The 57,671-nt window shown below is 66.4% G+C and carries 49 protein-coding genes (2 of these 49 cut by a window edge); 48 read left to right on the forward strand and 1 reads right to left on the reverse strand.

Annotated features, from left to right (window positions below; translation table 11 throughout):
* The 48 genes from FHT09_RS17685 to FHT09_RS17920 all read left to right on the forward strand — a co-directional run.
* Positions 1 to 596: the 3' portion of a flagellar basal body P-ring protein FlgI gene (locus tag FHT09_RS17685; RefSeq protein ID WP_047124956.1), read on the forward strand. Its footprint begins 523 nt before the window's first position; only the last 596 of its 1,119 coding nucleotides appear in the window; its start codon lies beyond the left edge, outside the window; the stop codon is at positions 594 to 596.
* Position 597: 1 nt separating this feature from the next.
* Positions 598 to 1,776, forward strand: coding sequence for a flagellar assembly peptidoglycan hydrolase FlgJ (flgJ, locus tag FHT09_RS17690; RefSeq protein ID WP_104606989.1), 1,179 nt, complete (start codon positions 598 to 600; stop codon positions 1,774 to 1,776).
* Between the two features lie 11 nt (positions 1,777 to 1,787).
* Positions 1,788 to 3,662, forward strand: coding sequence for a flagellar hook-associated protein FlgK (gene flgK, locus FHT09_RS17695; RefSeq protein WP_104606988.1), 1,875 nt, complete (start codon positions 1,788 to 1,790; stop codon positions 3,660 to 3,662).
* On the forward strand, positions 3,662 to 4,867 hold the full coding sequence (gene flgL, locus FHT09_RS17700) for a flagellar hook-associated protein FlgL (RefSeq protein ID WP_104606987.1): 1,206 nt from the start codon (positions 3,662 to 3,664) through the stop codon (positions 4,865 to 4,867). The genes flgK and flgL overlap by 1 nt, the downstream gene beginning before the upstream one ends.
* 316 nt (positions 4,868 to 5,183) lie before the next feature.
* Positions 5,184 to 6,383, forward strand: coding sequence for a flagellin (locus FHT09_RS17705; protein ID WP_184417059.1), 1,200 nt, complete (start codon positions 5,184 to 5,186; stop codon positions 6,381 to 6,383).
* Between the two features lie 270 nt (positions 6,384 to 6,653).
* Positions 6,654 to 7,979 carry a flagellar filament capping protein FliD gene (gene fliD / locus FHT09_RS17710; protein WP_104606986.1) on the forward strand — a complete coding sequence of 442 codons (1,326 nt, stop codon included), beginning with the start codon at positions 6,654 to 6,656 and terminating at the stop codon, positions 7,977 to 7,979.
* Between the two features lie 150 nt (positions 7,980 to 8,129).
* Complete coding sequence (gene fliS, locus FHT09_RS17715) at positions 8,130 to 8,543, forward strand: flagellar export chaperone FliS (protein ID WP_104537438.1); 414 nt, start codon at positions 8,130 to 8,132, stop codon at positions 8,541 to 8,543.
* A gap of 8 nt (positions 8,544 to 8,551) precedes the next feature.
* Positions 8,552 to 8,845, forward strand: a complete 294-nt coding sequence (locus FHT09_RS17720) for a hypothetical protein (protein ID WP_104537904.1) — start codon at positions 8,552 to 8,554, stop codon at positions 8,843 to 8,845.
* Positions 8,845 to 9,411, forward strand: a complete 567-nt coding sequence (locus tag FHT09_RS17725) for a PilZ domain-containing protein (RefSeq protein ID WP_104606985.1) — start codon at positions 8,845 to 8,847, stop codon at positions 9,409 to 9,411. Before FHT09_RS17720 ends, FHT09_RS17725 begins: the two co-directional genes overlap by 1 nt.
* A 69-nt stretch (positions 9,412 to 9,480) precedes the next feature.
* Positions 9,481 to 10,113 carry a response regulator transcription factor gene (locus tag FHT09_RS17730; RefSeq protein WP_003482986.1) on the forward strand — a complete coding sequence of 211 codons (633 nt, stop codon included), beginning with the start codon at positions 9,481 to 9,483 and terminating at the stop codon, positions 10,111 to 10,113.
* A 221-nt stretch (positions 10,114 to 10,334) separates the two neighbouring features.
* The gene (gene rpoN, locus FHT09_RS17735) at positions 10,335 to 11,735 is read left to right on the forward strand and encodes an RNA polymerase factor sigma-54 (protein ID WP_104606984.1); all 1,401 of its coding nucleotides are present in this window, start codon (positions 10,335 to 10,337) and stop codon (positions 11,733 to 11,735) included.
* An 8-nt stretch (positions 11,736 to 11,743) separates the two neighbouring features.
* Entirely contained in the window at positions 11,744 to 12,127 is a 384-nt protein-coding gene (locus FHT09_RS17740; RefSeq protein ID WP_104537441.1) for a response regulator transcription factor, read from the forward strand.
* Positions 12,120 to 13,604, forward strand: coding sequence for a sigma-54 dependent transcriptional regulator (locus FHT09_RS17745; RefSeq protein ID WP_104606983.1), 1,485 nt, complete (start codon positions 12,120 to 12,122; stop codon positions 13,602 to 13,604). Before FHT09_RS17740 ends, FHT09_RS17745 begins: the two co-directional genes overlap by 8 nt.
* A gap of 120 nt (positions 13,605 to 13,724) precedes the next feature.
* Positions 13,725 to 14,834, forward strand: coding sequence for a DegT/DnrJ/EryC1/StrS family aminotransferase (locus tag FHT09_RS17750; protein ID WP_104606982.1), 1,110 nt, complete (start codon positions 13,725 to 13,727; stop codon positions 14,832 to 14,834).
* Between the two features lie 64 nt (positions 14,835 to 14,898).
* Positions 14,899 to 15,123 (forward strand): acyl carrier protein, encoded by a 225-nt coding sequence (locus FHT09_RS17755; protein ID WP_104537444.1) that lies wholly within the window; start codon positions 14,899 to 14,901, stop codon positions 15,121 to 15,123.
* 5 nt (positions 15,124 to 15,128) lie between these two features.
* The gene (locus FHT09_RS17760) at positions 15,129 to 16,169 is read left to right on the forward strand and encodes a ketoacyl-ACP synthase III (protein WP_104606981.1); all 1,041 of its coding nucleotides are present in this window, start codon (positions 15,129 to 15,131) and stop codon (positions 16,167 to 16,169) included.
* Entirely contained in the window at positions 16,166 to 16,930 is a 765-nt protein-coding gene (locus tag FHT09_RS17765; RefSeq protein ID WP_104537446.1) for an SDR family oxidoreductase, read from the forward strand. The genes FHT09_RS17760 and FHT09_RS17765 overlap by 4 nt, the downstream gene beginning before the upstream one ends.
* Entirely contained in the window at positions 16,927 to 17,664 is a 738-nt protein-coding gene (locus FHT09_RS17770; RefSeq protein WP_104606980.1) for an SDR family oxidoreductase, read from the forward strand. The genes FHT09_RS17765 and FHT09_RS17770 overlap by 4 nt, the downstream gene beginning before the upstream one ends.
* A complete protein-coding gene (locus tag FHT09_RS17775) occupies positions 17,661 to 18,305 on the forward strand; it encodes a NeuD/PglB/VioB family sugar acetyltransferase (protein WP_104606979.1) in 645 nt (214 codons plus the stop codon). Before FHT09_RS17770 ends, FHT09_RS17775 begins: the two co-directional genes overlap by 4 nt.
* Positions 18,306 to 18,318: 13 nt before the next feature.
* Positions 18,319 to 19,464, forward strand: coding sequence for an aromatic ring-hydroxylating dioxygenase subunit alpha (locus FHT09_RS17780; protein ID WP_104606978.1), 1,146 nt, complete (start codon positions 18,319 to 18,321; stop codon positions 19,462 to 19,464).
* Positions 19,454 to 20,077, forward strand: a complete 624-nt coding sequence (locus FHT09_RS17785) for a UDP-3-O-(3-hydroxymyristoyl)glucosamine N-acyltransferase (protein ID WP_104606977.1) — start codon at positions 19,454 to 19,456, stop codon at positions 20,075 to 20,077. Before FHT09_RS17780 ends, FHT09_RS17785 begins: the two co-directional genes overlap by 11 nt.
* Entirely contained in the window at positions 20,074 to 21,597 is a 1,524-nt protein-coding gene (locus FHT09_RS17790) for an FkbM family methyltransferase (RefSeq protein WP_104606976.1), read from the forward strand. Before FHT09_RS17785 ends, FHT09_RS17790 begins: the two co-directional genes overlap by 4 nt.
* An 87-nt stretch (positions 21,598 to 21,684) precedes the next feature.
* Positions 21,685 to 25,194 carry a glycosyltransferase gene (locus FHT09_RS17795; RefSeq protein WP_181141405.1) on the forward strand — a complete coding sequence of 1,170 codons (3,510 nt, stop codon included), beginning with the start codon at positions 21,685 to 21,687 and terminating at the stop codon, positions 25,192 to 25,194.
* 1,017 nt (positions 25,195 to 26,211) lie between these two features.
* A complete protein-coding gene (gene fliE / locus FHT09_RS17800; protein ID WP_166776395.1) occupies positions 26,212 to 26,583 on the forward strand; it encodes a flagellar hook-basal body complex protein FliE in 372 nt (123 codons plus the stop codon).
* A 13-nt stretch (positions 26,584 to 26,596) separates the two neighbouring features.
* Positions 26,597 to 28,327 (forward strand): flagellar basal-body MS-ring/collar protein FliF, encoded by a 1,731-nt coding sequence (fliF, locus tag FHT09_RS17805; protein ID WP_104606974.1) that lies wholly within the window; start codon positions 26,597 to 26,599, stop codon positions 28,325 to 28,327.
* Positions 28,328 to 28,337: 10 nt separating this feature from the next.
* Positions 28,338 to 29,327 (forward strand): flagellar motor switch protein FliG, encoded by a 990-nt coding sequence (gene fliG / locus FHT09_RS17810; RefSeq protein WP_016904678.1) that lies wholly within the window; start codon positions 28,338 to 28,340, stop codon positions 29,325 to 29,327.
* Positions 29,324 to 29,944 carry a FliH/SctL family protein gene (locus tag FHT09_RS17815; RefSeq protein WP_104537453.1) on the forward strand — a complete coding sequence of 207 codons (621 nt, stop codon included), beginning with the start codon at positions 29,324 to 29,326 and terminating at the stop codon, positions 29,942 to 29,944. The genes fliG and FHT09_RS17815 overlap by 4 nt, the downstream gene beginning before the upstream one ends.
* Positions 29,941 to 31,317, forward strand: a complete 1,377-nt coding sequence (gene fliI / locus FHT09_RS17820) for a flagellar protein export ATPase FliI (protein WP_055826855.1) — start codon at positions 29,941 to 29,943, stop codon at positions 31,315 to 31,317. The genes FHT09_RS17815 and fliI overlap by 4 nt, the downstream gene beginning before the upstream one ends.
* Before the next feature lie 3 nt (positions 31,318 to 31,320).
* On the forward strand, positions 31,321 to 31,776 hold the full coding sequence (fliJ, locus tag FHT09_RS17825) for a flagellar export protein FliJ (protein ID WP_016904675.1): 456 nt from the start codon (positions 31,321 to 31,323) through the stop codon (positions 31,774 to 31,776).
* Entirely contained in the window at positions 31,773 to 33,065 is a 1,293-nt protein-coding gene (locus FHT09_RS17830) for a flagellar hook-length control protein FliK (protein WP_104606973.1), read from the forward strand. The genes fliJ and FHT09_RS17830 overlap by 4 nt, the downstream gene beginning before the upstream one ends.
* A 191-nt stretch (positions 33,066 to 33,256) precedes the next feature.
* Positions 33,257 to 33,781 carry a flagellar basal body-associated FliL family protein gene (locus tag FHT09_RS17835; RefSeq protein WP_104606972.1) on the forward strand — a complete coding sequence of 175 codons (525 nt, stop codon included), beginning with the start codon at positions 33,257 to 33,259 and terminating at the stop codon, positions 33,779 to 33,781.
* Positions 33,782 to 33,791: 10 nt separating this feature from the next.
* A complete protein-coding gene (fliM, locus tag FHT09_RS17840; RefSeq protein ID WP_104537457.1) occupies positions 33,792 to 34,805 on the forward strand; it encodes a flagellar motor switch protein FliM in 1,014 nt (337 codons plus the stop codon).
* On the forward strand, positions 34,802 to 35,140 hold the full coding sequence (gene fliN / locus FHT09_RS17845) for a flagellar motor switch protein FliN (protein ID WP_016904992.1): 339 nt from the start codon (positions 34,802 to 34,804) through the stop codon (positions 35,138 to 35,140). Before fliM ends, fliN begins: the two co-directional genes overlap by 4 nt.
* On the forward strand, positions 35,137 to 35,544 hold the full coding sequence (gene fliO, locus FHT09_RS17850; protein WP_104537458.1) for a flagellar biosynthetic protein FliO: 408 nt from the start codon (positions 35,137 to 35,139) through the stop codon (positions 35,542 to 35,544). Before fliN ends, fliO begins: the two co-directional genes overlap by 4 nt.
* A 1-nt stretch (position 35,545) precedes the next feature.
* Entirely contained in the window at positions 35,546 to 36,391 is an 846-nt protein-coding gene (gene fliP / locus FHT09_RS17855) for a flagellar type III secretion system pore protein FliP (protein WP_104606971.1), read from the forward strand.
* Between the two features lie 227 nt (positions 36,392 to 36,618).
* Complete coding sequence (locus tag FHT09_RS17860) at positions 36,619 to 36,888, forward strand: flagellar biosynthetic protein FliQ (protein ID WP_005917968.1); 270 nt, start codon at positions 36,619 to 36,621, stop codon at positions 36,886 to 36,888.
* A 13-nt stretch (positions 36,889 to 36,901) separates the two neighbouring features.
* A complete protein-coding gene (fliR, locus tag FHT09_RS17865; protein ID WP_053051291.1) occupies positions 36,902 to 37,693 on the forward strand; it encodes a flagellar biosynthetic protein FliR in 792 nt (263 codons plus the stop codon).
* Positions 37,694 to 37,813: 120 nt separating this feature from the next.
* Positions 37,814 to 40,765, forward strand: coding sequence for a ligand-binding sensor domain-containing diguanylate cyclase (locus FHT09_RS17870; protein WP_104606970.1), 2,952 nt, complete (start codon positions 37,814 to 37,816; stop codon positions 40,763 to 40,765).
* 363 nt (positions 40,766 to 41,128) lie between these two features.
* Complete coding sequence (locus FHT09_RS17875; RefSeq protein WP_104606969.1) at positions 41,129 to 44,047, forward strand: ligand-binding sensor domain-containing diguanylate cyclase; 2,919 nt, start codon at positions 41,129 to 41,131, stop codon at positions 44,045 to 44,047.
* Between the two features lie 311 nt (positions 44,048 to 44,358).
* Positions 44,359 to 46,446 carry a bifunctional diguanylate cyclase/phosphodiesterase gene (locus FHT09_RS17880; RefSeq protein WP_104606968.1) on the forward strand — a complete coding sequence of 696 codons (2,088 nt, stop codon included), beginning with the start codon at positions 44,359 to 44,361 and terminating at the stop codon, positions 46,444 to 46,446.
* A gap of 289 nt (positions 46,447 to 46,735) precedes the next feature.
* Positions 46,736 to 47,866 carry a flagellar biosynthesis protein FlhB gene (flhB, locus tag FHT09_RS17885; RefSeq protein ID WP_104644541.1) on the forward strand — a complete coding sequence of 377 codons (1,131 nt, stop codon included), beginning with the start codon at positions 46,736 to 46,738 and terminating at the stop codon, positions 47,864 to 47,866.
* Between the two features lie 17 nt (positions 47,867 to 47,883).
* The gene (gene flhA / locus FHT09_RS17890) at positions 47,884 to 49,956 is read left to right on the forward strand and encodes a flagellar biosynthesis protein FlhA (RefSeq protein ID WP_181141407.1); all 2,073 of its coding nucleotides are present in this window, start codon (positions 47,884 to 47,886) and stop codon (positions 49,954 to 49,956) included.
* A gap of 701 nt (positions 49,957 to 50,657) precedes the next feature.
* Positions 50,658 to 52,340 (forward strand): flagellar biosynthesis protein FlhF, encoded by a 1,683-nt coding sequence (flhF, locus tag FHT09_RS17895; protein WP_104606966.1) that lies wholly within the window; start codon positions 50,658 to 50,660, stop codon positions 52,338 to 52,340.
* On the forward strand, positions 52,327 to 53,211 hold the full coding sequence (locus tag FHT09_RS17900; RefSeq protein ID WP_010374294.1) for a MinD/ParA family protein: 885 nt from the start codon (positions 52,327 to 52,329) through the stop codon (positions 53,209 to 53,211). Before flhF ends, FHT09_RS17900 begins: the two co-directional genes overlap by 14 nt.
* Positions 53,208 to 53,972 carry an RNA polymerase sigma factor FliA gene (locus FHT09_RS17905; protein ID WP_104537466.1) on the forward strand — a complete coding sequence of 255 codons (765 nt, stop codon included), beginning with the start codon at positions 53,208 to 53,210 and terminating at the stop codon, positions 53,970 to 53,972. Before FHT09_RS17900 ends, FHT09_RS17905 begins: the two co-directional genes overlap by 4 nt.
* A 22-nt stretch (positions 53,973 to 53,994) precedes the next feature.
* Positions 53,995 to 54,387, forward strand: coding sequence for a chemotaxis response regulator CheY (cheY, locus tag FHT09_RS17910; RefSeq protein ID WP_181141404.1), 393 nt, complete (start codon positions 53,995 to 53,997; stop codon positions 54,385 to 54,387).
* On the forward strand, positions 54,387 to 55,013 hold the full coding sequence (locus tag FHT09_RS17915; RefSeq protein WP_104606965.1) for a protein phosphatase CheZ: 627 nt from the start codon (positions 54,387 to 54,389) through the stop codon (positions 55,011 to 55,013). The genes cheY and FHT09_RS17915 overlap by 1 nt, the downstream gene beginning before the upstream one ends.
* A 2-nt stretch (positions 55,014 to 55,015) precedes the next feature.
* A complete protein-coding gene (locus FHT09_RS17920) occupies positions 55,016 to 56,668 on the forward strand; it encodes a chemotaxis protein CheA (protein ID WP_104606964.1) in 1,653 nt (550 codons plus the stop codon).
* A 253-nt stretch (positions 56,669 to 56,921) separates the two neighbouring features.
* Here FHT09_RS17920 and FHT09_RS17925 read toward each other — a convergent pair whose 3' ends face one another.
* Positions 56,922 to 57,671: the 3' portion of an XVIPCD domain-containing protein gene (locus tag FHT09_RS17925; protein WP_181141406.1), read on the reverse strand. Its footprint extends 153 nt past the window's final position; the window shows 750 of its 903 coding nt (coding positions 154-903); the start codon falls outside the window, past its right edge; the stop codon is at positions 56,922 to 56,924.

Raw genomic sequence — 57,671 nt, forward strand, 5'->3', positions numbered from 1 at the left:
ACGGCGCCACCGTCGAACGCGCATTGCCGGACGTGTTCGCAGGCACCGGCGAGATCACCCTCAACCTGCACCAGAACGACTTCACCACCGTCTCGCGCATGGTCGCGGCGATCGACAGCAGCTTCGGCGCCGGTACCGCGCGTGCGGTGGATGGCGTGACCGTGGCAGTGCGCTCGCCCACCGATCCTGGCGCGCGTATCGGCCTGCTGTCGCGGCTTGAGAATGTCGAACTCTCGCCGGGCGATGCGCCGGCCAAGGTGGTGGTCAACGCACGCACCGGTACGGTGGTGATCGGCCAGCTGGTGCGGGTGATGCCGGCAGCGATCGCGCATGGCTCGCTCACCGTAACCATCAGCGAAAACACCAACGTCAGCCAGCCTGGCGCCTTCAGTGGCGGACGCACCGCGGTCACCCCGCAGTCGACGATCACGGCCACCTCCGAAGGCAGCCGCATGTTCAAGTTCGAAGGCGGCACCACGCTCGACCAGATCGTGCGCGCGGTCAACGAGGTGGGCGCCGCTCCCGGCGACCTGGTGGCCATCCTGGAAGCGCTCAAGCAGGCCGGTGCGCTCACGGCGGAGCTGGAGGTGATCTGACATGCGTATCGCAGCCTCGCCCATTGATCTCAACCCGAGCACCAAGGCCGATCCCGCCAAGATCGACAAGGTCTCCCGTCAGCTCGAAGGACAGTTCGCGCAGATGCTGGTCAAGAGCATGCGCGATGCGAGCTCCGGCGACCCGATGTTTCCTGGCGAAAACCAGATGTTCCGCGAGATGTACGACCAGCAGATGGCCAAGGCGCTGACCGACGGCAAGGGGCTGGGCCTGTCGGCGATGATCTCCAAGCAGCTGAGCGGCGACACCGGCGGCCCGGCATTGAATACCTCGCTCAGCACGGCCGAAGCCGCCAAGGCCTATGCGCTGGTGGCCGGCAAGCGCGACGCCTCGTTGCCGCTGCCGACCCGCGATGGCGCGACAGGCAGCGTCGGCGCAACCAGCGGCACTGCCGCAGGCATCGGCGCAGGCGGCCTGAGCGGCATCGGCATGAGCCAGGTGCTGGATCTGATCGCCGGCCGCACCGGCAGCAGCGATGCCGGCAGCGACGATGCGGCCGCACTGAGCTGGCCCTCGGCCAACGATCGCTGGAGCGACGTGGCGGCCAGCGATGCCGCCGATGCCAGCGCCGCGGTCACTGCAAGCGCGGCGAGCAGTGCTGCCGCCAGCCTGGGCGAGCGCACCCCGGAAGGCTTCGTCGCCAAGATCTGGACGCACGCGCAGAAGGCCGCGCGCGAACTGGGCGTGGATCCGCGTGCGCTGGTCGCACAGGCGGCGCTGGAAACCGGCTGGGGCCGTCGCGGTATCGGCAATGGCGGCGACTCCAACAACCTGTTCGGCATCAAGGCCACCGGCTGGAGCGGCGACAAGGTCACCACCGGCACCCACGAATACGTCAACGGCGTCAAAACCACCGAAACCGCCGATTTCCGCGCCTACGGTTCCGCCGAGGAGAGCTTTGCCGACTACGTGCGGCTGCTGAAGAACAACAGCCGTTACCAGCCCGCCCTGCAGGCCGGTACCGACATCAAGGGTTTTGCACGCGGCTTGCAACAGGCCGGATACGCCACCGATCCGGGCTATGCAGCCAAGATCGCGGCGATCGCCAACGGTCCGACCATCGACCGTGCGGTAGCCGCGATCGGCAACGCGGCGGCCGACCTGTCCAACCGCTACGCCACCACCGCCGAGCCTGCTGGGCTCGGCACCATTCGTCGTTGAGGTAAACGCCCATGTCCATCATGTCCACCGGGACCAGTGCGCTGATCGCCTTCCAACGGGCGTTGTCGACCGTTAGCCATAACGTCGCCAACATCAATACCGAAGGCTACAGCCGCCAACGTGTGGAATTTGCAACGCGCACGCCCACCGACATGGGCTACGCGTTCGTGGGCAATGGCGCCAAGATCACCGACGTGAGCCGGGTGGCCGACCAGCTGGCCACCTCGCGCCTGCTCGACAGCGGCGGCGAGCTCTCGCGCCTGCAGCAGCTATCCTCGCTGTCCAACCGCGTCGACAGCCTGTACTCCAACACCGCCACCAATGTGGCCGGGCTGTGGTCGAACTTCTTCGACTCCACCAGCGCGGTATCGTCCAATGCCTCGTCCACCGCCGAACGGCAGAGCATGCTCGACAGCGGCAACTCGCTTGCGACGCGTTTCAAGCAGCTCAACGGGCAGATGGACAGCCTGAGCAACGAGGTCAACAGCGGTCTGACCTCCTCGGTGGACGAGGTCAATCGCCTGACCCAGCAGATCGCCAAGATCAACGGCACCATCGGCAACAGCATCGACAGCGCCTCGCCGGACATGCTCGACCAGCGCGACGCGCTAGTGTCCAAGCTGGTCGGCTACACCGGCGGCACCGCGGTGATGCAGGACGGCGGCTTCATGAATGTTTTCACCTCCGGCGGCCAGGCCCTGGTGGTGGGAACCACCTCGTCCAAGCTGACCACCGTCGCCGACCCGTATCAGCCGAGCAAGCTGCAGGTGGCGATGCAGACCCAGGGCCAGAATGTCAGCCTCAGCGCCAGCTCGCTGGGCGGGCAGATCGGCGGGCTGCTGGAGTTCCGCAGCAGCGTGCTGGAACCGACCCAGGCCGAACTCGGTCGCCTGGCCGTGGGCATGGCCAGCACCTTCAACGCCGGTCACGCGCAAGGCATGGACCTGTACGGCGCGATGGGCGGCAATTTCTTCAACATCGGCTCGCCCACCACCGCCGCCAACCCCGCCAACACCGGCAGCGCGTCGCTGAGCGCCAGCTTCAGCAACATGGCGGCGGTGGATGGGCAGAACGTCACGCTCAGCTTCGACGGCACTGCGTGGAAGGCCACCAATGCCAGCACCGGCTCGGCGGTGCCGCTCAGCGGCACCGGCACCCCGGCCAATCCGCTGGTGCTCAACGGCGTCAGCCTGGTGGTCGGCGGCACGCCGGCCAACGGCGACAAGTTCCTGCTGCAGCCCACCGCCGGCCTAGCCGGCACCCTGTCGGTGGCCATCACCGACCCCTCGCGGATTGCCGCAGCCACCCCGGTCAAGGCCACCGCCACGGTCGCCAACCTGGGCACCGGCAAGATCAGCGACGTCAAGGTCACCAATGCGCAGAATCCGGCGCTGCTGACGCCGGCGTCAGTGGAGTTCATCGATGCCAACCAGTACACCATCGACGGCACCGGCCCATTCGCCTACACCGCCGGCCAGACCATCAGCGCCAACGGCTGGAGCTTTGCGCTGGACGGCGCGCCCAAGGCCGGCGACACCTTCGGCGTCGGCCCCACGGGCGCCGGCTCCAGCGACAACGGCAACGCCAAGTTGCTGGCCAATCTCGACGATGCCAAGGCGCTCAACAGCGGTACGGTCACGCTCAACGGCGCGCTGTCGGGCCTGACCACCTCGGTCGGCTCGGCCGCGCGTGCGGCCACTTACGCCTCTGACGCGCAGAAGGTCATCAACGACCAGGCACAAGCCAGCCGCGACTCGATTTCCGGCGTCAACCTGGATGAAGAAGCCGCCAACATGCTGAAGCTGCAGCAGGCCTACCAGGCCGCCGCACAGATGATTTCCACTGCCGACACCATTTTCCAAGCCATCCTGGGCGCCGTACGCTGATGACCGACCGTATCTCCACCAGCATGATGTACAGCCAGTCGGTGTCGTCGATGACGGCCAAGCAGTCCCGGCTGAACCAGATCCAGGCCCAGCTCGCCAGCGGGCAGCGTCTGGTCACCGCCAAGGACGACCCGGTCGCCGCCGGCACCGCCGTCGGCCTGGATCGCGCGTTGGCTGCGATCACACGCTTTGGCGAAAACGCCAACAACGTGCAGAACCGGCTCGGCCTACAGGAAAACGCCCTGTCGCAGGCCGGCGACAAAATGGCGCGCGTCACCGAATTGGCGGTGCAGGCCAACAACTCCTCGCTCAGCCCCGACGACCGCAAGGCGATTGCCTCGGAACTGACCGCGCTGCGCGACAGCATGGTCAGCCTGGCCAACAGCACCGACGGCACCGGACGCTACCTGTTCGGCGGTAGCGCCGATGGCAGCGCACCGTTCATCAAGAGCAATGGCAGCCTCACCTACAACGGCGATCAGACCCAGAAACAGGTCGAAGTGGCGCCGGACACCTTTGTCAGCGACACCCTGCCCGGCAGCGAGATCTTCATGCGTATCCGCACCGGCGACGGTACGGTGGATGCGCACGCCGACAGCGCAAATACCGGCACCGGATTGCTGCTGGACTTCAGCCGCGATGCCAGCACCGGCAGCTGGAACGGCGGCAGCTACAGCGTGCAGTTCACCGCCGCCGACACCTACGAGGTGCGCGACAGCACCAATACGGTGGTCGGTACCGGCACCTACAAGGATGGGGAGGACATTAATGCGGCCGGCGTGCGCATGCGCATCAGCGGCGCACCGGCGGTGGGCGACAGTTTCCAGATTGGCGCCTCCACCACCAAGGACGTGTTCTCCACCATCGACGACCTGGTCGGCGCACTCAACTCCGACACGCTGACCCCGCCGCAGAAGGCGGCGATGATCAACACGCTGCAGTCGTCGATGCGCGACATCGCACAGGCCTCGTCGAAGATGATCGACGCGCGCGCCTCCGGCGGTGCGCAGCTGTCGGCGATCGACAACGCCAACGCGTTGCTGGAGTCCAACGAGGTCACCCTCAAGACCACCCTGTCGTCGATCCGCGATCTGGACTACGCCTCGGCGCTGGGCCAGTACGAACTGGAGAAGGCCTCGTTGCAGGCCGCTCAAACGATTTTTCAGCAGATGCAGTCGTCGTCGTTGTTCAACCTGATCCGCTGATTTGCAGCAGAAAACCTGCGTTTTCTGCACTCCTGCGCGCCAAAACTTGCGCAGGCCGACGGAGTTTATTCGTCGAAAGTTATACCAACGCTAAAGATCTGCGGGGTGCTGCCGAATAAACCAAACCCCTTGATACACAACGCTTCCGTATTTCGTCCTGTAGCAGAAAACAGTAAAAAAATACTGGATTTCGCTAAAGGTTCCCGACGCAACGCCGTTATTCATCTCAGCAGCGGCAACGGCCAACTTGATGGCCCCCCTGCGGAGGCTCCGGGCAAGTCCCCCTTGCCGGAAAAATCGCTTAGGAGAAATCAAAATGGCACAGGTAATCAACACCAACGTAATGTCGCTGAACGCTCAGCGTAACCTCAACACCAGCAGCGCGAGCATGTCGACGAGCATCCAGCGTCTGTCCTCGGGTCTGCGCATCAACAGCGCCAAGGACGACGCCGCAGGTTTGGCGATCTCCGAGCGTTTCACCACGCAGATCCGCGGCCTGGACGTTGCCTCGCGCAACGCCAACGACGGCATCTCGCTGGCCCAGACCGCCGAAGGCGCGATGGTGGAAATCGGCAGCAACCTGCAGCGTATCCGCGAGCTGTCGGTGCAGTCGTCCAACGCCACCAACTCGCCGACCGACCGTGACGCGCTGAACTCCGAAGTCAAGCAGCTCACCGCTGAAATCGACCGCGTCGCCAACCAGACCAACTTCAACGGCACCAAACTGCTGAACGGCGACTTCTCCGGTGCGCTGTTCCAGGTCGGCGCCGACGCCGGCCAGACCATCGGCATCAACAGCATCGTCGACGCCAATGTCAATTCGCTGGGCAAGGCCAACTTCGCTGCCGCCGTCTCCGCCGCTGGCGTGACCGGCACCGCCACTGCATCCGGCTCGATCAGCGGCATGAGCCTGTCGTTCAAGGACGCCAGTGGCAACGCGCAGAGCGTCACCATCGCCGATGTCAAGATCGCCAGCGGCGAAACCGCCGCCGATGTGAACAAGAAGGTCGCGGCGGCCATCAACGACAAGCTGGACCAGACCGGCATGTATGCCTCGATCAAGACCGACGGTACGGTGCAGATCGAATCGCTGAAGGCCGGCCAGGACTTCACCTCGCTGACGGCCGGCACCTCCAGTGCCACCGGCATCACTGTCGGCGCGGGCATCACCACCGCCTCGGCCGCGTCCGGCTCCGCCACCTCGACCCTGAGCAGCCTGGACATCTCCACGTTCTCCGGCTCGCAGAAGGCGCTGGAAATCGTCGACAAGGCGCTGACCGCGGTCAACTCCTCGCGCGCCGACATGGGTGCGGTGCAGAACCGCTTCACCTCCACCATCGCCAACCTGAGCGCAACCTCGGAAAACCTGTCGGCCTCGCGTAGCCGTATCCGCGACACCGACTACGCCAAGGAAACCGCCGAGCTGACCCGCACGCAGATCCTGCAGCAGGCCGGTACCGCGATGCTTGCCCAGGCCAAGTCGGTTCCGCAGAACGTGCTGAGCCTGCTGCAGTAATCGGCAGCGCGTCGCAGCAAGTCCAAAGCCCCTCTTCGGAGGGGCTTTTTTGTGGTCGCAGATATTTTCAACCGCAGGGATTCGACGCGATCGCGCAGCACGGGTTTCTGGCGCGGGTTTCTTGACGCATCGCCGGCATGGAAATTGCATCGCCCAACCTCGTGAGCGAGACGGGCTCGCCGCCGCTAAAGTCCTCGCGGAGGCGGCCGATACCCGTCTCGTAATCCCATGCGTCCATCCTTGCTTGGACGCCCAGACGAGGAATGCAACATGGCATCGGTGATCAGCACTTCCGGCTCCGGCCTGGACATCCCCACCGTGGTGTCCACCCTGGTCTCCCGAATGAAAGATCCGGAGGAGGCGCGTATCAACAAGGCCGGGACCGCCGCGACGACGCAGTTGTCGGCGATCAGCCAGATCAAGAGCAGCATGACCACGCTCAAGTCCGCGCTGGACAAGGTCATCAGCAGCGCCGATACCAACGTGTACAAGGCGACGGTGCCGACCGATGCCGGCTTCACCGCCACCACCACCAGCTCGGCCGCGCCGGGTAACTACTCGGTGGAAGTGGTCTCGCTGGCCAGTGCGCAGAAGCTCGCCTCCGGCGCGTTCACCGCCGACGCAACCGTCGGCAGCGGCACGCTGACGGTCGGGTATGGCGACAAGAAAATCACCGTGGACATCAGCGGCACCGACAAGCTCACCGACATCGCTGCCGCCATCAACAAGGCGGCCGGCGGCAAGGGCGTCACCGCCAGCGTGGTGACCGCCAACGACGGCCAGCACCTGGTACTCAATGCGGTCGACTCCGGTACCAAGGGCGCATTGACCGTCAGTGCCAGCGACCCGAGCCTGAGCAGCCTCACCTATGGCTCCGGCGTCAGCGGCGGCTTGAACCAGTCCGTGGCCGCGACCGATGCGCTGGTGCGCGTGGACGGCTTCGAACGCACCTCCAGCTCCAATACCCTCACCGACATCGTGCCGGGCGTGGTGCTCAACCTGACCAAGGCCGCCGAAGGCACCAAGGTCACGTTGGGCGTCGCTGCCGACACCAGCGGCCTCAAGGCCAATCTGACTGCGTATGCCGCCGCCTACAACACCGCCAACACCTTGCTGGCCAAGAGCAGCGCCTACGACGCCACCACCAAGACGGCCGCGGCGTTGACCGGCGACTCGCTGGTGCGCGGCCTGCAGCAGCAGCTGCGCGGCCAGGTCGCCGGCAACCTCAACGAACTCAAGGCGCTCGGCCTGACCCTCGACAAGGATGGCGTGATGAGCTTCGACGGCAGCAAGTTCGACACCGCCATCGCTGAGGACGGCGGTGCCGCCGCCGAGGTGTTCGGCAAGGACAGCAAGTTCGGCTCCGGCATGACCAAGCTGCTCGACAGCAACGTCAACGTCAACAACGGCACCCTGACCCTGCGCTCGGACAGCCTGAACAAGCAGATCAAGGGCTACGAAACGGACCTGGACGACCTCGACGCGCGCATGACCAAGCTCAGCGACCGCTACACCGCGCAGTTCACCGCGATGGAAACCCTGATCAGCAAGCTGCAGAGCAGCACCAGTTCGCTCAGCAGCCTGCTGACGAGCTGATTTCCGTGACGACGCTCCTCAAGTCCCGCAGTGGTCTTGCCGATACAGGAAGGGCCTATCGTGATTTCGGCCTTGCCTTCCGGCAGGAGCGTCGTCGCCCGAGCGCAGCGCTCCGGGACCCGCGAAGGTCAGCCCATTGAGGAGTCATCCATGTACGGTTCCAATCGTCAGTATGCCGAGCAATACCGCAAGGTCGGCGTGTCCACCAGCGTGACCGAAGCCGACCCGCACAAGTTGGTGTCGCTGCTGTTCGCCGGTGCCTGCCAGCGCATCCGTCTGGCCCAGGCCTGCCTGGCGCAGGGCGACCAGGCGCGCAAGGGCAAGGCCATCGGCGAAGCCTGCGCGATCGTCGGCCACTTGAACGGATCGCTCGATCACGAAGCCGGTGGCGAGATCGCTGGTAACCTGTCGGCGCTCTACGATTACGTGATGCAGCGGCTGACTGCCGCCAACCTGCACAACGACGAAACTGCGTTGACCGAAGCGCTGGAACTGCTCAGCGAAATCGACTCGGCGTGGAATTCCATCCCCCTGGACCAGCGCGGCCTTTCTGCCGTCTCGTGAGTCATACCATGCATAGCGCGCAAAGCCTTCAAGCCGAAATCGCCGACATCCGCCTCGCCATGGCGCAGGAGGAGTTCGAGGTGATGCCGTTCATGCTGGATGCCCACGACCTGCACCTGCGCGAGTACGCGCAGCAGGTGGACCTGAGTCAGGACCGCGAAGCCTTGCAGACGCTGCAGGCCATGCAGCAGGATCTGATGCGGATGATGCTCGAACGTCGACGCAAGCTGCTGGATCTGATTCGCGCGCAGCGCACGTCCTCGTCGGCCAGCCGCGCCTACGCACGGGTCGGACGAATCTGATGTCCGCGCCCGGCACACTCGCGCCATCTGCCGATGCCGCGCTGTTCGCCGACACGCTCAGCTGCGAAGTGCGCCTGCCGGTCGGCTTCCATGCCGGCAGCGACGCCGGCTCGCACAGCACCGCAGAAACCCTGCTGCGCAGCCTGGGCCAGTTGGAAGACCTACGCAGCGAGGAAACCAGCGAAGACCGTGGCGAGCTGCCGCTGCTGGTGCAGCGCATGGATGCCAAGCTCGACCTGATGCTGGCGCTGATCGGCCGTTTGGTGCAACAAGGTGACACCGGACTGATCCAGGCGGACGTGCGCTGGTCGGTGCGCGGAATCCGCATGCGCTGCGCAAGCAGCCATCCGCCGGGCACGCAGGGTTGCGTTTGTCTGCAACCCTCCGACTGGCTTCCTGAACTGGTACAGCTTCCTGCCGAGGTCCTGGCAAGCGCAAGCGACGGCCACGATCACTGGCTATGGCTGCGGTTTGCGCTGCTTTCGCCGGGCTTGCGGGAGGCACTGGAACGTCATCTGTTCCGTCTGCATCGCCGTCAGATCGCCGACGCCCGCCGCCAGCGCTGATCCCACCTGTTGGCGCGGAGCGCCGGGTCAGCTAAGGTGCCGTTTACTGAAAAAGGTCTCTTCTGCGCCGTGCGAGTCATCATCGTCGACGATCACACCCTTGTGCGTGCCGGCCTGTCCAGGCTGCTGCAAACCTTCGCCGGCATCGATGTCGTGGGTGAGGCCAGCAATGCGCAACAAGCCCTGGACATGACATCCCTGCACCGGCCCGACCTGGTGTTGATGGATCTGTCCCTGCCCGGCCGCAGCGGCCTGGATGCTATGACCGATGTGTTGCGCGCTGCGCCGCGCACGCATGTGGTGATGATGTCGATGCACGACGACCCGGTGCACGTGCGCGACGCGCTCGATCGTGGCGCGGTGGGCTTTGTGGTCAAGGATGCTGCACCGCTCGAGCTGGAGTTGGCATTGCGTGCAGCGGCGGCCGGCCAGGTGTTCCTGAGCCCGCAGATCTCGTCCAAGATGATTGCGCCGATGCTGGGCCGCGAAAAACCGGTTGGTATCGCCGCCTTGTCGCCGCGCCAGCGCGAGATCCTGCGCGAGATCGGCCGTGGCCAGAGCAACAAGGAAATCGCCGCCGACCTCGGCATCAGCGTCAAGACGGTGGAGACCCATCGCGCACGCATGATGGAGTCGCTCGGCTGCCGGCGTGCCAACGATCTGGTACTGCTGGCCGCCAAGCATCATAACGAGCTGGTCTGAGCAGGCCGCCGTGCGGCGACCGGAAGCGGCCGCTAGCGACCAAACAGTGACGAGATTCCGGCGGGCACGCTTGAGTTCGTATTTGGTGTCAGGGAATTCCCCACGGACTGTCAGGAAAATCATGAATTGCCTCACGCGATTCCCTGATTAGAAACCCGTCGTCTTGTCCTGCAAGATGCGTTCCATCGCTGCCGCGTGCGGCGCCTTCCGGAAGCGCTTCGATGAAGACGACCATTTCCGCCCAGCTTGGCCAGCAACTGCACCTGACCCCGCAGCTGCTGCAGTCGATCCGTCTGTTGCAGTTGGACGGCATGCAGTTGGAACTGGAAATCCGTCGCGCGCTGGAAACCAATCCGCTGCTGGAACTGGAAGAGCTGGCCGATGGCGATGCCGCCGCGACCAGCGACGATGGCGCCTCCGACGTCGCCGCCTTCGACGAACTGCCGGAAAGTACGATGTGGGACTTGCAGAGCAGCAGCTGGAACGACGGCGACGACGATCGCATGCAGCGCGTGGCAGCCGGCGAATCCACCGACCCGCACGTGCGCATCCTGCGCGATCTGGCACTGGACCTGGATGAGGCCGCACTGGGGGCCGCCGCGTTCTGGCTGGAGCAGACCGACGACGCCGGCTATCTGACCGAGGCCCTGGCGACGCTGCAGCAGCTCGGCGCAACCCGTCTTGGTATGACCGTGCAGGCAGTGGAAGCGGTCCGTCAGCGCCTGCTGCACGGCGACCCGGCCGGCCTGGCCGCCTGCGACCTGCGCGAGTGCCTGCAGGCCCAGCTGAGCGCCCTGCCCGGCCGCGTGCCGGCGCGTCATCTGGCTGCGCGCATCCTTGCCGGCGACCTGGACCTGCTGGCCAGCCACGACTATCCGGTGCTGGCACGCGCACACGATGCCGAAGTGGACGATGCACGCGAAGCGGTCCGGCTGATCCTGTCGCTGCAGCCGCGCCCCGGCGATGACCTGTTGCAGGAAAGCAACGCGAGCGTGATTCCTGACGTGCTCGCCTGGCATGCCGATGGCAGCTGGCGGGTGGCGTTGAACCCGGCCACCACCCATCGGGTGAGCATCAACCCCATGCATGAGCGCGCACTGGCCGAGGCCGGCGAAGCCGCCCAGCCGCTGCGCGACATGCTGCAGGAAGCGCGCTGGCTGACCCGTGGTCTGTCGATGCGCTACGAGACCCTGCTGCGCGCCACGCGCGCCATCGTCGAACGCCAGGCCACCTTCCTGGTGCGCGGCGAAGAAGCGATGGCACCGCTGACGCTGAAGGAAATTGCCGATGAGATCGGCATGCACGAATCGACGATTTCGCGCATTACCACCGGCAAATACATCCAGACCCCACGCGGTACCTTCGAGCTCAAGCACTTCTTTGCCGTGCGCCTGGAAGGCGCCAGCGTCTCCGGCCAGGCAGTCAAGGCGATGGTGCGGAGACTGATCGAAAGCGAGCCGGCCGGTCGGCCGCTTGCCGACGAAGCCATTGCCGGGCTGTTGTCGCGCCAGGGCGTTAATATTGCCCGTCGCACTGTGGCCAAGTACCGCGAACAACTCGACATCGCCCCGGCACGCGAGCGCCGCCGCAACAACAAACCGCTGCTTGCCCGGGCAGGATAAGGACTACTATGAGCAAACTCACCGTGCTGCTGGTCGACGACCACGAGGGCTTCATCAACGCTGCGATGCGTCATTTTCGCAAAGTGGAGTGGCTCGATATCGTGGGCAGTGCCGCCAATGGACTGGAAGCGATCGAGCGCTCCGAGTCGCTGCGCCCCGATGTCGTGCTGATGGACCTGGCCATGCCGGAGATGGGCGGGCTGCAGGCGACGCGTCTGATCAAGACGCAGGACGATCCGCCGTATATTGTCATCGCGAGCCACTTCGACGATGCAGAGCATCGTGAACATGCTCTTCGCGCGGGTGCTGACAATTTTGTCAGCAAGCTGTCCTATATCCAGGAAGTCATGCCAATCCTGGAGGGCCTGACGGAAGGAGCCAGGAATGAGTGAGTCCCGCATTCTGCTGATCGACAGCGACGCCGTGCGCGCCGAGCGCACTGTCTCGTTGCTCGAGTTCATGGACTTCAATCCACGCTGGGTCACCGACGGCGCCGACATCAATCCTGGCCGCCATCGCCACGACGAATGGATGGCGGTGATGGTGGGCTCGGCGCAGGATGCTGCACAGGCCGACAAGTTCTTCGACTGGCTGGCCGACGCCAAGCTGCCGCCACCGGTATTGCTGATGGAAGGCAGCCCGAGCGCGTTTGCGCAGGCCCACGGCCTGCACGAAGCCAATGTCTGGACGCTGGACACGCCGCTGCGGCACACACAGCTGGAGGCCTTGCTGCGCCGTGCCAGCCTCAAACGCCTGGATGCCGAACATCAGGCCGGTGCGCAGCAGGACACCGGTCCGACCGGCAACAGCGAGGCCGTGACCCGCTTGCGCCGCCTGATCGACCAGGTGGCTGCATTCGACACCACGGTGCTGGTGCTGGGCGAATCGGGGACGGGCAAGGAGGTTGTCGCGCGCGCCATCCACCAGCATTCGCCGCGGCGCGACGGGCCGTTCGTGGCGATCAATTGCGGCGCGATCCCGCCGGATCTGCTGGAAAGCGAGCTGTTCGGCCACGAAAAAGGCGCCTTCACGGGTGCATTGAGCACCCGCAAGGGCCGCTTCGAAATGGCCGAGGGCGGCACCCTGCTGCTGGACGAGATCGGCGACATGAGCCTGCCGATGCAGGTCAAGCTGCTGCGCGTGCTGCAGGAGCGCAGCTTCGAGCGCGTCGGCGGTGGCCAGACCATCCGTTGCAACGTGCGCGTGATCGCTGCGACCCACCGCAACCTGGAAACCCGCATCAGCGACGGCCAGTTCCGCGAGGACCTGTTCTATCGCCTCAACGTGTTCCCGATCGAGATGCCGGCGCTGCGCGAACGCGTCGACGATCTGGCCATGCTGGTGCAGACCATCGCCGGGCAGCTGGCGCGCACAGGACGCGGCGAAGTCCGCTTTGCCGACGAAGCCCTGCAGGCGCTGCGCAGCTACGACTGGCCAGGCAACGTGCGCGAGCTGACCAACCTGGTGGAGCGCCTGGCGGTGCTGCATCCGGGCGGGCTGGTGCGCGTGCAGGACCTGCCGGCGCGCTACCGAGGTGATTTTGCCGCGGCCGTGCCGGTCGAGCCTGCGCCCGAACCGGCGCTGGTTGCCGCCCCCGTCGAGGACATCGCGCTGCCGGGCAATGTGGTGACCCTGCAACCCAGCACGGGCGATGCCGAACCGGTGACCAGCTCCAGTCTGCCTGACGATGGCATCGACCTGCGTGGGCACATGGCCAACATCGAACTGGCGCTGATCAACGAGGCGCTGGAACGCACCCAGGGCGTAGTGGCGCATGCAGCGCAGCTGCTCGGCCTGCGCCGCACCACGCTGGTGGAAAAGCTGCGCAAGTACGGTATCGACCGCGAGCAGACCGAGCTGGCGAACTGAGCGGGCCGGTCTCCTGGCCCCCCGCTTGCTGGCATAGCGCTTGCTTCAGCACGATCACCCCGTCCACAGCCGTCGGCTGCGATGGAACCCCGACATTCACCAGCACCTGCCGAGACATTGATGCCCATCCCTGTCACCAGTCCGCTGCTGCCGCCGCTGGAAGAATTTCTGCCCTATCTGGAGCAGATCTGGACCAGCCGCATTCTCAGCAATGGAGGTGACATGCATCGCGCGCTCGAACGCGCGCTGTGCGAGTACCTGGGCGTGCCGCACCTGGCCTTGCTCACCAATGGCACCACCGCGTTGATCACCGCGCTGCAGGCGCTGCGCATCACCGGGGAAGTGATCACCACGCCCTACTCGTTCGTGGCCACTGCGCATTCGCTGCTGTGGAAAGGCATCACGCCGGTGTTCGTTGATATCGATCCGGTGACGCTCAACATGGATCCGTCCAAGATCGAGGCAGCCATCACCCCGCAGACCACCGCGATCATGCCGGTGCATTGCTACGGAACCGCCTGCGATACCGCTGCCATCACCCGCATCGCCGACATCTACAACCTCAAGGTGATCTACGACGCGGCACATGCCTTCGGCGTGCGCGACGATTGCGGCTCGATCCTGCGCCATGGCGACCTGAGCGTGTTGAGCTTCCATGCCACCAAGGTGTTCAACACCTTCGAAGGTGGCGCCATCGTCTGCCCCGACGAAAGGACCTATCAGCGCATCGGGCACCTGAAGAATTTCGGCTTTGTCGATGAGACCACGGTGGTGGCGCCAGGCATCAACGGCAAGATGAACGAGATCAGCGCGGCCTTCGGCCTGCTGCAGCTCAAGCACATCGATCATGCCATCGCCCAGCGCAGCGCCATCGACGCGCAGTATCGGCAGCGCCTGAGCGATGTTCGCGGCGTGCGCTGCGTGGCGCGGCCCGATCATGCCAGTGCCAACTACGCCTACTTCCCGATCCTGGTACAGGACGACTACCCGCTGTCGCGCGATGCGCTGTACCAAGCGATGCGCGAGCACGGCATCCTGGTACGACGGTACTTCTATCCGTTGATCAGCGATTTCCCGATGTATCGCGCCCTGCCCTCATCGGCGCCGGCATGGCTGCCGGTCGCGCGTGCGGTGGCGGCACAGGTATTGTGCCTGCCGATCTTTCCTGGCCTGACCCGCGACCAGGTCGATACCATTGCCGATCTGATCGCCGGGCAACGGGCGACATGACGGCAACCGGCTCCATGTTCTTTTCAGACTCCCGCATCTTCAACAGGCAACCAGGCGAGAACGCATGACCCAGGCAACGTTTATCGAGAACTTCATCGCCGCCACCGACTTCCAGGAGCCGGTCGAGGTCACTGCCGACACCGTGCTGCTCGAACTCCCGGAATGGGATTCGCTGGCCGCGCTGGGCGTGATCGTGATGTTCGACATGGAGTACGGCAAGACCATCACCGGCGAGGACCTGACCGCCGCCGTCACCGTGGGCGACCTCTACAGACTGACCGAGGCGTAAGCACCATGCCGACCTCCACGCTGCACAACGTTCGCTTTGCCGGCATGGCGACATGCGTGCCGAAGCGGGTGGTGTCCAATCTCACCGATTGCCGGCCGCAGATCCGCTCCGAGCGCGAGCGGCTGGTGCGCAACATCGGCATCGAGACACGCCGCATGGCCTCGGAGTGGCAGTGCTTTTCCGACCTGGCCTTCGATGCGACGCAGGTGCTGCTGGAAAAACTGCAGTGGAAGCGGGAGGAGATCGATGCATTGATCGTGGTGACGCAATCGCCGGATTATCCGATCCCGGCCACCGCGATCATCCTGCAGGACCGGCTGGGGCTGTCGCATGCCACGGTCGCCTTCGACGTCAACCTGGGCTGCTCGGCCTACCCGTTCGGCATCAACCTGCTCGGTTCGATGATCGCCGCCGGCGGCGTCAAGAAAGGCCTGCTGCTGGTCGGCGACCGCAGCGCCAATCTGGAAGACCCGATCTTCTCCGACTCCGGCACCGCCACCGCACTGGAATTCAGCGCCGACGCGCCGCCGATGCATTTCGATCTCAACAGCGATGGCAGCGGCTACAGGGCAATCATGCTGCCGGTGGGCGGCCACCGCGAACCGGTCGCCATGCAGCACCTGATTCCGTTCCGCGAAGAGCCCGACGGCCCATGGCGGCGTGGCGTGGACCTGATCCTGGATGGCGTGGCGGTGCTGAGCTTCTCCACCCAGCGCATCCCGCCGGCAGTGCAGAAACTGCTCGACTACACCGGCGTGGCCAAGGAGGACATCGATTACTTCGTGTTCCACCAGGCCAACCGCATGATCAACGAAACCATCCGCAAGAAGCTCGGCCTGCCGGTGGAAAAGGTGCCCTCGACGCTGCGCGACTTCGGCAACTCCAGCGGCGCCTCGCTGCCGGTGACCATGACCGCACGCATCAACAAGGAACTGGAGACCGGCCGCAAACGCGTGTTGCTGTGCGGCTTCGGCATCGGGCTGTCGTGGGGCACCTGCCTGGTGGACATCGAGGGTGCGGTGTTTCCGGATCTGATCGAATCGTGAGTAGTGCCCCCGACCCTTTCTCGCTTGCCGGCAAACGCATCCTCGTCACCGGCGCCTCCTCGGGCATCGGCCGCCAGATCGCCATTTCCTGCGCAGAGCTTGGTGCCCAGCTGGCGATCAGCGGACGCGACCGCGCGCGACTGGCCTCGACCTTGCAGGCGTTGCCGGGCGATGGACACGTGGCAATAGCGGCAGACCTTGACCGACAGGAGGACATCGATCGTCTGGTCGCCGACGTCGGCGTGTTGGACGGAATGGCGCACGCGGCCGGGATCTCCCGGCTGGTTCCGCTGCGCCTAGTCAATCGGGCGCATTTGGACGACATCTTTTCCAGCAACACATTCGCCCCGATGCTGCTGACCCGGGGCCTGCTGGCGAAGAAGCGCATCGCTGCGAACGGCTCGCTGGTGTTCGTCGCTTCGGTTGCCTCGCACATCGGGCCGATGGCGAGCAGCGCGTACGCGGCCAGCAAGAGCGCCCTGCTCGGCATGGTGAGATCGCTGGCGCAGGAAGTTGCCAAGAACGGCATCCGCGCCAACTGTATCGCCCCCGGTTACGTGCGCACGCCGCTGCTAGATGGCCTGCAGGGCAGCGGCGGCAATATGGAAGGGCTGTTTGAACTGACGCCACTTGGCATGGGCGAGCCGGAGGACGTCGCCTACGCCGCCACGTTCCTGCTGGCCGATGCCAGCCGCTGGATCACCCGCAACTATTTTGTCGTGGACGGCGGGCTCACCGTGCCGATGGACATCTACGCATGAACACGCCGGCACGCACGGCGTTTTCGCTCGACGGCAAGACAATCCTGGTGACGGGAGCGTCGTCGGGGCTAGGCCGGCAGATCGCTATCGCCTGCGCGCAGCGAGGTGCCCGCCTGGTTCTCGCCGGCCGCGACAGGGACCGCCTCGCGCAAACCCAGGCACAGCTGCAGGGCATGGGCCACGTTGGCGTGCTCGGCGACCTGACCAGCGCCGCCGATCGCCAGGCACTGGCGACTGCGGCGGGCACGACGGTACATGGCTTGGTGCACTGCGCGGGCATGCAGAAGCACTGCCCGATCCGCCAGCTGAGCGAGGCGGCGATGACCGAGATGTACACGGTCAACTTTCTTGCTCCGGTGATGCTGACACAGCGCCTGCTGCAGGCAAATGCCATCGCCCCGCAGGGCTCGATCGTGTTCATGCTATCCACTGCCGCGCACCTCGGCACGCGCGGCGTAGGGCCGTATTCGGCGATGAAGGCCGGCCTCATCGGCATCATCAAGTGCCTTGCGCTCGAACAGGCCAGGCGCAGGATCCGGGTCAACGGCATTTCTCCGTCTGCCGTGGCCACACCGATGTGGGGCGCAGAGCAACTCGATGCGCAGAAGGCGCGGCATCCGCTGGGCCTGGGTGAGCCGCAGGACGTAGCCAACGCCGCGATCTATCTGCTGGCCGACGCCAGCCGCTGGGTCACCGGAACCAGTCTGGTCATGGACGGCGGCTCGATCCTATGACCCATCCCGCATTGATTGTCGGCGCAGGCGGATGGGGTCGCGAGGTCCTGGCGCAGATGCAGAGCGATCCGGCATGCGGAGTGCAGTGGCGTCCGGTGGGCTTTCTCGACACGCGCCCGCAGATGCTGGACGGTCTGGGCTGCGACCTGACCATCGTCGGCAGCCCGCTCGCGTACCAGCCGCAGGACGAAGAACGCTTCGTCTGCGCGATCGGCGATCCGCATTCGCGCCAGCGCTATGCGCAGCCATTGCTGGCGCGGGGCGCGCAGTTCATCGCCATTCTCACCGGTGCGTTCCTGAGCCCGCGCGTGCACATCGGCCAGGGCTGCTTCCTGTGCAATCGCGTACAGCTCAGCCCCGACGTCTGGCTGGGCGACTTCGCCAACGTGCATGCCAACACCATGCTTGGGCACGACGTCCATGTCGGTGACTACGCGCAAATCGGGGCGATGACCTTCGTCGGCGGCGGCGCGCGGATCGGTGTGCGTGCCATCGTGCACCCGCACGCCACCATCCTGCCCGGCATCCACATCGGTGATGGTGCAGTGGTCGGTGCCGGTGCGGTCGTCGTCAAGGACGTGCCGGCCGGCGCCAGCGTGTTCGGCAACCCGGCCCGGGTCATCTACCACAAGGATTCCTGAGGAAGCCGCGCCAATGCGTTCGCGAATGCACCCCAACTACTACCTGTCGACGGACATCTTCGCCCGCGAACAGCGCAAGATCTTCCGCAAGGTCTGGCTGTTCGCCGGCCTGAAAACGCTGCTGCCCGATAACAACTGCTTCATCACCCGCAGGCTTGCCGGCATTCCGGTGCTGATCCAGAACTTTCAGGGCCGGCTGCACGCGTTCGAGAACGTCTGCCTGCACCGCAGCGCGATGCTGCAGACCGCGGCGGTGGGAAAGCGTCCGCTGGTCTGCCCCTACCATGCATGGAAGTACGACGCCGAGGGCCGGGTTGAGAACATCCCCGAGTGCGCGGCTGTCTACGGATTCGACGAGGAGCAAAGACGCGGCCTGAAGTTGCGGGAGTTCGCCTTGCGTGAGGTGGGAAACCTGCTGTTCGTCAACCTCGATCCCGACCCGATGCCGCTTGAGGAGCAGTTTTCGCCTGACTTCATCGCCTTGCTGGAGAGTAGTTCCAACGCCTATGACACTGAGGTCATGGTGACCACATGGCATGGCCGGTACAACTGGAAGCTGGCCTATGAAAATCTGCGGGACGCCAACCACCCGCGCTTCGTCCACCCCAAGACCCTGGCCAAGAGCGTCAGCTTCGTTCCCCAGGTGAACGCGGAACAAGCCAGGGAGTCCATGGAAGCCTTGCAGGGCACATCGCCCGCAGCGTTGCGGTGCGAAATGCGTCGCTTCAGTTTCGGTGGGGCTGACGCGCCCATCCCCGAACTTAAGCATTTCGGCTGGCACGACAAGGTGGAACGCTGGGGCGAGCAGGACGCCTACTTCAACTGGCTGGCCTTCCCGAACTTGCATATCGCCAGTGCCAACGGCGGCTATTCCTTCACGCTGGAACACCATATCCCGGTCGCACCGGACCGGACCGACCTGGAGATCTACTGGTTCAGCGCACGCAGGAAACAGCCTTACGGTTCTTCCAGCCAAGTGCTACTGGCACAGATGCACGGCAGCAAGGTGGTGGTCGGCGAAGACGTGGACATCATGGAGCGGGTGCAGGCGGCATTGCACGCAGACGCTCCGCTGCCCACCCAGGGAGCCTATGAATCCATGAATCGCCTGGTCGAACGCTGGTACACGATGCTGATGGAGACCGAACATGAAATCTAGGTGGATCGTCGGCCGCAGCGACTACCTCGACCTGGCCTTTCACGCCTGGAAACAGACGCGTCAGGACGAGACGGTCATCAGGATCGACGTGCCACAAGATTCGGGACACGAATTCGATCTGGGCGTGCTGGATGGACTGAATCCGACCGACGGGGCCATGTTCGTGGCTTTCGACGAACGCCTCGGCAACTTCAAACGCATGGAACTGATGCAGGCAGCGATGGAACGTGGCTTCAAGCTGGAGCCCTTCATCCACCCCAGCGCAGCCATCGGCTCTGACTCGGTCATCGGGCTCAACGCATTCGTGGGTGCCAATGCTGTCGTCGGGCACGGGTGCAGGATCGACTACAACACCGTCATCCATGCCGGCGCGCACCTCGGACCGGCGTGCCGCGTCAAATCGTCATGCTGGATAGAGAATGGTGTGCAAATTGGCGCGGGCGTGGAGATCGGCAGCAATAGCATCCTGCGGACCGGCGCCATCGTGAGTGGGGGCATCAAGGTGGGACGAAGCTGCGAACTTGGCTGGCCGCGCGTCTACTGCGAGGACGTGCCTGCCAAGACGTATTTCGACGCCCGCTACGACGCCCCCATTCACACCTACGAGAGATGACGTTCATGAACTCAAGAAACGAGCAGCTTCGCCAACGGATTCTCCGTATTGCGGAGCAGGAGCGCCCTGTACTGGAGGATGTCATTGCGCGCCTACCCGCGATTGCCAACCGCCCTGTATTTCTCGTCGCTCCCGAGTCCTATGCCGGCGTGGTGCATGGTCCCAGGGTGGTTGCCGACCTGCATCATGTTGTTGCCGCAATTGATGACCAGAGCATCCACCTGGACCGCATTCATGGCGCGCCGCGCTGGAGCAGTCAGGAGTTTCTTGCCAAGGCGGCGCAGTATGCCGATGCGATCGCTATCGATTTCTCTTGCAGTCCGCGCGGACGGGCGTTTGCAAATGACCTGTGCACCAGCGCGGGCATCGAGCAACTGAGCGTTGCGCCTTGCTTGGATCCGCTGATCCCGCATTTCGAGCAGCGCCCCCTCTTTCTGCTCCAACCGCGCTCGGGCATTGGCGACATTTATGGCCCAAAGATCGTCCAGCGCTCCAGCCATGTAATTGCCGCCGTCGATGATCAGCCAGGCGACAGCGATACCATTCATGGGGTACCGCGTTGGAGCTCGCGCCAGTTCATCGAACAAGCGGCCCAGCATTCCCAGGCATTGGCCATCGATTTTTCTTACAGCCCGGCAGAATCGGGCCTGGCCCGCAAGCTGTGCGAGCAAGCAGGCATTGAACGGGTAGATGCCTGCCTGGCCGTTGCTCACTGTGGGTTGCCCGCCGTATACGAGCCTGCCCAGGTGTACCGTCAGCGCACGCTTGCGCGCCTGGACGATTTTCTGCGTTTTGCGGATCGGCTGGACGACGATTTCAGCGTCTTTACGCTCTACAGCAACCTGTTGTTCCGCCTGACCTACGATTCCAGCCTCCTGTTGGACTGCTGGGCTACGCCGATCAACGAGTACTTTTCAACATACGCCGATAGCAGCACGTTCCAACTGGGCCAGCGTGAACATTTCTGCGATGGCGGTGCCTTCCAGGGCCCCATCGTGCACAAGTTTCTAGAAGCATCCCGCTATCACTACGAAAGCATCACCGCTTTTGAACCCGACAGCATCAATTTCCAGAAATTGGAGGGTATCGCGAGTGCCCTCCCCCTTCCCCCGCATAACTTCAAGGCCATCAAAAAAGCCATTTCCAACGAACAGACGACGCTACGCTTCGAGGAGACCGGCACCGTTTCAAGCCATGTAACGCCGGATGGCGGAATCTCCGTGGCTACGACGCGCCTGGACGACGAGTTGGAAAAGCTGACGCTGCTGAAGTTGGACATCGAAGGGTTCGAAGCCAGGGCACTAGAAGGCGCATCCAACCTCATCCGTACCCAGCGCCCGCGTATGGCTATCTGCGTGTATCACTACGCCCAGGATCTACTGGATATCGTGGAACAACTGGACAAATTGGTCGATGGCTATCACTTCCGCCTACGCCAGCACTCTCCCGGGCACTACTACGACCTCGTTCTGTATGCATCGCCCGTCGCCGGTGCCGCACCGCCACCCTGGGCAGAGTAAGCCTGGGGAAACTCACCACCTGCCCATTGGCCCATGATGCACCACCCAGAAGATCGCTCCGCCACCTGTGCGCTTGTCAGCATCGTGATGCCCGCCTACAAGCTGCGCTATCTCGATGAAGCGCTTACGAGCGCAGTTCTGCAGTCCTACCCCAGGCTCGAGCTGATCGTCTGCGACGACAGTGTCGATGCGCTGATCGAGCAATGTGTTGCCAGGCATGCACTGGGATGCTCTTTCCCGATCCGCTATTTCCGCAATCCAGATCGCCTGGGCGAGCTCGGCAGCAAACTCAAAGGGATCGGCCTTGCGCAGGGCACTTACATCAAGTTCCTGCACGACGACGACGTGCTGCAGCCCGACTGCGTCGCCCAGCTGGTGGGCGCAATGGAGCGCAACCCCGGCACCGTGCTGGCATCCTCGCGCCGGCTGCGTGTGGACGAGAACGGTGCGCCGTTGCCGGACATCCTGGCGACCAGCTTCCCGTTCGCCGACGACGTGCTGATCGACGGGCCGGAGCTGGTGTCGTTCCTGGCCGACCATGCCATCAACTTCATCGGCGAGCCGAGTTGCGTGCTTGCACGGCGCGCCGACCTGGTGGCGCTGGGTGGCGAGCTGATGATGTTGAACGGCAAGGCCATCCACTGGGTCGGTGACCTGGCGATCTACGTCAAGCTACTGCGTCACGGCAACCTGGCCTTGCTGTCCGGCCCGCTCACGCATTTCCGCGTGTCCGGCGCGCAGTTCAGTCAGGCCGGCCGCGATCAGCCGGGCATCGGCGATCAAGGCCACGAAGACCTGCGCCAGGGCATCCGCCAACTCGGCTGGCGACGCGAAAGCGGCGACAACCGCCAGGTGCGCGTCGCCCCGCTCAGCCCGCACAAGGCGCGCGTGTTCAAGTCGGTGGATCTGGTCAACGCGCTGATGCAGAGCGCAGGAATGGCCGAGCGCGTGTCGCCGTCCACCTGGTTGGGGGTGCGTCATCCGAGCAACGTGCAGCGCGCCTTGATCGATGCGCGCCTGCAAACGCATGCGGGCGGCCCGCAGATCGCAGTGCTGGTGGTCGACAGCGACGGCGATGCGGCAGCGGTGGCCGCAACCCAGGCCAGTCTGGCGGCGGTGGCGTGTTATCGGAACCAGCAGACCTGGGTGATCAGCAGCTTGCCGCAGCAGGCCGACGAGCACGGCGAGCGCGGTGTGCTGATCGGTCCGGACGGGTTGGTGCCCACACTCAATCGGACCATCGCCACGCAACAGTCCATCGACTGGGTGCTGCTGGTCCAAGCCGGCAGCCTGTTCACCGCCAGCGGCCTGCTGATGCTGGCGCTGGAGATGCTGGTGCTGTCGGAGGAGTGTCAGGCCGTCTACGCCGATGAAGTGGTCGCGCTGGACGACGGTCAGCTGGGGCTGGCGATGCGGCCGGCGCTGTATCTGGACATGCTGTTGAGTGCGCCGTCGACGATGTCGCGGCATTGGCTGTTCCGGCACCGCACCTTGCGGGCCGCTGGCGGCTTTCCAACCGGAACGAGCGACGCCTTCGAACTGGATTACCAGCTTGGGTTGGTCGAGCGCTACGGCCTGGCCTGCATCCGGCACATCGCCGAGCCCTTGCTGGTGGCATCGGCCACCACGCGGCATGACGACGAAGACGAACAGCGCGCCATCAGCCGCCATCTTGCCGCGCGCGGTTACGTGGACGCAGTGGTGAGCAGCAGTGGTCCCGGCCGGCATGCGGTGGACTACCGCCATGCGCAGCAACCGATGGTCAGCATTCTGGTATTGGTGGATGGCCGCCTGGCGCAGGTACAGCGCTGCCTGGAAAGCGTGCTCGCCAACACCGGCTACCCGCACTACGAATTGCTGTTGCTGGATCGCAGCGACAGCACCGAGCCGGCGCTGCGCGACTGGCTGACAGGCATCGACAACCTCGGGCTGCAACAGATCCGCGTGCTGCGCTTCGAAGGTGAGCCCACGCGCGAGGCGGCCTGCAATGCGGCGGCCGAGCAAGCACGCGGCGACATGCTGCTGTGGCTGGCGGCCGGCGCGGCAGCGATCAAGGCCGATTGGCTGGCGCAGCTGCTCAACCACGCGCTGCGCCCGGAGGTCGGCGCGGTGGCCGGCAAGCTGCTGCGCGGCGACGGCACCGTGCATCACGCCGGCCTGCTGCTGGGCCTGGGCGCACCGGCAGCACGCGCCTTCGACGGTGCGGCGTTCGACGAATCGGGCTATCTGCAGCGCCTGCAGCTGGATCAGGACTACAGCGCGCTCGGCGGCGAATGCCTGATGCTGCCGCGCCAGCTGTTTCTGGACGCCGGCGGCTTTGCGCAGGAACCGGCATTGGCGCCATGGAGCGATGTCGATCTGTGTCTGCGCCTGCAGCAGGCCGGCTATCTCAATGTCTACGCTGCGCGCGCGCAGCTGCTGATCGACCCGCCCGACGCGACGCCCGCCACTGCACGCGACGAAGAAGCGATGTATGCGCGTTGGCTGCCGGTGATGGCCAACGACCCGGCCTACAACCCGGGCTTCTCGCTGGATCCCGGCGCCGGCTTCCAGCTGGCCGACCCGCGCGCCAGTTGGCGGCCGCTGCAGTCGTGGCGACCGTTGCCGACGATGATCGCCCTGCCCGCCGATGTCGAAGGCTGCGGGCACTACCGGGTGATCCAGCCGCTGCGCGCCCTGCGCGAAGCCGGCGTGGTCGAAGGTGTACTGTTCAACGGCTATCTGGAGATCAGCGAGCTGGCGCGCCAGGATCCCGACGTGGTGATCCTGCAACGCCAGGTCGGCGAACCGCGACTGGAAGCGATGCGGCGCATGCAGGCGCTGTCGCGCGCCTTCAAGGTTTACGAGCTGGACGACTACCTGCCCAACCTGCCGCTGAAGAACGCGCATCGCGAGCACATGCCCAAGGACATCCTCAAGACAGTGCGGCGCGGGCTGGGGATGGTGGACCGCTTCGTGGTGTCCACCCAGGCGCTGGCCGAGGCGTTTGCCGGGCTGCATAGCGACATCCGCGTGGCCGAAAACCGCCTGCCGCCGCATTGGTGGGAACACCTGCCCGCGCGCAGCGGATCTAGGCAACGCCAGGGCGGCAAGCCACGCATCGGCTGGGCCGGTGGCGCCAGTCACACCGGCGACCTTGAGCTGATCGCCGACGTGGTGCGCGAGCTGGCCGACGAGGTCGAATGGGTGTTCATGGGGATGTATCCGTTCGCATTGCGCCAGCACATCCATCAGTTCCAGCCCGGCGTGCCGATCGATCATTACCCGGCCGCACTGGCGGCGCTGGATCTGGATCTGGCCCTGGCGCCGGTGGAACAGAATCTGTTCAACGCGTGCAAGAGCAATCTGCGCTTGCTGGAATACGGCGCCTGCGGCTATCCGGTGATCGCCAGCGATGTGCGTTGCTACCAGGGCAACCTGCCGGTGACTCTGGTGAAGAACCGCTACCGCGACTGGATCGGCGCGATCCGCGAGCATCTGGCCGACCCGGCCGCTTCGGCAGCAAAGGGTGCGGCGTTGCGCGACGTGGTGCGCCGCGACTGGATGCTGACCGGAAGCAATCTTGATCAGTGGCGCCAAGCGTGGTTGCCGGATTAGTCGATCGAAGCCGCGGTGTGGGCGCCGCTTCCGGGGCATGGTGTCATCAGGCCAAGCAAAGCCGGCCGGTTCAATCGGCTTGCAGCGACAGTGATGTGGAGTCGTAGCGTCGTTTGCCCGCCTTCAAACGCGGAGTCGGTCGAGGGTGCGGTGCCCTCACCGCTCGCGGGACACGCCATGAATCCGTCCGTGGAGCTCGGTGGCGGCATCCATGCCGCCACACGGTCCCGCAACCGGCGAGGACACCGCACCAAGAGGTTGGTCGGTGGTCAGGTAAAAAAACCACGCTTATTGCGAGGTATTGAGATGCCGAGAGGTCCATCGATTGCTTGTTGGACGCCCGCCCGTTGCTCAGCTTGTGACGGGAAAATTGTCGGACACAAGGTGATCCGGACGATGCACGCCATGGCCTGCTTGCAACCACACACCGACCATCTCGCTGGGTCCTTGCCCGCCCACCGTCGCGGGACCTTACGCGGCATGGATGCCGCGTAAGAGCCTACAAGGACGTACTTGCGGCGTGTCCTGCGATGGTGGGCGGGCAAGGGCCCTGCAGCCAAGCCGCAAAACCCGCTGCTTCGCAACCAACGTGAAAGTTGATCGATGGTCATGTGAAAAGCCGCTGGCCGTGCGACGTGCGTCGGACGTCGGACGTCGGACGTCAAGCCGTCGCATCAGTATCGGACAAGGTGCAGCACGCACCGCTCTGATGAGCGTGCACACCGATCATCTCGACTACTCCTTGTCCCCAGACCGTCGCGGGACTTCATGCGGTACGGATACTGCATAAGAGCCTGATGGCACGGGGCGGCACATCGCGCGATGGAGAGCGGGCACTGCTCCCGCAACCACGCCACAGACCCAAAGCCCTGCACCGAAGTCCCCCCGCGCCATCACCAGCGCCGGACCCATCCGCGGCTGCCTGAAGCCCCCTCCCCGCCCCCGGCGCCGGAATTCCGGCGCGGTTTCGGCACGCCGCTTGCATTGGTGTGGATGCCTCCCTGGCTGACCGTACCCATGAGCGACTCCGTTACCTCCATCCTCTCGCAGATCCGCAGCTACCAGACGCAGATGGGCCAAGGCTCGATGGGCGCGGTGGGCGATGCGGCGCGCGGCAATCAGATCCAGGGGCTGGCCGGCACGCAGGGAACACCGGCCACCCAGGCACCGAGCTTCAGCGAGACCTTGCGCGGCGCCATCGGCGGCGTCAACGAGGCCCAGCAGAAGTCAGGCGCATTGGCCAAGGCCTTCGAAATGGGCGACCCCAGTGCCGATCTGGCACGGGTCATGGTCGCCTCCCAGCAGTCCCAGGTGGCCTTCCGCGCCACCGTGGAAGTCCGCAACCGTCTCGTCCAGGCTTATCAGGACGTCATGAACATGCCGCTGTAAGGGTTGACGACACATGGCTCTCGCGATCACCAAAGAAAACATGAACCAGAACGCCGAAAAGGCGGGGCAATGGTTCGACCGTGTCCGCAGCCTGCAGATCACCCGCAAGCTGACCATGATGGCGATGATCGCCGTGGCGGTGGCGGCCGGTCTGGCAGTGTTCTTCTGGTCGCAGAAGCCCGGTTACCAGTCGCTGTACACCGGCCTGGACGACAAGGGCAATGCCGAGGCCGCCGACCTGCTGCGCACCGCGCAGATCCCGTTCAAGATCGACCAGGACACCGGCGCCATCTCGGTGCCGCAGGACCGTCTGTACGACGCCCGCCTGAAGCTGGCCGGGTCCGGCCTGACCGGCAAGGAGACCGGCGGCGGCTTCGAGCTGATGGAAAAGGACCCCGGCTTCGGCGTCAGCCAGTTCGTGGAAAACGCCCGCTACCAGCACGCGCTGGAAACCGAGTTGTCGCGCACCATCGGCACCCTGCGCCCGGTACGCGAGGCCCGTGTGCATCTGGCCATTCCCAAGCCCAGCGCCTTCACCCGCCAGCGTGACGTGGCCAGCGCCTCGGTGGTGCTGGAGCTGCGCGGCGGCCAGGGCCTGGAGCGCAACCAGGTCGATGCCATCGTCAACCTGGTCGCCTCCAGCATCCCGGACATGACCCCCGAGCGCGTCACCGTGGTCGACCAGAGCGGCCGCCTGCTCTCCATCGCCGATCCCAACAGCGATGCCGCCCAGCACGCCGCCCAGTTCGAACAGGTGCGCCGCCAGGAAAGCTCCTACAACCAGCGTATCCGCGAGCTGCTCGAGCCGATGACCGGCCCGGGCCGGGTCAACCCGGAAGTCAGCGTGGACATGGATTTCTCGGTGGTCGAGGAGGCCCGCGAGCTCTACAACGGCGAGCCGGCCAAGCTGCGCAGCGAACAGGTCAGCGACACCAGCACCAGCGCCACCGGCCCGCAGGGGCCCCCGGGCGCCACCAGCAACAGCCCCGGCCAGCCGCCGGCGCCGGCCGCAAACGCCACCGCCGGCGCACCGGGCACCCCGGCCGCCGCCAATGGCCAGGCCGCCGCACCGGCCGCGCCGACCGAAAGTTCCAAGAGCGCCACCCGCAATTACGAATTGGACCGGACCTTGCAGCACACCCGCCAGCCGGCCGGCCGCATCAAGCGGGTGTCGGTGGCGGTGCTGCTGGACAACGTCCCGCGCCCCGGTGCCAAGGGCAAGCTGGTCGAGCAGCCGCTGACGGCCGCCGAGCTCACCCGCATCGAGGGCCTGGTCAAGCAGGCAGTGGGCTTCGACGCGGCCCGTGGCGACACGGTGTCGGTGATGAACGCTCCGTTCGTGCGCGAAGCGGTTGCCGGCGAGGAGGGTCCGAAGTGGTGGGAAGACCCGCGCGTGCAGAACGGTCTGCGCTTGCTGGTCGGTGCGGTGGTGGTGCTGGCGCTGCTGTTCGGTGTGGTGCGCCCCACCCTGCGCCAGCTCACCGGCGTGACCGCGATCAAGGAAAAGCAGGCCAAGGGCGGCAACGATGGCAATCCGCAGAGCGCCGACGTGCGGATGGTCGACGATGACGACCTGATGCCCCGCCTGGAAGAGGACACCGCCCAGCTCGGTCAGGACCGCAAGACCCCGATCGCCCTGCCGGATGCCTACGAAGAACGCATGCGGGTCGCACGCGAAGCAGTCAAAGCCGATTCAAAACGTGTCGCACAAGTCGTGAAGGGATGGGTCGCCAGTGAAGCCTGATACACCACCGATGACCGGCGTACAGCGCGCCGCCGTGCTGTTGCTGTCGCTTGGGGAAAGCGACGCTGCCGAGGTGCTCAAGCACATGGACCCCAAGGAGGTGCAGAAGATCGGCATCGCCATGGCCACCATGACCGGTATCTCGCGCGACCAGGTCGAGAAGGTGATGGACGAGTTCAACGGCGAGCTGGCCGGCAAGACTTCGCTGGGCGTTGGCGCCGACGACTACATCCGCAACGTGCTGATCCAGGCGCTGGGCGCCGACAAGGCCGGCGGCCTGATCGACCGCATCCTGCTCGGCCGCAACACCACCGGCCTGGACACGCTGAAGTGGATGGACCCGCGCGCGGTCGCCGACCTGGTGCGCAACGAGCACCCGCAGATCATCGCCATCGTCATGGCGCATCTGGACAGCGACCAGGCCGCAGAGGCCCTGAAGCTGCTGCCCGAGCGCACCCGCGCCGACGTGCTGCTGCGCATCGCCACCCTGGACGGCATCCCGCCGAACGCCCTGAGCGAGCTCAACGACATCATGGAGCGCCAGTTTTCCGGCAACCAGAACCTCAAGTCGTCCAACGTGGGCGGCATCAAGGTCGCCGCCAACATCCTCAACTTCCTCGACACCGGCGCCGACCAGGGCGTGCTGGGCGAGATCGGCAAGATCGACGCCGACCTGGCCGGCAAGATCCAGGACCTGATGTTCGTGTTCGACAACCTGGTGGACCTGGACGACCGCGGCCTGCAGACGCTGCTGCGCGAAGTCTCCGGCGAGCGCCTGGGCCTGGCCTTGCGCGGCGCCGACGTCAAGGTACGCGAGAAGATCACCCGCAACATGTCACAGCGCGCCGCCGAGATCCTGCTCGAGGACATGGAAGCGCGCGGCCCGGTGCGCCTGGCCGACGTGGAAGCGGCGCAGAAGGAAATCCTCACCATCGTCCGCCGCCTGGCTGACGAAGGCGCCATCAGCCTGGGCGGCGCCGGTGCGGAGGCGATGGTATGAACGACATCGTCACCCGCTGGCTGGCCCCCGACCTGCACCTGGAGCCGGCCCCGCCGGCGCCGGAGTACGACGAGCCGGCCATGCTCGAACCGGTGCTGCGCCCGCCGACCCTGGAAGAGATCCAGGCGATCGAGGACGCCGCCCAGCAGGAAGGCTACGCGCGTGGCCATGCCGAAGGCTTTGCCCAGGGCCAGTCCGAAGTGCGCCGCCTGACCGCGCAGATCGACGGCATCCTGGACAACTTCACCCGCCCGCTGGCGCGGCTGGAAAACGAAGTGGTCGGCGCGCTCGGCGAACTGGCCGTGCGCATCGCCGGCTCGCTGGTCGGGCGTGCCTATCAGGCCGACCCGCAGCTGCTGGCCGAGCTGGTGCAGGAGGCCGTCGATGCGGTCGGCGGCGCCGGCCGCGAGGTGGAAGTGCGCCTGCACCCGGACGACATCACCGCGCTGCTGCCGCATCTGGCGCCCAGCAGCACCACCCGCGTGGCGCCGGACCTGAGCCTGAGCCGCGGCGACCTGCGCGTGCACGCCGAAAGCGTGCGCGTAGACGGAACATTGGACGCGCGCCTGCGGGCTGCGCTGGAGACAGTCATGCGCAAATCCGGAGCAGGCCTGTGAGCGCCCTGCTGGGTGCCACCCCTGCCGACTGGCTGGACGCGCGCAACCTGCGCCTGGCCACCCGGCTGAGCGGACTCGGGCTGGAGCCGACGGCCGGGCGCACCCTGATCCGCGAAGGCATCCTGCGTCGCGCGGTCGGCCTGACCCTGGAGGCCACCGGCTGCGAAGCGCCGATGGGCGCCACCTGCAAGGTCGAAGTCGACGGCGGCTGGGTGGATGCCGAAGTGGTCGGTTTTGCCGGCGAACGCACCTACCTGATGCCCAGCGCCGAGCTGCATGGGCTGCTGCCGAACGCCCGCGTGGTGCCCTCGCGGCGCCGCGGCGGCGTCGAAGTGGGCGAAGGCCTGCTCGGCCGCGTCATCGACAGCGACGGCACCCCGCTCGACGGCAAGGGCCCGATCCGCGGCGAAGGCAGCGTCAGCATGGCCGGCGTGTCGATCAACCCGCTGGCGCGCGAACCGATCACCACCTCGCTGGACGTCGGCGTGCGCGCGATCAATGCGCTGCTGCCGATCGGCCGCGGCCAGCGCGTCGGCCTGTTCGCTGGCTCCGGCGTCGGCAAATCGACACTGCTCGGCATGATGACCCGCTTCACCTCTGCCGACGTCATCGTGGTCGGGCTGATCGGCGAACGTGGCCGCGAAGTGCGCGACTTCGTCGAAACCACCCTGGGCGAAGAAGGCCTGCGCCGCGCCGTGGTGGTAGCCGCCCCGGCCGACCGCCCGCCGTTGGCGCGTCTGCATGGCGCCTATCGCGCCACCGCGATCGCCGAATGGTTCCGCGACCAGGGCCTGAACGTGCTGCTGCTGATGGATTCGCTGACCCGGTTTGCCCAGGCCCAGCGCGAGATCGGCCTGTCGGTCGGCGAGCCGCCGACCACCCGCGGCTACCCGCCGAGCGTGTTCGCCAAGTTGCCGGCGCTGGTCGAGCGTGCCGGCAATGGCGCCAAGGGGCGCGGCTCGATCACCGCCTTCTACACCGTGCTGACCGAGGGCGACGATCCGCAGGACCCGATCGCCGACGCCGCGCGCGCCATTCTCGACGGCCACATCCTGCTCTCGCGCCGGGTTGCCGACAGCGGCCTGTACCCGGCCATCGACGTCGAATCCTCGGTCAGCCGTGTGGTGCAGGACATCGCCGACGACACCTGGCGCCTGCGCATCCGCAAGCTCAAGCGCCTGCTGTCGGCCTACACCGCCAACCGCGACCTGATCGCCATCGGCGCTTACCAGCGCGGCAGCGACCCGGCCACCGACGAAGCATTGGCGCGCTGGCCGGAAATCGTCGACTTCCTCGGCCAGGACGTCCACCGCGCCGCCGACCTGCCCGACAGCCTGTCCGCGTTGCAGCGGCTGGTCGAACCCGAGAACTAATCCATGATGCAGTCCAAACGGATCGACCCCCTGCTGCGCCGCGCCCAGGAACAGGAAGACAAGGTCGCGCGCGACCTGGCCGAGCGTCAGCGCGCCCTGGACACCCACCAGTCGCGCCTGGAAGAGCTGCGCCGCTATGCCGAGGAATACGCCAACAGCCACATGGCCGGCACCAGCGCCGCCGCACTGACCAACCGCCGCGCCTTCCTGGACCGCCTGGACAGCGCGGTGCTGCAGCAGGCGCAGACCGTGGAGAACAACCGCAACAAGGTGGAAGCCGAGCGCACCCGGCTATTGCTGGCCAGCCGCGAGAAACAGGTGCTGGAACAACTGGCCGCCAGCTACCGCGCGCAGGAGAACAAGGTGATCGAACGCCGCGACCAGCGTGAGATGGACGACCTCGGCGCGCGTCGTTCGCGCCTGGCCCGCAGCGAAGACACCCACGGAGAATCCGCATGAACCCCTTGTCCGCTTTCGCCGCCGGCCTCGGCGCACTCGCCGGCACCGGCAAGAAATCCAGCTACAGCGATCCCTCGTCCGAGCCGGACGCCGGCCAGGACCAGTTCGCGCGCATGCTCAATCCGGCCAACCCGCCGAACCAGGCCGCGCCGCAGGCGCCCGAGCGCGTGCCGGCCAAGCAGGCCGCGCCCAAGCCCAACCAGCCTGACAAGCAGCGCAGCGACGACGACCACGGCGACGATGCGCCGGGCGACGCCACCGCACGCCCGCGCGTGCAGGACGGCGATGCCAAGGCCGCCACGTCCGGCACCGCCAAGGAATCGGCTGCCGCCGACGCCAGCAGCGCTGCCGGCGCCGCCAAGACCGGCAAGGGCAGCAAGACCGCGAGCAATGGCGAAGACGCAGCGACCGATGCAGCGGCCGCAACCGACACCGGCTGGCCACCGCCGGGCCTGGGCGGCTTCGGCATGGGCCTGCTGGCGCAGGCGCTGCCCGGCGGCGATGTGCTGGCGGCCGCGGCTGCGGCACTGGCGGCCGGGGTAACCGCTGCCGCCGGCGCCACGCCGGCTGCAGCCGCGCTGCCGACCGATGCGGCCGCACCCACCGTCACCGCGACCGCCGGCACCGCCCTGCCCTCGTTGGGCGCGCTGGCACCGGCTGCCGCCGCCGGCGCCAAGCCCACTTCCGTCACCGCCTTGAGCGGCGATGCCCAGGCGGTCGCATTGATGGGCATGGCGACCAAGGCGCTGGACCCGGGCACCGACGACAGCGCCGGCCCGGCCGCGCCGGACACCCCGGCATTCGTGCTGCCGACCACCACGGCGGCCGCACTCGGCCGCCTGCAGGACCCGGCACCGGTGTTCAGCGCCTCGCCCACCCCGACCCCGGAAATGGGCAGCGACAGCTTCGACGACGCCATTGGCGCGCGTATGAGCTGGCTGGCCGACCAGAAGATCGGCCATGCCCATATCAAGGTGACCCCGAACGAGATGGGCCCGGTCGAGGTGCGGCTGCATCTGGACGGCGACAAGGTCAATGCCAGCTTCAGCTCCGCCAATGCCGACGTGCGCCAGGCGCTGGAGCAGAGCCTGCCGCGTCTGCGCGAAATGCTCGGGCAGAACGGCTTCCAGCTCGGCCAGGCCGATGTCGGCCAGCAACAGCAGAGCCAGTCCGGCAACCGCAACGGTGGCGGCAACGACGGCAATGGCCTCAGCCTGGACGACAGCCCGCCCGTCGGAATTCCGTCGGTGGTGTTACGCCAGCGTGGATTGCTGGACGCCTACGCCTGAGCGCGCGTGCCGGGCACGCCCCGGCGCGGCTGAAACCTTGGGTGCCGGCACGCTCCGGCACCGCCCCACGACCCTCGCAGCGCAAGGCCTGCGGGGGTTTTGTCGTTGAAGCTGCACGCGCGCCAGGAAACCGTCGCCGGATTGGCACGCCAATTGCATCCACTGGGTGAGCATTCCCCCTGGAGCAGACTGTGGCAGCCGCGGAAAAACCCAAGAAGACCGAAGACAAAGACGACAAGGGCGACAACAAGAAGGGCGGCAAGAAACTTCTGCTGATCGCCGTCGGGGTCGTGGTGCTGGCCGCTGCCGGCGGCGGCGCCTGGTTCTTCTTCGGCCACAAGGGCGAGGAGAAAGATGGCAAGCACGCCGCGCCCAAGGTGGCCGAGGTGCCCAAGCCGGCGCAGTACTTCCCGATGGATCCGGCGATCGTGGTCAACCTGGCCGACCCCGGCGACGGCCCGCAGTACCTGCAGGTCGAAGTGCAGCTGGTCACCCGCGACCCGGAGGACCTCAAGCTGATCACCGAAAACGCCCCGGCCATCCGCGCCCATCTGCTGATGCTGCTGTCGCAGGTCAAGGCCACCGATGTGGCCGACCTGGTCGGCAAGCAGAAGCTGCAGAAGGCCGCCCTGGCCGAAGCGCAGAAGGTCATGACCGGCGAAACCGGCAAGAAGTGCGTCGAAGAACTGCTGTTCACCAGTTTCGTTACCCAGTAAGGCCTGCCCCATGAGCGTCAGCGATCTGCTTTCCCAGGACGAAATCGATGCCCTGCTGCATGGCGTGGATTCGGGTGCGGTCAACACCGAGCCGGAGCCGCTGCCCGGCGAGGCACGCCAGTACGACCTGTCCAGCCAGGACCGCATCATCCGTGGCCGCATGCCGACCCTGGAGATGGTCAACGAGCGCTTCGCGCGGCTGTGGCGCATCGGCCTGTTCAACCTGATCCGGCGCTCGGCCGACCTGTCGGTGCGCGGCATCGACCTGGTCAAGTTCAACGAATACATGCACTCGCTGTATGTGCCGACCAACCTCAACCTGATCCGCTTCAAGCCGCTGCGCGGCACCGGCCTGATCGTGTTCGAACCCACGCTGGTATTCACCGTGGTGGACAACTTCTTCGGTGGCGACGGCCGCTACCACACCCGTATCGAAGGTCGCGAGTTCACCGCCACCGAGATGCGCGTGGTGCAGCTGATGCTCAAGCAGACCTTCGCCGATCTGAAGGAAGCCTGGGCGCCGGTGATGGAAGTGGACTTCGAGTACATCAATTCGGAGATCAACCCGCACTTCGCCAACATCGTCACCCCGCGCGAGTACGTGGTGGTGTGCCGTTTCCATGTCGAACTGGAAGGCGGCGGCGGCGAGATCCACATCACCTTGCCGTATTCGATGCTGGAGCCGATCCGCGAACTGCTCGATGCCGGCATCCAGAGCGACCGCAACGACCGCGACGACTCCTGGAACGTGATGCTGCGCGAGCAGCTGGATACCGCCGAGGTGACCCTGTCCAGCGTGCTGGCCAGCAAGCGCATGAGCCTGCGTCAGCTCACCGGCCTGAAGATCGGCGACATCCTGCCGATCGACCTGCCCGCACAGGTGCCGCTGTGCGTGGAGGAGATCCCATTGTTCACCGGCGAATTCGGCGTCTCCAATGGCAACAACGCCGTCAAGATCACCGCCGTACGCCCGCCCGGCGTGCAAGCCCCACGCGCCGTTCCCTCCCAGGACTCCAGCAAATGATCAACTCCGACATCCTCGACGCCGCGCCTGCCACCTTCGACAGCCTGCAGGCCGAGCACGACCAGAATGCCACCGACCTCAACCTGGACGTCATCCTGGACGTACCGGTGACGCTGTCGCTGGAAGTGGGCCGCGCGCGCATTCCGATCCGCAACCTGCTGCAGCTCAACCAGGGCTCGGTGGTGGAACTGGAGCGCGGCGCCGGCGAACCGCTGGACGTCTACGTCAACGGCACCTTGATCGCGCATGGCGAGGTGGTGGTCATCAACGACCGCTTCGGTATCCGCCTGACCGACGTGGTCAGCCCCAGCGAACGGATCCGGAGGCTGCGGTGATCGGCCTGCTGGCCGCTGCCGCGCCGGTCGCGGCCAAGGCCACCCAGGTCGGCGCGCAGGCGCCGTCCTCGCCCAGCCTGTTTGGCGCGGTCTTTGCATTGCTGCTGGTGCTCGCGCTGATCGTCGGCCTGGGCTGGTTGCTCAAGCGCATGCCCGGCAGCGGCTTCCGCACTACCGAGGGCCTGCGGGTGGTGACCAGCCTGGCGGTGGGTGCCAAGGAACGGGTGGTGGTGGTGGAGGTCAACGGCCAGCAGTTGCTGCTGGGCGTCACCGCCGGCGGCATCACCACCTTGCACACCTTGTCCGAACCGCTGCCGTCCGCGCCCGCGCCCACCCTTCCCAACTTCAAGCAACTTCCCAATTTCGCCCAGCTGCTGGCACAGAAGCTGCGCAAGGACCCGTGACATGTTGAGTCGTTGGAATCGCTGGGGGCGCAGCCTCCGCCTGGTGCTGATCCTGCTGGTGATGAGCTGCCCGCTGCTGGCCGCTGCCACGCCTGCCGCACTGCCGGCCATGGCCCAGGCCGCCGCACCCGCCGCAGCGCCGGCGGCCGCTCCGGCCGCTGCCAATCAGCTGCCGTCCTTGCCCAATGTCAGTGTCGGCCGCATCGGCGACCAGCCGGTGAGCCTGCCGCTGCAGACCTTGCTGCTGATGACGGCGATCACCCTGCTGCCGTCGATGCTGCTGGTGCTGACCGCCTTCACCCGCATCACCATCGTGCTGGGCCTGCTGCGCCAGGCGCTGGGCACCGGCCAGACCCCGTCCAATCAGGTGCTGCTGGGGCTGTCGATGTTCCTGACTGCGCTCGTGATGATGCCGGTGTGGCAGAAGATGTGGGGCGCCGGGCTGTCGCCGTACCTCAACAACCAGATCGATTTCCAGACCGCCTGGACGCTGACCACCCAACCGCTGCGCGCCTTCATGCTGGCGCAGATCCGCGAGACCGACCTGATGACCTTCGCCGGCATGGCCGGCGACGGCAAGTACGCCGGCCCGGATGCGGTGCCGTTCCCGGTGCTGGTGGCCTCGTTCGTGACCAGCGAGCTGAAGACCGCATTCGAGATCGGCTTTCTGATCTTCATCCCGTTCGTGATCATCGATCTGGTGGTGGCCAGCGTGCTGATGTCGATGGGCATGATGATGCTGTCGCCGATGTTGATCTCGGCGCCCTTCAAGATCCTGCTGTTCATCCTGGTGGATGGCTGGGTGCTGGTGGTGGGCACATTGGCCGCGAGCTTCAACGCGTCCTAGCCGCAAGGTTTGCATGCGCGCCGCCTGCCGGCGTGTCCACATGCCCTTCCGCTTCGGTCCGGGTGCAGAGGCTTCGCCTCGTACCCTCACCCCAACCCCTCTCCCGCTGGAGAGGGGCCAGTCCCGACTCCCGACTCCCGACTCCCGACTCCCGACTCCCGACTCCCGATTCCCCAATCCCGATTCCCAATCCCATCCTTTGGCACCCCACTTGCATCACCGCACCCATGAGCCCTGAAATCGCCCTGACCGAATTGCGTGGTGGCCTGGTCACCGTCCTGTGGATTGCCGGACCGATGTTGCTGGCGGTGTTGGTCGTCGGTGTCGTGATCGGTGTGGTGCAGGCCGCCACCCAGTTGAACGAACCGACCATCGCCTTCGTTGCCAAGGCGGTCGCGTTGACGGCGACCTTGTTTGCCACCGGCAGCATGCTGCTGGGGCATCTGGTCGAGTTCACCATTGCGCTGTTCCAGCGCATTCCGCATCTGATCGGTTAGCGGACCATACCGGATGGATGCCGCTACCCAGATGGTGATCGACGGCCAGCGCGCGTTCGCGATGGTCGGGGCGATCATGTGGACCATGCTGCGCACCGGTGCGTTGCTGACCGCGATGCCGTTGATCGGCACCCGCGCGGTACCGGGACGGGTGCGGGTGATGCTGGCCGGGACCTTGTCGATGGTGCTGGCGCCGCTGCTGCCGCCGGTGCCGGACTGGGACGGTTTCACCGCACAGGCCGTGCTCAGCGTCGCCCGCGAGCTGGCGGTAGGCGCCAGCATGGGCTTCATGCTCAAGCTGATCTTCGAAGCCGGCGCGATGGCCGGCGAGCTGGTGTCGCAGTCCACCGGCCTGTCGTTTGCGCAGATGTCCGACCCGCTGCGCGGGGTGACGTCCGGGGTGATCGCGCAGTGGTTCTATCTCGGGTTTGGCTTGCTGTTCTTCGCCGCCAACGGACACCTGGCGGTGATCGCGCTGCTGGTGGACAGCTACAAGGCCTTGCCGATCGGCACCGCGATTCCCGACGCTGCCGCCTTCGCCGAGGTGGCGCCCACCCTGTTCCTGCAGATCCTGCGCGGCGGGCTGACCCTGGCATTGCCGATGATGGTGGCGATGCTGGCGGTCAACCTGGCCTTCGGTGCGCTGGCCAAGGCGGCGCCGGCCTTGAACCCGATGCAGCTGGGCCTGCCGTTGACGGTGTTGCTGGGGCTGTTTCTGCTGTCCAGCTTCGCCAGCGAATTCGCACCGCCCGTGCAGCGCATGTTCGATACCGCCTTCGACGCCGCCCGAGAATTGACTGCCTAGCGGACCCATCCATCACCGTGAATTGCCTCAAGTTTTTCCCCCGCCGGCCGTCAATGCCACAGGACGATTGATACCGCAAATCGCCATCACTCATCCCCATGCCAACGCCCGCGGGAATCGATGCCCAACGTGTCTGCGCTGTTCGCTGCGATTGCGTCACGAGGCGGTCACGCGTGGGCCTTGGCCTGTCTTTGGATTGCCGGGCTGGTCGTGAGCGGCCACGTACAGGCACAGACCTACAGCGTCCGTGACTATGCCCAGGCCGAGGGCCTGCAGGGCATGACCGTCAACAGCCTGCTGGAAGATCGCCAGGGCGTGGTCTGGGTGGGCACCGAGCTGGCCCTGCACCGCTTCGAGCGCGAGACTTTCACCCCGGTTGGCCAGGAAAGCGGCCTGGATGCGCGCTACATCCGCGCACTGGCGCTGGATGCGGCAGGACGGCTATGGGTGGCCAGCGCCAATGGCGTGTTCGTCCGCAACGGCGGCGCGTTCGTGCAACTCCTGCATGACGGCAAACCGATCCGCGCCGACAGCGGCAATGTGCTGGCCGCCTACGCCGACGGCATGGTGTTGGTCAGCGAGAACGCCTTGCTGCGCCTGTCCCCGGACCGCGCGGGCGGCTGGTCGGTGCACCCGTTGCCGTTGCGGCTGGCCGATGGCACCCGCCTGCCGGCCGGCAAGGCGTTACTGACCGACGGCACAGCGCTGTGGGCCAGCTGCGGACAGCAGGTCTGCCGGATCGACGAGAGCGGACGCGCCGAGCTGTTGGGCGACGCCGACGGTGTGCCGGCGCGGCAGTGGCGGGCGATCTTTCGCGATCACCAGGACACCCTGTGGCTGCGGGGCGATGGCCTGGTGCTGTCGCGCGCGCCTGGCGAACGTGTATTCCGCCGCCATGCGGCGCCGGCGGGCACCAGCTTCGACACGCTCTCGGCGGCCACCACGCTGTCCGAAGATGCGCAGGGCCGCCTGCTGACACGTTCCGATCGTGGCCTGGTGCGCTGGGAGGGCGATCACTGGCGCTACTTCGGCCACGACCAGGGGCTGCCGATCAGCCCGATGGTCGGCCCGCTGATGATGCAGAGCACCGGTCAGCTGTGGATCGGCACCCGTGGCCTGGGGGTACAGCGCTGGCTGGGCTACGGCAACATCGAGCACTGGGACGAGAGCCAGGGGTTGGCGGAAGCGCCGACCTGGTTGATCCAGCGCCTGCCCAGCGGGGAACTGCTGGTCGGCAGCGATGCCGGCTCCAACGTGCTGGATCCGCGCAGCGGACGCATGCAGCCATGGACGCTGGACGACGGGCAGCCGCTGCTGCAGTCGATCTCCATCGCGCTCTCGCCCGCAGATGGCGCGGCCTGGCTGGCGCGCTCGTCCGGCGCACTGGCGCGCCGCGATCCGCGCAGCGGCAAGACCGTCGATGTGTTGCAGCTGGGCCTGCCGATCAACAAGCTGCTGTTCGACGCGGCCGGCACCTTGTGGATCGCCACCCCGCGCGGCCTGTACCGCATGCCGCCCGATGCGCCGTATCAGGCCACCCGCGACCCGGGCGTGCCGGCAGCGTTCGTGGGCGAAGTCGATCGCGATTCCCTGGGCCGGCTCTGGGCCACCACCCGCGAGGGGCTGTACAACCGCCGGACAGACGGGGCCTGGCAACGCGTGCAGGTCCGGGGCGCGCTGCCCAGTCAGGACTTCTTCCTGATCGATTTTGCTCCAGATGGCGAGTTCTGGGTCTCGCTGCGCGATACCGGGCTATGGCATGGCCGCCTGCAAGCCGATGGCGTGCTGGCGCTGCGCGCGGTGGACGATCCGCTGGTGGCGCGGGTGATGCCCTTCATCCTGCACCACGACCGCAGGGGACGGCTGTGGCTTGGCAGCAGCCAGGGGCTGGACTTGCTGGAAAACGGGCATTGGTCGCGGGCCACGCGCACTGAGGGCCTGTTGTGGGACGACATGTCGGCCAACGCGTTCTTCGAGGATGCGGATGGCAGCATCTGGCTCGGCAGCAGCCGCGGTGCCAGCCATCTGATCGATCCGCTGCGCATGTTTGCCGCACCGCCATTGCGCGTGGACATCCTGCGCGTGCGGCGTGGCAACCAGGCGATCACGCCGGGGGCGCAGGTCGATTGGTCGCAGGTGCCGCTGGATGTGGACATCAGCGCACCCGGCGCCGAAGGCGGCCCGGACCGCATCAGCTTCCGCTACCGGGTGGAGGGCCACCAGGCGCGCTGGACCCAGACCTCGCTCAGTCACCTCACCTATCCCCTGCTGCCCCCCGGCACCTACACGCTGGAAGTACAGGCGCTGGATGCCTATCAGCGCAGCGCCAGCCCGGTTGCGCGGCTGCGTTTCGTACTGCGCCCGCCGTGGTGGCGCAGCACGCCGGCAGTAGCCGGTTACGTGCTGCTGGGCATTGCGGCGGTGATCGCGCTGCTGCGCTGGCGTACGCGCAAACTGCTGCGGCGCAAACGCGAGCTGGAGCAACTGGTGGCCGAGCGCACTGCCGAGCTGGAACAGGACAAGCGCGAGCTGGAAGCGGCACGCGTCGAACTCGCGCTCAAGGCCACCCACGACGAACTGACCGGGCTGCTCAATCGCGCCGGCATCCTGCACGCGCTGCGCGGCATGCTGGCGCGTGCCGATAGCAGCACGCGGCCGCTGGCGGTGGTGCTGATCGACCTGGACCACTTCAAGCTGGTCAACGATCAGCACGGCCACCTGGCCGGGGACGCGGTACTGGCCGAGGTCGGCCGGCGCCTGGATGCGCTGGTACGCGGCGACGACCGCATCGGTCGCTACGGCGGCGAGGAATTGCTGGCGCTGCTGCCGGGCCTGAGTGCCGAGGCCACCCATCGACTGCAGGCATTGCACCGTGGGATCTGTGGCGACTACCTGATCGATGGCGGCGTGTTGCCGGTGACCTGCTCGGCCGGCGTGGCATGGTTCCAGGCGGGCGAAACCCTGGAACAGCTGCTGGCGCGCGCCGACGCCGCGCTCTATCGCGCCAAACGCAGTGGACGCAACCGCATCGAGTACGACCATGTGAGCTATGCCGCCGCGGCCAGCGGCTGAACCTGCGTCTCGACGCAGGGCCAAAAAACAGCGCCGACAGACGCGTCGCTCAACACCACATGCCTGAGGCCACGCAGGTGTTTGTGCGCGAGCAGCACGCAGCCGTTTCGAAATCGGCATCAAGCAATCTGCGCGATCCGCTTACAGCGACACTGCGCGGCCCGGAACGATCACGCGCCGGACAATGGCCGTGCCTGCTGCGCAAGCGCGCCGCCGTGTCGGCTTAAGCATTAAAGAAACACGCGTGAACAGCCGCTAGTCGGTGTACCGCGGCCTGGTATGTCGGCCGCCCATGGCAAGCGTGAGATGCCCGCGCGATGATCGCGGACCACACCTGCCGATGCGTGGGAGAGTGCAACGCCCGTGGGGTTTCAGTACCGCCAATGCAGGTCGTCAGGCCGGCGTGCACCGTTTCTTGCAGTGCTGCTGGCCTTGCTGTCGCTGGCCGATCTGGCGGGCGCGCAGAGCGCGAGCATCCGACGTTACGCCCACGACCAGGGCTTGCTCGGGCTCGCCGGCACCTGTCTGCTGCAGACCCGCGCCACGCTGCTATGGGTGTGTACCGAAAGCGGCCTGTATCGCTACAACGGGCGCAGCTTCCAGCAGGTCGTGCTGGATGGCATGCGCAACGAACCAATCACCTCGATGACCGAAGCCGCTGACGGTCGGCTGTGGGTGGCAGGCTTCCAGGCCCTGTTTGTCGGCGACGAGCATGGCTTTCGCAAGCTGGCCCCCGATGAGGCCGAACATCTGCAGGAAGGCATGCTGCTGGCCAGTCCCTCCTGGGGCACGGTGCTGGCCAACGGCGGCACGCTAGAACGGCTGAGTGCGCGCGGCAATGGTCACTGGCACAGCGAACCGCTGCTGGACACCGCCACCCGGGTGCGCGTGCCCGAACTATCCAAGGTGCTGAGCCTGTCGGTGGAAGGCGACACCTTGTGGGCTGGCTGCGCCAAGCGGCTATGCGCCATCGATGCGCAGCGCAAGGTGCAGGTCTACGGGCCGCAACAAGGCGTGCCGGAAGATCGCTGGTACAGCGTGTTGCGCGATCACGAGGGCGCACTCTGGGTGCGTGGCACCGGCAACCTGCTCTATCGCGCGCCAGGGGCAAGCACCTTCCGTGTACGGCCGCTGCCATTGCTCGACGGCAGCACCATCGGGCGACAGGCGCCGTTGGTACTGGACCGCAAGGGGCGCGTGCTGGTGCGTCGCAACGACGGGCTGGCGCGCTGGGAAAACGGCCGCTGGCGCAGCTTCGGTGCCGACAACGGGCTGCCGCCCGGCAGCAGCGATGCGATTGTGGTGGACCGCGATGGCGATGTCTGGATGACCGTCGATGGCGAAGGCCTGGTGCGCTGGGCCGGCTACGACTGGATCGAAAACTGGGACGCCTCGCAAGGCATGCCGGCCGCACCCACCTGGTCGATCGCGCGCGACGCGCAGGGCGCGCTGCTGGTCGGCAACGAGCACGGCACCGGCCGCCAGGTCGATCCGAGCGGCCGGTTCGTTCCGGCCCTGCAGGCCTCCGGGATCCAGATCGTGGGCATGCAACGCAGCGCCGACGGCAGCCTGTGGACGCTCAATTCGGCCGGTTTCCTGCGCCGCACCTGGCCGGATGGCCGCAATACCCAGATTGCCAAACTGCCGCGCACCGCGCGCCGCCTGCTGATCGATCGACAGGGGCGGATGTGGATGCTCAGTGTGGGTGGGCTGTTCGTGATCCAGCGCCCGCTGGAGGGCGGCACGGTGGAAGCGGTCACCGACATGCCCACGATCGCCTATACCGATATCCAGCAGACCGCCAGCGGCACGCTGTGGGTGTCCACCGCCAACGGGTTGTTCCGCCTGCAGGGCGCGCGCTGGTCCAAGCTCAAGGTACTGGTCAATGGCGGCACGTCCGACCCGTGGATCAGCAAGTTCCATATCAGCGATAGCGGCGAGGTGTGGCTGGCGTTCTATCGGCCGGGTCTCTGGCACGGCATGCTGCTGGGCGACACGCTGGATCTGCAGGCGACCAGCGACCAAGCGCTGCGCGATGTCGGTGTCTACGTGATGCGCGGCGACAGCCTCGGCCGGGTCTGGGTGGGGCATGCGCGTGGCGTGGAGATCTACGACGGTGGGAGGTGGGTGCATCTGTCGCAGTCGCAAGGCCTGCTCTGGGACGACATCTCCGAAGCCGCCTTCGCCGAGGATCCAGATGGTTCGGTATGGATCGGCACCGCGCGCGGGGTGAGTCATCTGCTCGATCCGGCGCGGCTGTTCGATGCGCGCCAGCCCAGCGTACGCATCGACAGCGTCAGCCGTGGCGGCGTGCCGGTGCAACGCGGCCAGTTGCTGGGCTGGAGCGACAAGCCGCTGCATATCGAGCTGTCGACGATGGAGGTGTACGACGACCCGAGTCGCCTGACGGTGCGTTACCGCCTGCTCGGTCTGCACAACGAATGGATCCAGGGCAACAACCTGTCGATCGACCAGGCGCCGCTGCCCTCCGGGCACTTCCGTCTGCAGGTGCAGGTGCTGGACCACTACCGCCGCACCGCCTCGACGATCGCCGAGCTGCCGTTTGCGGTGGCCCCGCTGTGGTGGCGCAGCCCGCCGGCGATCGCGTCGTATGTGCTGATCGGCAGTGCATTGCTGGCCGGCCTGTGGCGCTGGCGGCACGGCCAACTGGTCGCGCGCGAGCGCATGCTGGCCGAACTGGTGGCCGAGCGCACCTGTCAGCTGGAGCACGAAAAACGCGATCTGGAAAGCGCGCGCGCAGCGCTGGCCCTGAAGGCCAGCCACGACGCCTTGACCGGCCTGCTCAACCGCTCCGGCGTGCTCGAAGCCATGGCCGACGAACTGCAGGCCTGCGCGCACGGCGGGCATCCGCTGGCGGTGGTGCTGATCGATCTGGACCATTTCAAGCTGGTCAACGACGAGCATGGGCATCTGGTCGGCGATGCGGTGCTGGCCAAGGTCGGCGCCCGCCTGACCGCCTGCCTGCGCGACTCGGACAAGGTGGGCCGTTACGGCGGCGAAGAACTGCTGCTGTTGCTGCCGGGCATGCCGCGGCACAGCCAGCACCGGCTGCGCGCCATCCACGAGCAGCTCAGCCTGGCACCGTACGAGGTCGGTACCGCCCGGCCCCTGCAGGTGACCTGTTCGGTCGGCGTGGCCTGGTTCCGGAGCGGGGATAACGCCGCCACGCTGCTGGCGCGTGCCGACCAGGCGCTTTACCGCGCCAAGCGGCATGGCCGCAATCGCATCGAACCGGAAGAGCCCGAATCGTCGATGGCATGAGCCCAAGCGGCATGGGTCGGCGCAGGCCGTCTCGTAAAGACCGACCTTAGCTCCGATGCACGGCATCGACGCATGCAGTGGCAACCACCAGCACGTCGATCACAGCACTGCAGCATCGTCGGCACCGTCCCTCTGTGCGGAAAAGCCCCACGGCCGACCACGACATCACGACATCGCCGGTTGCCCGCGCCCGGTCGACCGGCGCATGCGCGCGTCCGATCGCCAACGGTTGCCTGCAGGCGCTCAAGAAGTGGCGCCCGGGGTCGCTACGTGCTTGAGCAAACGCGTCCGTCGGCGCTGGAAGTGGATGGGTGGTCGAAACCTATAACCCTGGCATGGTGATGCTGTCGCTGGTGGTGGCCGTGCTGGCTGCCTATACCGCGCTGCATCTGGCCGCACGTGTGACTGCCAGTCGTGGCCGCGGTGCCGTGGCCTGGCTGATGGGCGGCGCGGTGGCGATGGGAATCGGCATCTGGTCGATGCACTTCGTCGGCATGCTGGCGTTTCGCCTGCCCATCCCATTGGGCTATGACCCGGCGTTGACGACCTATTCGATGCTGGCGGCGATTCTGGCCTCGGCCTTCGCGCTATGGCTGACCTCGCGTGCGGACCTGCCATGGCCGCGATTGGGCCTGGGTGCAGTGCTGATGGGCCTGGGCATTGCGCTGATGCACTACATGGGCATGAGCGCGCTGCGCATGTCCCCGGCCATCACCTACGACCCGCTGCTGTTTGCGCTGTCCCTGGCCATCGCCATCGGCGCCTCGGCAGCGGCGTTGTGGATCGCCTTCCGGCTACGCCACGATGGCCGCTGTTACGGCCTGCGCCTGATCGCCGCAGTGATCATGGGCCTGGCGATCGTGGGCATGCATTACACCGGCATGGCGGCGGCGCAGTTCGCGCCCGGCAGCCGCTGCGGCGCGGCGGCCGGTGCGCAACTGCCCTTGCCCTGGCTGGCCGCAGCGGTGGTGCTGGTCACGCTGGCGCTGTTGGTGCTGGCGTTGGTGATCTCGGTGCTGTCGCGGCGGTTCCAGCAGCGCACCGACGTACTCTCCCGATCGTTGGCGCAGGCCAATGCCGAGCTGGTGCTGGCGGCCCTGCACGACCCGCTCACCCGCCTGCCCAACCGGGTGCTGCTGCACGAGCATGTGCTGCAACGCATCGACCGCGCCCAGCGCGACGGGCAACGCTTTGCGGTGGTACTGATCAACCTGGATGGCTTCAAGGCGATCAACGACGGCTACGGTCACCATTTCGGCGACCAGTTGCTGGTGGCGGTGGCCGAGCGCATGCGTGCGCATCAGCGTGCCCACGGCAGCCTGGCGCGGCTGGGTGCCGACGAATTCGTGCTGGTGTCCGCCATCGCCGACCCCGAGGATGCCGCCGCTATCGCCGCGCATCTGCTGCAGGCGCTGGCGGTGCCGTTCCTGGTCGCCGACCAGGAGTTGCGCCTCAGCAGCAGCGTCGGCATTGCGCTGTATCCCGAGGGTGCCGGCAGCGAGCATCAGTTGATGACCCATGCCGACGCGGCGATGCGTCACGCCAAACAGGCCGGGCGCAACCGTTACAGCTTTTTCGAGCACTCGATGACCGGCACCACCCGCGAGCGCCTGCAGCTGCTGCAGGACCTGCCGCGTGCGCTGGAACTGGGCCAGTTCGTCCTGCATTACCAGCCAAAGTACTGCGCCGACGATGGCCGCCCGATCGGCGCCGAGGCGCTGATCCGCTGGCAACACCCCGAGCACGGCCTGGTGCCGCCGGACAGCTTCATCCCGCTGGCCGAACGCAGCGGCATGATCGGCCCCCTCGGCAGCTGGGTCCTGCAGCAGGCCTGCCGACAGATGCGCGCCTGGCGCGAGGCCGGGCATGGGCACTGGCGGGTGGCGGTCAACCTGTCGGCCATGCAACTGGCCTCGCCCAGCCTGCTGGACGAGGTGACCACCATCCTGGCCGACTGCGCGATCCCACCGGCCCAACTCACCCTGGAAATCACCGAAAGCATGGCCATGCGCGATGCCGAGGCCTGCCTGCGCACGCTCGACCAGCTCAATACGCTGGGCGTGCGCATCGCCATCGACGACTTCGGCACCGGCTATTCCAACCTGATGTACCTGCGCAGGCTGCCCGCGCACGAACTCAAGATCGACCGCAGCTTCGTGCAGGCCATGGACAACGGCCCGGAAGACATCGCCATCGTCGCCGCGGTGGTGGCGCTGGCCCACACCATGCGCCTGCAGGTGGTGGCCGAAGGCGTGGAGACCACGGCCCAGCGCAACACGCTCGAACGCCTGGGCTGCGATCAGCTGCAGGGCTATCTGCTGGGCCGGCCGATGGACGCCGAGCGCTTCATCGCACGGGTCGTCGCCCAACGCGACGGCCCGCGTCGCCCGACCGGCTGAGCAAAGGGCGTCAAAACGACCGCCGCCCCCGCACCGGCGATCGACCTGTAACCCGCCAACCGAGCCGAACATCAGTGGCGGCAGGTGGGCCACCCCCGCCCTGCTGCCCTTCCGCTCACCACCACAACACCCGCCAGCGGCTCCACTCATGGCCGCGGCGTCCCGCTTTCCCCACTCCCGCTTTCCCCACTCCCGCTTCGCGACTCCCGATTACCGACTCCCCAATCCCGGCCCCACCAACTGGAACGCCGCTTGCATGATGCATGGCTGACCAGTCACCGGCACCCCCATGTCCGAGTCCGAAGACGGCGGCGAACGCACAGAGCTTCCCACCGAAAAACGCCTGCGCGAAGCCCGCGAGCAGGGCAACATCCCGCAATCGCGCGAGTTGTCCACCGCTGCGGTGTTCGGGGCCGGCGTGTTCGCGCTGATGGCCCTGGCGCGGGGCATCGGCGACGGCGCCAGCGTCTGGATGAAGACCGCGCTCAGCCCGGACCCGAAGATGCGCGAAAACCCGATGGCGCTGTTCGGCCACTTCGGCGATCTGTTGCTGCAACTGTTGTGGGTAATGGTGCCGCTGATCGGCATCTGCCTGGCCGCCGGCCTGGCCGGCCCGCTGTTGATGAGCGGACTGCATTTTTCCGCCAAGGCGATCATGCCCGACCTCACCAAGCTCAACCCGGCCAACGGGATCAAGCGCATGTGGGGCAGCAACAGCCTGGCCGAGCTGGTCAAGTCGGTGCTGCGGCTGCTGTTCGTCGGACTGGCCGCCAGCCTGTGCATCTCCAAGGGCCTGCACGGCCTGCGCTCGCTGGTGAACCAGCCGCTGGAACAGGCGGTGGGCAACGGCCTGGACTTCACCAAGAGCCTGCTGTTCTACACCGCCGGTGCGCTGGTGCTGCTGGCCGCCATCGACGCGCCGTACCAGAAGTGGAACTGGCTGCGGAAGTTGAAGATGACCCGCGAAGAGATCAAGCGCGAGATGAAGGAAAGCGAGGGCAGCCCGGAGGTCAAGGGCCGCATCCGCCAGATGCAGATGCAGATGTCGCAGCGGCAGATGATGGAAGCGGTGCCCAAGGCCGACGTGGTGCTGATGAATCCGACCCACTACGCGGTCGCGCTCAAGTATGAGGGCGGCAAGATGCGCGCCCCGATCGTGGTGGCCAAGGGCGTGGACGAAATGGCCTTCCGCATCCGCGAAGCCTGCGAACAGCACCGCGTAGCGATCGTCACCGCCCCGCCTTTGGCACGCGCCTTGTATAGAGAAGCGCAAATCGGCAAGGAAATTCCCGTGAGACTCTATTCGGTCGTGGCCCAGGTGCTGTCCTACGTCTACCAGCTGCGTGGCTGGAACGGCGGCCCGATGCCGGAATTGCCGTCGCTGGACGTGGATGAGTTCGGCAAGGGAGCCAGCGCATGAGCGCCCAACCCGCCCCGATGAATGCCCGGCGCGTCATGGAGTTGCTGCGCAATGGCCTGGGCGCGCCGCTGGCCCTGATGGCCATGCTGGCCATGCTGATGGTGCCGCTGGCCGCGCCAGTGCTGGATGCCCTGTTCACCTTCAACATCGCCATCTCGCTGATGGTGCTGCTGGCGGTGGTGTACGTGCAGCGGCCGCTGGAATTCACCATTTTCCCGATCGTGCTGTTGATGACCACGATGCTGCGCCTGGCGCTGAACGTCGCCTCCAGCCGCGTGATCCTGATCAACGGCCAGGACGGCCATGCCGCCGCCGGCAAGGTGATCGAGGCGTTCGGCCAGTTCGTGATCGGTGGCAACTACGCCGTGGGTATCGTGGTGTTCGCGATCCTGACCATCATCAACTTCGTGGTCATCACCAAGGGTGCCGGGCGCGTGTCGGAAGTGACCGCGCGCTTCATCCTGGACGCCATGCCCGGCAAGCAGATGGCCATCGACGCCGACCTCAACGCCGGTTTGCTGACGCGCGAGGAAGCCAAGGCCCGACGCGAGGAAGTCCGCGAGGAAGCCGACTTCTACGGCGCGATGGACGGCGCCAACAAGTTCATCCGCGGCGACGCCATCGCCGCCATCCTGATCCTGTTCATCAACCTCATCGGCGGCATGGCGGTGGGCATGTTCCAGCACGGCATGAGCTTTGTGGATGCCGCCTCCACCTACACCCTGCTGTCGATCGGCGACGGTCTGGTGGCGCAGCTGCCGGCCCTGCTGGTGTCGTCCTCGGTCGCCTTGCTGGTGACCCGCGCCTCGCGCGCGCAGGACATGCGCGGCGCCATGATCAGCCAGGTGTTCGGGCAGCACCGCGCCCTCGCCGTGGCCGCGGCCATCCTGGGACTGGTCGGCCTGGTGCCGGGCATGCCCAACGTCGCGTTTTTGACGCTGGGCCTGATCCTGGGCGTGATCGCCTGGAAAATGTACAAGCGCAGCCTGGTCATTCCGCCGACCGGCGACCCGGCCACCGATCCCAAGGCCGCCGCCGCGGCCACCGCCGCCCAGGCCAGCTCCGAGCTCAGCTGGGACGAGCTGCGCCCGATCGATCCACTGGGCCTGGAGGTGGGCTACCGGCTGATTCCGCTGGTGGACAAGCACCAGGGCGGCGAGCTGATGGCGCGCATCAAGGGCGTGCGCCGCAAGCTCACCCAGGACATCGGTTTCCTGGTGCCGCCGGTGCATATCCGCGACAACCTGGAGCTGTCGGCCAACGCCTACCGGCTGCTGGTGCACGGGGTGCCGGTGGCCACCGCGGAAATCTATCCCGATCGTGAGCTGGCGCTGGACCCGGGCGGTGCGCTCGGCCAGCTCGACGGTATCCCCGGCAAGGACCCGGCGTTCGGCCTGGATGCCACCTGGATCCAGCCGCATCAACGCGCCTATGCCGAGTCGATGGGCTACACCGTGGTCGACCCGGCCACCGTGGTCGCCACCCATCTATCGCACCTCATCCGCGAACACGCCCCGGAACTGCTCGGCCACGAGGAGGTGCAGCAGCTACTGGCGACCCTGGCCAAGACCGCGCCGAAGATGGTCGAAGACCTCACCCCGAAGGCGCTACCGCTGTCGGTGGTGGTGCGCGTGCTGCAGAACCTGTTGATCGAGCGCATCCCGGTGCGTCAGCTGCGCAAGATCGTCGAAGCGCTGGTCGAACACGCCCCGCACAGCCAGGACCCGACCACGCTCACCGCCGCAGTACGCACGTCGCTGGGCCGTTTCATCGTGCAGGAGATCGCCGGCATGTCGGCCGAGCTGCCGGTCTACACGCTGGCCCCGCAGCTGGAGCGCGTGCTGCAGGAATCCACCCACGGCAACGGCGTGGCGCTGGAACCGGGCCTGGCCGAGCGCCTGCACCAGAGCCTGGCCGACTGCGTCGGCAAGCAGGAGGCGCGCAACGAACCGGCGGTGGTGCTGGTGCCTGGCCAGGTCCGCGCCGCATTGGCCCGCCTGGTTCGCCACAGCGTCCCGAGCCTGTCGGTGCTGGCCTACAGCGAAGTGCCGGAAGACAAGCGCCTGAAGCTGGTCGGCACGATCAGCTGAGACCGGCCCTCCAACAAACGCACCTCGTAGGAGCGCACCTGGGCGCGACAAGCTTCACCGGCACAACCCGTCGCGCCCGGGTGCGCTCCTACGACAGGCCGGGCAATCCAAGGACACGCCGCAGACGCCGACACCACGGTAGGAGCGCACCTGGGCGCGACAAGCTTTACCGTCACAACCCGTCGCGCCCGGGTGCGCTCCTACGCACCTATCCTCGCCAGGCCGTCATGCCGGCCAGCGATGGCTGCAGGCCGGCGACCGACCAGCACACCCGGCGTCGGAAAGCCGCCACTGGTCCGGATCTCCAATCGATTGCACGGCGCTGACCGCTTCCAGCGTTCCGAGCGCCCCAGGCTGGACCTGCGGCCCGCCAGCGCATCCTCCTGCACAGGGAAACCACCGCATCGCCGCGCCGAAAAAAAGCCAATCAATCCATTAACTTGAAACCTTGCGGCCAGACCCGACGCACAGCCCCCGCCCTGTCCCGACGCACAGTGGCTCGCGCCGGAACCCCGGCACCCCGTTTTGGCACGCCGCGTGCATTAGCTCTGCCGAGACCGCAGCCAGCGCCACCGCTGCGGGGCGAGAGCAGCACTTGGAACAACCGAACGGGACAGGCAACTCATGACGCTGGCAACACACCCACATTCATCGCGCACCCGTCCGGCGTCCGGCGGGTCCCGTTCCTGGAGGCACTTCGCATGAAAATCAAACGTTTCGTTGCCCCGGATATGCGCACCGCATTCCGCATGGTGCGTGAAGAACACGGCCCGGACGCAGTGATCCTGTCCAATCGCCGCACCGCCGAAGGCATCGAGATCGTCGCTGCCAGCAACTACGACGAAGAACTCGTGCAGCGCGCCCTGGAAACCGCGCGCTCCGAGACGCCGGCCGTTGCCGCCACGCCGATCCCGTCGGCACCAGCTCCGCAGGCACCGGCCCCACAAGTCGCCGCCGCACCGGTCCACGCACCGCTGAAGCCGGCCGCCGATGCCGGCACGAGCCAGCGCCAGCGCGTTGCCAGCGCCGCCGAAGACATGATCGCCGCAATGGCGCTGCGCCAGCCGGTCAACGTGCCGCGCCAGGCCCCGGTCGCCGTGCCGGTGCGTAGCGCCACCGTCCCCTCGCCCGCCGCCCAGGCCCTGGCCCGTGCGGTCGCAGTCTCCGCCGCGCCGCGTCAGGACCATGCGTTGTCGGCCGTGCCGGAACAACTGTTCGCCGACTTCCTGACCACCGCCCCGGTACCACGCGCTGCCGTGCAGGCCGCGCCGGTGCAGGCGCCGACCCCGATCATGGCCGCCGCCGCTGCCCCTGCGCTGGCCGGCTACGACCAGGACGAGGACGCGCTGGCCGACGAGGCCGACTTCGACCTGGACGCGCTGCCGCAGATCCTGCCGCCGGCCGCGTTGCCGCCGCTGGTGGTCGCCCCGCCGGCCCTGGCCGCGGTGCCGGTCGCCGCCGCCCCGGCGCCGCAGAACGATGAAGAACTCAAGCAGCTGCGCGGCGAGCTGGCGCTGATGCGGCAGATGATCGAGCGCGAAATGAACCGCCTCACCGACGAGCGCCTGCGTGGCTCACCGGTGCGTGCGCAGGCCCTGGAACTGATGGACGACTACGGCTTCGACGCCGGCCTGATCCGCGACGTGGCACTGCAGATCCCGGCCGATACCGAATTGCACCGCGGCCGCGGGCTGATGCTGGGGCTGCTGTCCAAGCGCCTGCCGGTGGCCCCGGTCGACCCGCTGGAACGCGGCGGCGTGATCGCCCTGGTCGGCCCGACCGGCGCCGGCAAGACCACCACCATCGCCAAGCTCGCCCAGCGCTTCGCCGCCCAGCACGCCCCGCGCGACGTGGCCCTGGTCACCACCGACACCCAGCGCGTCGGCGGCCGCGAGCAGCTGCACAGCTACGGCCGTCAGCTCGGCATCGCCGTGCACGAGGCCGACAGCGCCGGGAGCCTGCTGGAACTGCTCGAGCGCCTGCGCGACTACAAGCTGGTGCTGATCGACACCGCCGGCATGGGCCAGCGCGACCGCGCCCTGGCCGCGCAGCTGAACTGGCTGCGCGCCGCGCACCAGGTCACCTCGCTGCTGGTGTTGCCTGCCAACGCGCACTTTTCCGACCTCGACGAGGTCGTGCGCCGCTTCGCCCACGCCAAGCCCCAGGGCGTGGTGCTGACCAAACTTGACGAGACCGGCCGCTTCGGTAGTGCGCTGTCGGTCGTCGTCGATCACCAAATGCCCATCACCTGGGTGACTGACGGACAGCGGGTCCCCGACGACCTGCACCGCGCCAATGCCGCCAGTCTCGTTCTTCGCCTTGAAGATTTGCGGCGCGCTGCCGATAAGCCCTGTACTCCGGAGCACAACCATGCAGTCGCGTGAATACGCCAAGCTGACCAACGCCTTCCCCCTGTCGGCGACCCGTCCCGAGCCCCTGGGCCCGGTGCGCACCATCGCCGTGACCGGCGGCAAGGGCGGCGTGGGGAAAACCAACATCTCCGCCAACCTTGCCGTGGCCTTGGCCGACATGGGCAAGCGCACCCTGCTGCTGGATGCCGACCTGGGCCTGGCCAACCTGGACGTGGTGCTGGGCCTGTCGCCCAAGTACACCCTGGCCGACCTGATCGCCGGCCGCTGCACGCTGGATGAAGTGATCATCGAAGGCCCCGGCGGCGTGCTGGTGGTCCCGGCCGCTTCCGGTCGCCGCCATATGGCCGAACTGGCCCCCGCCCAGCACATCGGCCTGGTCAACGTGTTCTCCGAACTGGAACGCGACCTGGACGTGATGGTCATCGACACCGCCGCCGGCATCACCGACAGCGTGCTGACCTTCTGCCAGGCCGCGCAGGACACCGTGGTGGTGGTCTGCGACGAACCGGCCTCCATCACCGACGCCTACGCGCTGATCAAGGTGCTCTCGCGCGAGCGTGGCGTGGACCGCCTGCAGATCATCGCCAACATGGTGCGCGACCCCAACGAAGGCCGCCTGCTGTACGACAAGCTGTCGCGGGTGTGCGAAAAGTTCCTCGGCGACGTGTCGCTGAACTACCTCGGCCACGTGCCGCAGGACGATTGGTTGCGTCTGTCGGTGCAGCGCCAGCAACCGGTCATCAAGGCCTACCCCGCCAGTCCGTCGGCGCAGGCCATCGCAGAAATCGCTCGCCGTACCTCGCGCTGGCAGGCCCCCACGGTGCCGCGCGGCAATGTCGAGTTCTTCGTCGAACGCATCATCCAACGGGGAGTGGCCGCATGAGCACCGCCACCGCAACAGCCAGCGCGCAGTACCGCGCCGTGCAGCGCAACAACGCCAACGATATCGTCACCCAACACGCCGACCTGGTGCGCCGCATCGCCCACCATCTGGCCGCGCGCCTGCCGGCGAGCGTGGAAGTGGACGATCTGATCCAGGCCGGCATGATCGGCCTGATCGAAGCCTCGCGCAGTTACGACTCAGAGCAGGGCGCCTCGTTCGAGACCTATGCCTCGATCCGCATCCGTGGCTCGATGATCGACGAGATCCGCCGGGGCGACTGGGTACCGCGGTCGGTGCACCGTCGCGCACGCGACGCTGCCGCTGCCGTCCGCAAGATCGAACAGCACACCGGCCGCGCCGCCGCTGCCACCGAAGTGGCCGCCGCGATGGAAATACCGCTGCCCGATTACCTGCGTCTGATGGAAGATGCCGCCCGCGGCCAGGTGCTGAGCCTGGAGTCGCGGATCGAGGATCATGGCGAGCTGGACACCACCGCCAAGGGTGGCCCCAATCCGCAGCAGATGATGGAGCGTGGCGAATTCGGCCGCGAGCTGGGCAAGGCGATCGGCCAGTTGCCCGAGCGCGAGCAGCTGGTGCTGTCGCTCTACTACGAACAGGAATTGAACCTGAAAGAAATCGGCGCCGTGCTCGGTGTCAGCGAATCGCGCGTCTGCCAGATCCATGGCCAGGCGGTGGTACGTCTGCGCGGCCGCCTCAAGGTCTTCGAACTGGCCGACGCCGGTGTCGAAATTGACGAATAATTTTTCGTGTTAGGAGCTTGATGTGAACAAGAACATGCGGATTTTGATCGTGGACGACTTCTCGACGATGCGACGCATCGTCAAGAATCTGTTGGGCGATCTTGGCTTCACCAATACCGCAGAGGCCGAAGACGGCAACAGCGCGTTGGCTGCGTTGCGGTCCGGCCCGTTCGATTTCGTGGTCACCGACTGGAACATGCCTGGCATGACCGGCATCGACCTGCTGCGCAACATCCGCGCCGACGCCAAGCTCAAGCACCTGCCGGTGATGATGGTGACTGCCGAAGCCAAGCGCGAGCAGATCATCGAAGCGGCCCAGTGCGGCGTGAACGGCTACATCATCAAGCCGTTCACCGCGCAGACGCTGGAAGAGAAACTGGGCAAGGTATTCGAACGTCTGGCGGCGACCGCCTGATGAACGTCACCGTGGACACCAATGCCGAACGCGCCGCGTTGATCGACCGCCTGCAGGGCGCGCTCGATGCACTGGAAAGCGGTGACGAAGCTGCGTGGAAGCGCGAGGTCGACCACCTCGCCGCCCTGCGCACGCGCCCGATGATGCAGGGCCTGAGCCGGCTCGCGCGCGAACTCGGTCAGGCGCTGGGCGAGTTGCCCACCGTGCCCGAAGAGGCCGGCGAGCTGGACGATGCCTGCTCGCGCCTGGACCACGTGGTGGAAATGACCGAGAAGGCCAGCCATCGCACGCTGGATCTGGTCGAGGAATGCCGTGAGCTGGCCAACCAGCTACGCGACGGCGGTCTGAATCAGGACCAGGGCGCGCTGATGGACAAGATGCGCCACAACCTGACCGAGCTGTCGCTGGCGCAGAGCTACCAGGACCTGAGTGGGCAGATCATCCGGCGCGTGGCCGGCATCGTCCGGCGCGTGCACGAGGGTTTCGGTGCGCTCGGCCTGCCGCCGAAGAATCCAGAGCCGAAGAAAGACGACGGCGGTCTTGCCGGTCCTGCAGTCAAGGGCCTGGACCGTCACGCGGTGTCGCAGGACGACGCCGATGACCTGCTGTCCGGATTGGGGCTGTAACCATGAGTGCTGTTCCAGACGATATTGCTGCCGATTTCATCGTCGAGGCCCAGGAAATCCTGGATCGCCTCGGCGAACAGCTGGTGTCGCTGGAGCAGGCACCGGACGAAGCCGATCAGCTCAATGCGGTATTCCGCGGCTTTCACACGCTCAAGGGCGGCGCCGGCTTTCTGGCGATCAAGCCCATGGTCGAGCTCTGCCACGCCGCCGAGGAAACCCTGGGCATGGCGCGCTCCGGCCAGGCAGTGTTGCAGGCGCATCACTTCGATGCCGCGCAGCAGTCGCTGGATTACCTGCAGGCCATGCTGGATGCAATGGGCTCGGGCGAAGCCGTGCCGCATGCACCGGCCTCGCTGATTGCGCAGTTCGATGCCAAGAGCGGCCCGCCGGCGGTCAAGGCCGCGCCCAAGGCCGCCGCCGCAGCGCCCGCACCCGACGACGCACATGGCGCCGCTGCGCCCGGCGCCAAGGCCGCGCCCAAGGCGGCGGCCAAGGGAGCCGACGCCGAGCAGACCGTGCGCGTGGACACCAAGCGCCTGGATGCCATCGTCAACCTGATCGGCGAACTGGTGCTGTCGCGCAATCGCCTCAAGACCCTGCGCACCCGCCTGCGCGACGAGGAACTCGACCGCGCGGTCAGCACGCTGGACATCGCCACCGCACGCCTGCAGACCGCGGTGATGCGCACCCGCATGCAGCCGGTCAGCAAGGTGTTTGCGCGCTTCCCCAAGGTGGCCCGCGATGTCGCGCGCACGCTGTCCAAGGAAGTGGAGCTGGAACTGATCGGCGCCGAGACGGAACTGGACCGCAACCTGGTCGAGGCCCTGGCCGACCCGCTGGTGCACCTGGTGCGCAACGCCATCGACCACGGCATCGAATCGCCGGCCCTGCGCGAAGCCACCGGCAAGCCGCGCAGCGGCCATGTGCGGCTGTCTGCGCAGCAGGAAGGCGACTACGTCAGCATCGAGATCCAGGACGACGGCGCCGGCATCGACCCCGAACGCCTGCGCGAGATCGCCCGCAACAAGGGCCTGATCGACGCCGAAGCCGCCGCCCGCCTGAGCACCGACGAGTGCCTGCATCTGATCTTCATGCCGGGCTTCTCGACCAAGGCCGAGGTCACCGACATCTCCGGCCGTGGCGTGGGCATGGACGTGGTGCAATCGCGCATCCGCGAACTCAGCGGGCAGATCCAGATCCAGTCCGAGCTGGGCCGCGGCAGCCGCTTCATGATCCGCGTGCCGCTGACCCTGGCGATCCTGCCGACCCTGCTGGTGCAGGCCGGCGAAGCGGTCTATGCCTTGCCGCTGGCCCGCGTGGTCGAGGTGCTGCACGCCCCGCAGACGTCGCTGGGCTGGTTCGACGGCCGCGCCGTGCTGGACCGCCGCTCGCATACCCTGCCGCTGATCGACCTGCGTCGCTGGCTGGGCGTGCCTGCCGAACAACCGCCGCTACTGACCGTGGTGCTGCTGCAGGCCGGCGAAACCCGTTTCGGCCTGGTGGTGGACCAGGTCCGCGGCCGCGAGGAAGTGGTGATCAAGCCCCTGCCCCGTGCCCTGCGCGGCCTGCCCGGCTACGCCGGCGCCACCCTGATCGGCGATGGCCGCATGGCGCTGATCCTGGATGTGGATGGACTGCGTTCCAGCGATCAGTGAGTTTGGGGATTCGGGATTCGGGATTCGGGATTGGGAGAATCGGGAATCGGGAATCGGGAATCGTCAAGACGATCCTGGTTGCCTGATCTAACGACAACGGCCGCGTACTGCGGCCGTTGTCGTTTCACTACCAGCATCGCTGCCGATCTATGCCGCTACGCGCGCAGGCATGGGCGCGATGGTTTGGCGACGGCCAGGCTGCCGTGGAAGTGAATCTGGAACCGTCATTTCAGAACCGTTACTTCACTAGCCCTCACACCATCCGGTGTTGAGGCGCAATCGACTGCTCTCGCTGTTGCTCCTGCTGCTGGGATTGCTGTTGGCGCTGAGTTTCGCCCAAGGCCTGTAGTTGCCCCAAGGATTGCTCGACGGACTGCGCAATCGCATCACTTGTCTTCATATGCGCCATCTTGTGAGCGGGATCGTTCAACGCACCTTCCACAACGAAGACGTTCTCGCCCTGGCGCACGGACTTGGTGTTCTCGCTCAGCACGACATGATCGATTCGCGACAGCCCGTTCTCTTTGGCTAAATACGCGCTGCTTGCTGCCAGCCGTGCGCTGTTGTCGTCATACTCGCGGCCGAGACCTTGCTCAAGGCGGCGAACGGCTTCTTCTGCTTGGTGATGCAGCGGATCTGTTGGCAGCACTCTCGCAAGCTGTGTTACTTCCTGTAGTGGAGATACCTGCTCACCGGGCGGCTGCGCCTCACCAATCACCTTCTGCCAAAGTTCCTGCTTGGGCTTGGGATTGTTGTGCTCCTTATTCAACTCACTTTTAGGCACAGGAGCAGGAATGCTCTTGATATCATCTACGTTTTCTACGGGTCTGATATCCCCCTCAAAGCCTTTATCAACTCCATCTTTTGTCTTCCGGTACAGTCCAGCGTGATTGAGCGCATCCCACGTGAAGTCGATACAACTGTTTTTAACACCGTGATATTCCATATTGAACCCGTGCTTAGCAGGGGCCGCGCCGAAGGCCCCCAACTTGTCATACTGGGC

The organism is Xanthomonas sp. CFBP 8152, assembly GCF_014199025.1.
In the GTDB taxonomy this organism is placed as follows: domain Bacteria; phylum Pseudomonadota; class Gammaproteobacteria; order Xanthomonadales; family Xanthomonadaceae; genus Xanthomonas; species Xanthomonas arboricola_B.

Coding starts and splice junctions, on each gene's coding strand:
- flgJ (WP_104606989.1), top strand. CDS start 598: ATGCGTATCGCAGCCTCGCCCATTGATCTCAACCCGAGCACCAAGGCC.
- flgK (WP_104606988.1), top strand. CDS start 1,788: ATGTCCATCATGTCCACCGGGACCAGTGCGCTGATCGCCTTCCAACGG.
- flgL (WP_104606987.1), top strand. CDS start 3,662: ATGACCGACCGTATCTCCACCAGCATGATGTACAGCCAGTCGGTGTCG.
- FHT09_RS17705 (WP_184417059.1), top strand. CDS start 5,184: ATGGCACAGGTAATCAACACCAACGTAATGTCGCTGAACGCTCAGCGT.
- fliD (WP_104606986.1), top strand. CDS start 6,654: ATGGCATCGGTGATCAGCACTTCCGGCTCCGGCCTGGACATCCCCACC.
- fliS (WP_104537438.1), top strand. CDS start 8,130: ATGTACGGTTCCAATCGTCAGTATGCCGAGCAATACCGCAAGGTCGGC.
- FHT09_RS17720 (WP_104537904.1), top strand. CDS start 8,552: ATGCATAGCGCGCAAAGCCTTCAAGCCGAAATCGCCGACATCCGCCTC.
- FHT09_RS17725 (WP_104606985.1), top strand. CDS start 8,845: ATGTCCGCGCCCGGCACACTCGCGCCATCTGCCGATGCCGCGCTGTTC.
- rpoN (WP_104606984.1), top strand. CDS start 10,335: ATGAAGACGACCATTTCCGCCCAGCTTGGCCAGCAACTGCACCTGACC.
- FHT09_RS17740 (WP_104537441.1), top strand. CDS start 11,744: ATGAGCAAACTCACCGTGCTGCTGGTCGACGACCACGAGGGCTTCATC.
- FHT09_RS17745 (WP_104606983.1), top strand. CDS start 12,120: ATGAGTGAGTCCCGCATTCTGCTGATCGACAGCGACGCCGTGCGCGCC.
- FHT09_RS17750 (WP_104606982.1), top strand. CDS start 13,725: ATGCCCATCCCTGTCACCAGTCCGCTGCTGCCGCCGCTGGAAGAATTT.
- FHT09_RS17755 (WP_104537444.1), top strand. CDS start 14,899: ATGACCCAGGCAACGTTTATCGAGAACTTCATCGCCGCCACCGACTTC.
- FHT09_RS17760 (WP_104606981.1), top strand. CDS start 15,129: ATGCCGACCTCCACGCTGCACAACGTTCGCTTTGCCGGCATGGCGACA.
- FHT09_RS17770 (WP_104606980.1), top strand. CDS start 16,927: ATGAACACGCCGGCACGCACGGCGTTTTCGCTCGACGGCAAGACAATC.
- FHT09_RS17775 (WP_104606979.1), top strand. CDS start 17,661: ATGACCCATCCCGCATTGATTGTCGGCGCAGGCGGATGGGGTCGCGAG.
- FHT09_RS17780 (WP_104606978.1), top strand. CDS start 18,319: ATGCGTTCGCGAATGCACCCCAACTACTACCTGTCGACGGACATCTTC.
- FHT09_RS17785 (WP_104606977.1), top strand. CDS start 19,454: ATGAAATCTAGGTGGATCGTCGGCCGCAGCGACTACCTCGACCTGGCC.
- FHT09_RS17790 (WP_104606976.1), top strand. CDS start 20,074: ATGACGTTCATGAACTCAAGAAACGAGCAGCTTCGCCAACGGATTCTC.
- FHT09_RS17795 (WP_181141405.1), top strand. CDS start 21,685: ATGCCCGCCTACAAGCTGCGCTATCTCGATGAAGCGCTTACGAGCGCA.
- fliE (WP_166776395.1), top strand. CDS start 26,212: ATGAGCGACTCCGTTACCTCCATCCTCTCGCAGATCCGCAGCTACCAG.
- fliF (WP_104606974.1), top strand. CDS start 26,597: ATGGCTCTCGCGATCACCAAAGAAAACATGAACCAGAACGCCGAAAAG.
- fliG (WP_016904678.1), top strand. CDS start 28,338: ATGACCGGCGTACAGCGCGCCGCCGTGCTGTTGCTGTCGCTTGGGGAA.
- FHT09_RS17815 (WP_104537453.1), top strand. CDS start 29,324: ATGAACGACATCGTCACCCGCTGGCTGGCCCCCGACCTGCACCTGGAG.
- fliJ (WP_016904675.1), top strand. CDS start 31,321: ATGATGCAGTCCAAACGGATCGACCCCCTGCTGCGCCGCGCCCAGGAA.
- FHT09_RS17830 (WP_104606973.1), top strand. CDS start 31,773: ATGAACCCCTTGTCCGCTTTCGCCGCCGGCCTCGGCGCACTCGCCGGC.
- fliM (WP_104537457.1), top strand. CDS start 33,792: ATGAGCGTCAGCGATCTGCTTTCCCAGGACGAAATCGATGCCCTGCTG.
- fliN (WP_016904992.1), top strand. CDS start 34,802: ATGATCAACTCCGACATCCTCGACGCCGCGCCTGCCACCTTCGACAGC.
- fliP (WP_104606971.1), top strand. CDS start 35,546: ATGTTGAGTCGTTGGAATCGCTGGGGGCGCAGCCTCCGCCTGGTGCTG.
- FHT09_RS17860 (WP_005917968.1), top strand. CDS start 36,619: ATGAGCCCTGAAATCGCCCTGACCGAATTGCGTGGTGGCCTGGTCACC.
- fliR (WP_053051291.1), top strand. CDS start 36,902: ATGGATGCCGCTACCCAGATGGTGATCGACGGCCAGCGCGCGTTCGCG.
- FHT09_RS17870 (WP_104606970.1), top strand. CDS start 37,814: ATGCCCAACGTGTCTGCGCTGTTCGCTGCGATTGCGTCACGAGGCGGT.
- flhB (WP_104644541.1), top strand. CDS start 46,736: ATGTCCGAGTCCGAAGACGGCGGCGAACGCACAGAGCTTCCCACCGAA.
- flhA (WP_181141407.1), top strand. CDS start 47,884: ATGAATGCCCGGCGCGTCATGGAGTTGCTGCGCAATGGCCTGGGCGCG.
- flhF (WP_104606966.1), top strand. CDS start 50,658: ATGAAAATCAAACGTTTCGTTGCCCCGGATATGCGCACCGCATTCCGC.
- FHT09_RS17900 (WP_010374294.1), top strand. CDS start 52,327: ATGCAGTCGCGTGAATACGCCAAGCTGACCAACGCCTTCCCCCTGTCG.
- FHT09_RS17905 (WP_104537466.1), top strand. CDS start 53,208: ATGAGCACCGCCACCGCAACAGCCAGCGCGCAGTACCGCGCCGTGCAG.
- FHT09_RS17915 (WP_104606965.1), top strand. CDS start 54,387: ATGAACGTCACCGTGGACACCAATGCCGAACGCGCCGCGTTGATCGAC.
- FHT09_RS17920 (WP_104606964.1), top strand. CDS start 55,016: ATGAGTGCTGTTCCAGACGATATTGCTGCCGATTTCATCGTCGAGGCC.